This window comes from Curvibacter cyanobacteriorum (assembly GCF_028649475.1).
GTDB lineage: Bacteria > Pseudomonadota > Gammaproteobacteria > Burkholderiales > Burkholderiaceae_C > Curvibacter > Curvibacter cyanobacteriorum.
Window position 1 is genome coordinate 113,621 of the sequence record NZ_JAQSIP010000003.1, and the last position, 56,414, is coordinate 170,034.

Here is a 56,414-nt window from a genome sequence, read left to right on the forward strand (position 1 = left end):
CATGTCGCTGCTGATGTGGGGCCTGGTGTACCAGGGCTACAACGCGGTGTTCCCGAGCTTCTACCCCGAAATGTTCCCGGCCCGCACCCGCGTGTCGGCCATGGCCATCTCGCAGAACCTGGGCACCCTGGTGACGGCCTTGCTGCCGGCCCTGTTCGCGGCCGTGGCGCCGCCCGGTTCGGCCAACATCCCGATGACCGTGGGCGCCATCACGCTGGGCATTTGTGTGCTGGCCTCGCTGGCGGCCTGGAGCTCGCGGGAGACCTTCCGCATCCCCTCCAAAGACCTGGGCCTGCCCGAGGCGCGTCCCCTGGACGCGGCCGAGTACGAGCGCCTGCGCCAGGAGGCCTTGCGCAAGGCTTGAGGCCCTGAGGGCGCCAGTCCCGCCTGGGGCGCGGGCGCCCGCCGGGCTCAACGTCCCGGCTGGCGTGCCTGGTGTGCCTTGGTCAGCTCGCGCACAAACAGGCCGCTTTGGCTCTGCTTGGCCTCGTGCTTGGCCAGGGCCGCTTCGTTGGCCACCTGTTCGGCCGAGTGGTACTGGCCGCGCAGGATGCGCACCGCGCCAATCGACAGCGTGGTGCAGGGGAAAAACCGCTTCACCCCGTGCCGGTCCTCGGCCTCGATGCCGCCGGCCTGACGGGCGCTGTCGTCGAACAGGGCCAGGGCCTCGCGCGCGAATTCCTCGATGATGTCTTCGCAACGCTGCTGCCAGTTGTTGCTCTGGAACAGGATCATGAAATCGTCCCCGCCGACGTGGCCCACAAAGTCGCGCCGCGCGTCGCAGTGGCCCACGCACAGGCGCGCCACCAAGCGTATCATCTCGTCGCCCCGCCAGTAGCCGTACTGGTCATTGAAGGGCTTGAAGTGGTTCAGGTCGGCGTAGCAGGCGACAAATTCGGTGCCGCTGTCCAGCAGGCGGTCGATGTGCATGCTGATCGGGATGTTGCCTGGCAGGAAGGTCAGCGGGTTGGCGTGCCGCGCCGCCTCGATGCGCGCCTCGGTGACCGAGCGCACCAGCTGGTCTCCGGTGCCCAGGCCCACATAGCGGCCGTTGTCGGTGACGATGAAGCCGTCGCTGAGGTAGCGCTGGTCCTGTGAGGTCAGGATGCCCACCAGCTCGTCGACGTCGTAGTCGAGCTCGACCACGCGCGGCGAGTGGTTGGCATAGGCCAGGCAGGGCTTGCGGCCATGCACCTCGCGGAAATACAGCGTCGCGTAGTGGTTCATGAACTGCTGGCGGTTGATCAGCGCGACCGGCCGCTCGCCGTCGACCACGGCGATGGCGTGCAGTTCGGGGCGCAGCTTGAACAGCTCGGCCAGCTCGTTGTTGGTGCAGGTCAGGGGGGCGGCAGGTGCCTGGATCACGGGCAGGTGGCGCAGCACGCCGGGCCGCGCCGTGTGTTGCAGCTGGGGCAACACGGCCACGCGGCGGTCGCTCATGACGGCCAGGGCGTCGGCCTCGATGCGCTCCATCACGGCCACCGCGGGGCGCCCGAGCAGGTAGCCCTGACCATAGGCCATGCCCAGGTCGCGCAGCACGCGCAGGTCGTCGCGGGTCTCGATGCCTTCGGCGATCAGCACCGAACCAAACACCTCGGCGATGCCCTTGAGCGCATGCACCACCTGCAGGCTTTCGGTGCGCTCGCTGAGGTCGTGGGTGAAGTACTTGTCGATCTTCACGTAGGCGGGCTTGAGCTCGGACCACAGGCGCAGGCTCGAGCGCCCGTCGCCAAAATCATCAAGGGCCAGCGACACGCCGGCCGAGTGCAGGTGCTGCACCGCCATGTGCAGCTGCCCCATGTCCCCCACGCGTTCGTGCTCGGTCAGCTCCAGCACCAGCATGCGCGGCGACACACCGCATTGCCAGGCCGTGTCCACGATGGCCTTGCTGCCGTGCACGCGCACCGCCTGCACCAGCGCGTCGGCGCTGATGTTGACGAACAGGCGACCCGGTTCACCGAGCGTCCCCCATTGGGCCAGCGCGGTGTGCACGCAAAACAACTCAAACTCAAACAGCAGGTCTTCCTGGGCCGCCAGGGCCAGCAGCACATCGGGGCGGTGCCAGGCACTGCCCACCGGGCCGCGGATCAGGGCCTCGTGACCAAAGATGCTGCCGGTGCGCAGGTCGGCGATGGGCTGAAAGACGCAGTGCAGGGCCTGGGTCGCCATCAACTCCGCCAGCGGTCCCGGGGCCAGCATCAGCCCGAGGTCCGGGCGCGAGGCGTGGGCCACGGCCTGGGATTCCGGTTCGTTTCGGTTCAAAAGGAGGCTCCTGCAAGGTCAGGGAAACGGACTTTGGCAGCCTGCTGTGACAGGGCCATGACGCAATGAGCAACACAGCCTTCACCGCAAGTGAAGGCTGGCCGGGCCCAGGCTGGGCACAATCAGGGCATGACTTCCCCGACCCCGTCCCCGTCCATTTCCGGCCTCACGCCCGACCCCGTCACGGCCCCGGCGGCCTTCCTCGAGCACCTGTATGCCGTGGCGGTGCAGCGTGCGCAGCCCCTGCAGAGCCTGGGTCAGCATTTGCCGGCGCCGCCCAAGGGCCGCACCCTGGTGCTGGGGGCGGGCAAGGCCGGGGCTTCGATGGCGCAGGCCTTGGAGGCGCTGTGGCCGGCCGAGGCCCCCTTGTCGGGTCTGGTGGTGACGCGTTACCACCACATTCCGCCGCGACCCGCGGGCTTGCCGCAGCGCATCGAGATCGTCGAAGCTGCCCACCCGGTGCCCGACGCGGCCGGGCTGGCGGCGGCCCAGCGCATGCTGCAACTGACCGAGGGCCTGAGCGCCGACGACCTGGTGCTGTGCCTGATCTCGGGCGGTGGGTCGGCCCTGCTGACCCTGCCGGCCAAGGGCCTGACCCTGGCTGAGAAGCAGCGCATCAACCGCGCCTTGCTCGAAAGCGGCGCCCACATTGGTGAAATGAACTGCGTGCGCAAGCACCTCTCGCGCATCAAGGGCGGGCGCCTGGCCGCGGCCTGCGCCCCGGCCCGGGTGGTGACCCTGACCATCAGCGACGTGCCGGGGGACGACCCCTCGGTCATCGCCAGCGGCCCCACGGTGCCGGACGCCACCAGCTGCGCCGAGGCGCTGGCCATCCTTGACCGCTACCGCATCGAGGTGCCGGCCGAGGTGCGCGCCGCACTGGAGGCGGGCACGCTGGAGACCCCCAAACCCGACAGCCCCGTCTTCACGGGCCAGTCGGTACACCTGATTGCCACGCCGCGCCAATCGCTGGAGGCCGCCGCCGCCGTGGCCCGCGCTGCCGGCCTGCCGGTGCATGTGCTGGCCGACGACCTGGAGGGTGAATCGCGCGAGGTGGGCAAGGTGCACGCCGCCCTGGCGCGCTCGGTGGTGCGGCACGGTACGCCGTTTGCACGCCCGTGCCTGATCTTGTCGGGTGGCGAAACCACGGTCACCATCCGGCCCCAGCCTGCCGGCAGCCCGCGTGGCCGGGGCGGGCGCGCGGGCGAGTTTTGCCTGGGGCTGGCGCAGGCGCTGCAAGGGTTGGACGGGGTGTGGGCCTTGGCCGCCGACACCGACGGCATCGATGGGGTGGAGGACAACGCGGGGGCCCGCGTGGCGCCCGACACCCTGGCCCGGGCCGAGGCCCTGGGCCTGCGGATCGACCGCTTCCTGGACCGCAACGACGCCTATGGCTACTTCGAGGCGCTGGGTGATCTGGTGGTCACGGGGCCGACCAACACCAATGTGAACGATTTCCGCGCGCTGCTCATTTTGTGAGGCCCGGCGCGGGCGGCGCCGGGGCGGCGGCCCCGGGGGCTCGGGTAAACTGCCGCCGCCATGTCCCGTCCTCCCGTCTCTGAAACCCTGCGCCCCGGCGACCTCGACCCGGCCCCGGTGGCGGGCCTGCTCGGCTACCAACTGGCGCAGGCCACCATCCCCACCAACCAGGTGTTCAAGGCGAACATCGAGCAGGGGTTCAACCTCAACAAACTCGAGTTCACCACCGTGATGCTGCTGTCGGCCAACCAGCAGGTCACGCCCAAGCGGCTGGCGCTGGCCCTCAACATCCCCAGTTCCAACCTCACCTTGCTGCTGGACCGCCTGGAGCAGCGCGGTGTGCTGCTGCGCGAGCGCAGCGACGCCGACCGACGCGTGCAGCATGTGCAGCTGACCCCCGCCGGTGAGGCCCTGGTGCGCGAGGTCCAGCGGACCACCGCGACCATGGAGCAGTCGCTGCTCAGCGACCTGTCAGCGGCCGAGCGCAGCACCTTGTTTGCCCTGCTCGCCCGGATTGCGCAGCGGCGCCAGCCCTGAGCGGCTGAGCCACCCTCGTCGCGGCCCGCCTCGCGCGCCACCAGCCCTCGGCACGTCCTTGCCCAGGCCCGCCATGGTCCGCCATGGCCCGGGCCGTGCCTGCGCCTGGCGCTCGGTGCGGGGGCGTTTTGGAGCGCCTGTACTGGCGCCTGTCAGAACCACTGTCAGAGCGCCTGTCAGACCCTGCCCCACAACACACTGCCGCCGAGGACCGGCCGCGGTGCCGGCGGTGCACACCCAAAAAGGGGCCCGCTGGGCCCCTTTTTGTGGCGACGCGATGGCGCCTGCGCTGCGTTCAAGGTTGGCAGCTGAAGCTGGACGCCTGTTCGATGTCCCCCGAGCCCTTGTAGCGGGCCACGGTCGGGTAGGGGCACAGCGGCCGGGTGCGGCTGGGCGACCAGCTGCTGGGCACTTCGCTGTTGATCAGCGCGGCCAGCGTGCTGGTGCCGGTGCCACGGGCGGCCACGGTCACGGCTTGCGGCTGGCTGCCCTTTTCGACCCAGTTGATCAGCGGGTCCAGCAGGTCGAACTGGTCGGCCGTCGGGCCACCGCTGCAGTGGTTCATCGACGGCACACCGTACAGGCGGGCAAAGCGGCCGATGTCGCTGCCCGGGTTGGCGTTGCGGATGCCCTCGAACCAGCTCACCGTGTCGTGGTAGGAGAACACCGGGTCGCTGGTGCCGTGGTAGACGATGATCTTGGCGCCCCGGTCACGCAGGCGGCTCAGATCGGTCGGGTTGGGCGGGGTCATGAAAGACATCGCCGACTCGGTGTAGACGCCGCTGGTGGCGAAGATCTTCGGTGCGTCGTTGTCGACGTTGAAGTTCAGTGCAAAGGGCAGGCCCGTGAAGGTGCTGGTGTTGGTTTGCGGCGGCGAGGTGAAGATGAACGCCGTGGCGCCCGGGTCGCGACCCACCCCCGTGGCGTTGGCAAACTTCCAGGCCGCCCAGCCGGCGCTGGTGCGGCCCTTGATGCCCACGTCGTAAGGGAAGCTGGCGTACAGGGCCGCGCCGCTGCTGTTGCGGGCCCCGGTGTGCACGTCGGTCAGCACGGTCTTCTGGGCGGCGGTCAGGCAGCTGCCGTTGCGGCTGTCGGTGCAGGTGGGGATGTCGTTGGCCACGCTGAAGTTGGCCTGGCAGGCCGCCACGTCGCCCACCCAGCCGTCACCCGCGCCGTCCAGGGCGTCGCACTTGGCCAGGATGCGGTCGCCGACCAGGGTCAATTCGGCGGGCGTGAAGGCGGTCGACACATCGGGCAGGTCCACCGGCACGCTGACCCCGGCGGCGGTGCTCACCGAGGTGACGCGACCGGTGGCCACTTTGGCGTATTGCTGCACGCCCCAGAGCTGGGCCACCGCGGCCTTGGGCAGGTTGTACCCCGGTGCGCCGGCCAGGATGCCGTCGTACTGGTCGGCGTAGCGCGAGGCTGCCACCAGCGCATGGCGACCGCCGTTCGAGCAGCCCCCGAGGTACGAGCGGTCCGGGGCCTTGCCGTAGGTCAGCTTGATCAGGTTCTTGGCCATCGGGGTCAGGGTGCCGACCGCGCCGTAGCCGTAGTCGATGCGCGCCTGCGGGTCAATGCCAAAGAAAGGGGTGGTCTGGGACTGGTGGCCGGCGTCCGAGCTCAGCACGGCAAAGCCCTTGCTCAGCGCGCTGCTCAGCGGGCCGCCACCCAGGGCGCCCGCGGCGGTGCCAATCGCGCCGTCGGTGCCGCCATTGGCCTGGTAATAGAAGCGACCATTCCAGGCCTTGGGCAGGCGGATCTCAAACCCGATGTAGTAGGTGTTGCCGTCCACCGCGCTGACGCGCTGGTTCATCCGACCCACCACTCGGCAGTGCTCGGCGGTCTGGATGTTGGCCACCAGGCCGGCGGGCACCGTGGTGACCGAGGTGATGCTGGTGTTGGGCAGGCTGGCCAAGGTGCTGGACAGGCTGGCGCAATCGCCCGAGAAGTTGGCGGGCAAGGCGGCCGACAACTGGGGCAGGGCCACTTCGCCACCGCCGCCACCGCAGGCGGACAACACGGCCGAGGCCGACAAGGCCAGCCAAAGGGGGCGGACGGGCAAGGTCCGGCGGGACAAGGGGCTCATGGGGTCTCCTTCATGACTTGATACGGATCATGATATTAATTATCAAAAGTAATCATTACTTTAAGTAATTACCCGAGGAGATCCCGCTTCGGGGCCGGTGGAGTCAGGCCCCCCGGCGCCCGGCGTGGCCACGCCGCCTGGCGCGGCGCACTCAGTCGCAGAGGGCGCGGATCTGGGGCGGGATCAGCACCGCCCGGATGCCCGGACTGCCGTCTTCGCGTGCGCTGGCAAAGATGCGCACTTCCTGGCATTCGAGGATCAGGTCCTCACCGCGGCAGACCCGGTAGCTCTGCACAAAGCTCTTGCCGCGCCACTCGGTGATCGCCGTGTGGATTTGCAGGTGGTCGCCGTAGCTGGCGGTTTTGATGAAGCGGGCCTGGGTGTCCACCAGCGGCGTGCCGATGACGCCGAGGGTGCGCGTGGTTTCTTCCCAGCGTGGCACGCCGCAGGCTTCAAAAAAATGGCGCGAGGCGGCGTCGATCCAGCGGAAGAAGTTGGGAAACCACACGATGCCGGCGGGGTCGCAGTCGCCAAATTCCACCCGCACGTTGTAGGTCACGGTGCGCGGGGGCTTGTGTTCAATCAGGTCGCTCATGGAAGGGGTCTTTCGAGGAGAACAGGGCTCAGCCTCCCATTGTGCGGTCCCCCGTGGCGCCGGCCAACAAGGCGTCGGCGTCCTCGCACCAGAAGGTCAGGGCGCCGAAATAGCCCTCCCAGACACAGCCGTTGCAGCCGCGCCCACAGCAGGTTTGCGGCTCGGGTGGTGGCGCGCGCAGGCTGAGGCCCAGCTGCTGCAGACGCGCTTGGGTGCGGGCAATCGTCTGGCGCGCCTGGTGCAGCGCCGGGCCGGCTTCGGGCACCGGGACCGGCGGGCAGGTGGCTTCGGGGGCGGGGGCGTTCGGGTCAGACATGGCGCTGGATTGTCGCTGGGCTGCGGACAGGCGGGCGGGTGTGGTGCGGGAGTTGGACGGGCGTGGGGTGGACGTGGGGCTGCGCCTGGACCGTGCCGGGGGCGCCGGGGGCCTCGTGGGCCGCCCAAGTGTGAAAGGGTTCCGTTTGGCCTGTGGTTCAGGCCGGGGTAACTTGTTTCAAAAGGTAAGATATTGTCGCTCTGTGCTGTTCCCCAGAGCCGGGGTCGGTCGGCCCGGGCCGGTGTGGGATGGGCGGACCGCTTCGACATTCAGCCCTTCTCGCCATGCCCTCTGCCCAACCCGATCGCGCCACCCTGCTGGAACCGGTCGCTGCGCCGCCGGCGCTGAACCCGATCACCGTGCCGGTGGTGGTGATCTCGCCGGTGCGCGACGAAGCCCAGTACCTGCGCCTGACCATGGACGCCATGGTGGCCCAGACCTGGCGCCCGGTGGAGTGGATCCTGGTCGACGACGGCTCCTCGGACGCCACCCCCGACATCGTGCGCGAGTACGCGGCCAAGTACCCCTTCATCCGCTTGGTGCCGCGCCAGAACCGGGGCTTTCGCAAGCTGGGTGGCGGGGTGGTGGCGGCCTTCAACTTCGGCATGGAGCACATCCAGCACACCGACTACGCCTACATCGTCAAGCTGGACGGTGACATGTCGTTCGGCCCGCTGTACCTGCAGCGCATGGTGCAGCGCCTGATCGACAACCCGCGCCTGGCGGCCGTCTCGGGCAAGGTGTACCGGCACGAACACGGGCGCTACATCGAAGAAAGCCACATCGACGAGCAGGTGGCCGGGCAGTTCAAGCTGTACCGGCGTGAGGCTTTCGAGGACATCGGCGGATTCGTCCAGCACCTGTCCTGGGACGGCATTGACGTGCACATGGCCTGGATGAAGGGCTGGGAAACGCTGGCCGTGTTCGACCCGCAGGCCTGGCTGTGGCACCACCGCATCATGGGGTCGTCGGACAAACACATCTATGAAGGCCGCCTGCGCTGGGGCCGCGGCAACTGGTACATGGGCTACCACCCGCTGTACGCCATCGCGGCCGGCCTCAACCGCATGCGCGAAAAGCCCGTTTTCATTGGCGGCCTGCTGATGATCTTCAGCTACTTCTGGTCGGCGCTCAAGGGCCTGCCGCGCTACGAGAACCCCGAGTTTCGGCGCTACCTGCGCGCCTGGCAGATGCAGCGCCTCAAGCGCTTTGTGCTGCGCCAGCCCGACCGGCGGCATTGAAACGCGTGCCCCGGCCTGCCTTGTCTGATCGCCTGACATGACCTTGTTGACTGCTGTGCCCGAGGGGCCGCTGCCTTACGACCTGTGTGTGGTGGGCGCGGGCCCGGCCGGCCTGTCGCTGGCCCTGGAGGCCGCCTCGCGCGGCCTGCTGGTGCTGGTGCTGGACGCCGGTCATGCCAATCCCGCCGAGTCGCCGCCCGACTGGCGCGGGTCGGAGCGCGTGCACCCGGCCCACCACGCCCCGCTGGAATTGGCCACCCACGCAGGCCTGGCGGGCACCACCTGGCTGTGGGGCGGGCGCTGCGTGCCCTACGAAGCCATCGACTTTGAAGCGCGGCCGCAGGTACCCCAGGCCCGTTGGCCTTTGAGCGAAGCGGACGTGGCCCCCTGGTACCCCGCGGCGGCGCGCTACGTGGGCTGTGGCACGGCCGAATTCCGGCGTCCCTTGCCCCCCGAGGCGGCCGACAGCGCGGTGTCGCGCCTGAGCGCGTTTGACCTGACCCAGATCGAGCGCTGGGCCCACCAGCCCCGCCTGGTGGGCCGTCTGGGCGCGCAGGCGCTGGCCGCGCAGCGGGTGCACCTGCTGCTGCAAACCCGGGTCTCGGCGATCGAGCTGACCCCCACCTTGGACGCAGTCCGGCAACTGCAGGTGAGCCGTGCCGGCCAAAGCGCCACCCTGCGTGCCCGTGCCTATGTGCTGGCCGGTGGCGCCCTGGGCACCACCCAGCTGCTGTTGCAGACCCAGGCCCGCCATGCGGCGCAAAAGGCCTTGTTCGGGGGCCCCGAGGGGCCGTTGGGGCGGTACTACATGGGCCACATCATGGGCTGCATCGCGCGCGTGGTGTTGCACCAGCCGGCCGATGTGCGCTGGCTGGACTTCAGCCAGGACCCTGACGGCACCTATGTGCGCCGGCGCTTTTTGCCCACGCCCGCGACTCAGCGTGCCCACGGCCTGCTCAACACCTCCTTCTACATCGACAACCCGCCGTTCTACGACCACCGCCATGGCAACCCCACGCTGTCGGCGGTGTTCCTGGGGCTGGCCATCGGTCCCATCGGGCGCCGCCTGGTGGCCGAGGCCATGCGGCTCAAGCACATCGGGCGACCGCCCTACCGCTGGTGGGCGCACAGCCTCAACATCCTGCGCCGCCCCTGGCGGGCCGGGCTCGATGTGCTGGACATCCTGCGCCACCGTTACCTGTCCCCGGTGCGCAAGCCCGGCTTCGTGCTGCGCAGCCCGGGCGGCGTGTATGCCCTGGACTACCACGCCGAGCAGGCCCCCAACCCGGACAGCCGCCTGACGCTGAAGAACCCCGAAGGCGATTTGCGGGTGGACTTCAAGTACCTGCCGCAAGACATCGAGTCGGTGCTCAAGGCCCACGAGCTGCTCGACCAGGACCTGCGCGCCGCCGGTCTGGGCTACCTCGACTACGAGCGCCCGCCCGAGCAGCGCCATGCCCATGTGTTCGAGCAGGCCTCGGACGGTTTTCACCAGATCGGCAGCACCCGCATGAGCGCCGACCCGGCCCAGGGGGTGGTCGACCGCGATGGTCGCGTGCACGGGGTGGCCAACCTCGGCATCGCGTCCAGCAGCGTCTTCACCACCTCGGGCGAGGCCAACCCGACGCTGATGGCGGTGGCCCTGGCGTGTCGACAGGCCCACTTCTGGGCCGACCATTTGGGCGGCACAGCGGCCACCGCGGCCGCCGCGGTCCCGGGCGATGGACCGTCAGCCGATGCCTCCGCCCCCCGGGCTTTTTCTTCGATGGCTACCACCAAGGCTTCCACCATGCGCCTCGTTCAGATCCCCGGCACCCGCTTGCAGGCCAGCCGTTTGTCTTTTGGCACCGCCAGCCTGCACCACCTGGCCCGTGAGCGCGATCGGCTGGCCTTGCTGCAAGCGGCCATCGAGGCCGGTTTCAGCCACCTCGACACCTCGCCGCTGTACGGCTTTGGCCTGGCCGAAGCCAGTGTTGGCGCGCTGCCGCCCGAATGGGCCCGCCGCGTCAGTGTGGCCACCAAGGTGGGCTTGTACGGCCCCACCGGTGCGGGCCACAGCGTGCCCGAGTTGTATGCGCGCAAGGTCTTGGGCAAGGCCTTCAAGGGCCTGAACCGGGCCGTGGTCGACTGGCAGTTGGGGCGCGCGCGGCAAAGCTTCGAGGCCAGCCTGCGCCGCCTGCGCCGCAACGAGGTGGATGTGCTGTTCCTACACGAACCGGTGGCCGACCTCATCGCAGGCGACGAATGGCTGGGCTGGCTGCAGTCGCTGCAGCAGGCGGGGCGCATCCGCCACTGGGGGGTGGCCGGCGAGGCCCCGGCCGTGGCGGCCATGCTGCGCCAGCACCCCGCCTTGACGCCGGTGGTCCAGGTGCGCGACAGCCTGAGCCAGCGCCAGGCCGATGTGCTGGGGGCGGCCCAGCGGCCGCTGCAGTTCACCTATGGCTACCTGGCCGACCCTGCGGGCGCCCCGCAACCGGTCGAGCTGCGGCTGCGCGAGGCGCTGGCCCGCAACCCCGAGGGGTCCATTTTGGTGTCGACGCGTCGCCTGGACCGGGTGGCTGCGCTGGCGCGACTGGCCGACTGACGCCGCGAAGCTCCCCATTTGCACCGACTCGGTGCACCCCTGTGCGCAGGGCGGGGCCGCACGCATCGCCTTTGACCTGCCTCAATGTGTGCGCAGGGGGGCTGCGGCACAGTCGCTCCCATGTTGCCCTCTGAGTATTTTGGTTTGTCCCTCGAACACGAGGCGATCCCCGCGGGTCAGGTGCTGCTCACCCGGCAGGCTGTGTCCCCCTGGGTGACCTTTGTCGAATCGGGGCGGGTGGTGCTGGGCCTGCGCGACGGGACCGCCATGAGCCATCAGTTGGGCGTCGTCGAAGGCCCCTTCTGGCTCGAGGCCGCGTCGGCCGTGCTCAACCTGCCCGAGGTGGTCGACGCCTTGACCGAAACCCCGGTGGTGCTGCGCCGCATGCCGTTGCCTGCCTTCCAGCGCACGGTGGCGGCCCTGGCCAGCCCGGCACGCAAGCTGCTGCAGGACGTGTCACGGTCGCAGCGGCAGCAGACCGAGCTGGCGGTCAGCCGCCTGGCGATGGACGCCGAGGCGCGCTGCGCGCGCTGGTTGCTCAACCACGCCGACCAGGCCAGCCAGGGCGTGATGAACGTGCTGCTGAGCCAGCGCAAGCGCCTGATCGCTGCCGAGCTGGGCATTGCCCCCGAAACCCTGTCGCGCGTGCTGCGCCACCTGCGCGAGCGCAGCCTGATCGCGGGCTCGGGGCGCAACCTCACCTTGCTGGACCCGAGCGGCCTGCAAAGTCTGGCGGGCGGCTGAGCGCCCCCTTCCCTGGCTAGGGTTCACCCTAGACGCAGTGGTCATTTTTTGCTTATTTCCGTATAGTCACAGTTAGTTACAAATCAACTTGCCGGACTTGTCGGTGTACCTTGCCTGTTTCATGTCAGTGCGGCCTGAAAGGCACAGCGGGCCGTGCTGTGGGTGGCGCCAGTGAGCGCGCCTCACCTGCCTGGGCGCCCTTGGCGGCTGGCCCACAGCCTGCGTGCGCGCGTCTGGTGGGTGGCGGCCGTGCCCGCCTTGCTGGCGGTGGCCCTGGCGGTTGGCTGGATGGGCTGGCGCGGCGAAGCGTTGGCCTTGTCACAAATGGCCCAGGCCCAGGCGGCCGACGTGGCCTTGCTGGCCAGCCTGATCGAGGCCCGCGCCGAACAGACCCGGGCCACCCTGGGGGTGTTGGCACGCGACCTGACGCCTGAACGCCTGAACCCCGCCCGCACCGCGCCCGACGCCTGGGCCACCCAACGCGCGGTGCTGCGCACCTTCGATTTTGTGGATGTGGCCGCGGCCGACGGTCGCCCACTCTGGCGTCAGAGCCAGGTGCCGCTGCTGCCGGCCGACCTGGACGAGGCCGTGGCCCGCCTGCGCACGCGCACCCTGGCCGAGGGGCAAGACCAGTGGCTGGCGCCGTTGGGTCGCTGGCCCAGTGAAAAGCCCCTGGCCTTGATGTCCACCGTGGTGCGCGGTCCCTTGGGCGAGGTGCGTGGCGTGCTGGTGGCGGGCCTGTCGATGTATTCCAGTCAATTGCTGCCACCGCTGGTGTCGCAGTCTGCTTTCCAGGGCGAAACCCTGCTGGTCTACACCGCCGAGGGCCGCTTGTTGCACCACCCGCAGGCCTCGCGCCTGCTGGGCCTGGTGCAGGACGAGGCGGCTTGGGGGCCGGTGCTGGCCCGTGGTCTGGCGCCGTCCAGTGGGCCTGAGGACCGAGCGGTGTCGCAGCAGGTGGGCGACGCATTGGTCAGCCAGGCTGTGGTGCCCAGTTGGCAGTGGCGGGTGGCGCGCATCAGTCCGGTGAGCTCGGTCCTGGCGCCTTACCAGGCCCTGCGTCGCCAGGCGCTGGGCCTGGCCGGGGTGGCCGCGGTGCTGGCGGCGGCCTTGGCCACCTATGCCTTGCGCCACCTGATCCAGCCCGTCACCCAGCTGCGCCGCCGGGCCTTGCAGGTGCTCGAGCGCTCGGCCCCGGCCGCCAGCGACTGGCCCCAGGCGGGCGGCGAGGTGGGCGAGCTGATCACCATCCTGCGCCAGATCGCCCTGGCCCAGGAGCGCGAACACCAGCGCCTGCGCGTCATGGTGGGGCAGCTGGAGGCGATCCTCGAGCACGCGTCGATCGGCATCGTGGTGACGCGCCACCGCACCCTGGAGCTGTTGGGCCACCAGGCCAGCGCCATGCTGGGCTACGCCCCTGGCGAGCTGCACGGCCAACCGGCGCGGGTGCTGTACCCGTCGGAAGCGGCCTATGCCGAGCTGGGTCAGCAGGTGCGCCAGCAGTTCTGCGAGCGTGGCCATTTCGATGGCGAGCTGGTGTTCCGGCGCAAGGACGGCAGCGATTTCTGGGTCCACATGCTGGGCCGTGGTGTGGTGCCGGACGACCCCGAGGGCGGCACGATCTGGATCTTTGACGACATCACCGCCGAGCGCGAAGCGCGGCGTGAACTGTCATGGAGCGCCACCCACGACAGCCTGACCGGCCTGGTCAACCGCCGTGAGCTGGAGCAGCGTCTGGCGCGCCTGCTGCAGGCCGAACCCACCGAGTTCAGCCCGGGCGAGGACGCGGTTCGGGGTTGCCTGCTGTTTGTCGATCTGGACCACTTCAAGCCCATCAACGACGGTGCCGGCCACGCCGCGGGCGACCTGGCGCTGCAGCAGATCGCGCGCCTGATGGAGGCGCAGGTGCGTCAGAGCGACACCGTGGGCCGCTTGGGCGGCGATGAATTCGCCTTGCTGCTGCCGGCGTGTTCGGTCGAGCGCGCCGAGCAGATTGCCGACAGCCTGTGCCGCTCCGTGGCCGACTGGCCCTTGGTGTTTGAAGGCCAGTCCTACCCGATTGGTTGCAGCATCGGCCTGGTCGCCTTGACCCCCGCGCTGGGGGACGTGCGCGCCGTGCTGCACGCGGCCGACATGGCCTGCTACCGGGCCAAGCGCGCGGGCCGCAACCGCGTGGCCCAGCACGAGCTGGTGGCCTGAGGCGACCCGCAGCCCTGGGGCCGTCAGCCCGCGGCCAGCGCTTTCGGGGCTGGGCTGCACGGCACCCCCGCGCCTGCCCGTGGCGCAAGTACTGACCCCGCCCGGCACAGGCCCGGCGGCCGCGGCGCGCCGGTCCTCAGCGCGCCCGCGCCTCAGGGCCGTTGCAGGGCCTCGAGCACATGCTCGGCGGTGGCCGGGGCTTCAAGTTGCACGGGGCCACCGCGGCCGGCCCGGGTGCGGGCCTGGGCCACGGCGTCCTTGAGGGCTTCGAACACGCTGATCGCCAGCATGAAGGGCGGCTCACCCACGGCCTTGCTGCCGTGGACGTTGTCCTCGCGGTTCGGCTCGGGCCACAGGTCCACCTTGAAGTGGGCCGGGATGTCGCCGGTGGCCGGGATCTTGTAGGTGCTGGGCGCGTGCGTGCTGAGGTAGCCCTTGTCGTTCCAGACCAGCTGCTCGGTGGTCAGCCAGCCCATGCCCTGCACAAAGCCGCCCTCGATCTGGCCGATGTCGATCGCAGGGTTGATGCTGCGGCCCACGTCGTGCAGGATGTCCACCTTAAGCACCCGGCTTTCGCCCGTCAGGGTGTCGATGGCCACCTCGGTGCAAGCGGCGCCGTAGCTGAAGTAATAGAAGGGCCGCCCCGTCAGGGTGGTCTTGTCGTAGTGGATCTTGGGCGTGCGGTAGAAGCCGTCGCTCCACAACTGGATGCGGTTGGCATAGGCCATCTGCACCACGTCCTTGAAGCGCCGCGTCGTGCTGGGTGAAATCACCTGCCCCGCCTCGAAGCGGATGGCGCCCGCCCCGCAGCCGTCCAGGCCGCAGACAAAGCTGGCCAGGTTGTCGCGCACATGGCGGGCCGCAAACTGGGCGGCGCGTCCGTTCAGGTCGGTGCCGCTGCTGGCCGCGGTGGCGCTGGCGTTGGGCACTTTGGCGGTGTCGCTGGCGCTGACCCGCACCTGGTCGAAGCCCACCCCCAGCTCGTCGGCCACGATCTGCGCCACTTTGGTGTGCAGACCTTGCCCCATTTCGGTGCCTCCGTGGTTCACCAGCACGCTGCCGTCGGTGTAGACGTGTACCAAGGCCCCGGCCTGGTTGAACAGCGTGGCGGTGAAGGAGATGCCGAACTTCACCGGCGTGATGGCCAGCCCGCGTTGCAGCACCGGTTGGCTGGCGTTCCAGGCCGCGATGGCCTGCTGGCGGCGCCGGTAGTCGCTGCTGTGCTCCAGTGTATTGAGCAGGGGCTCGAGGATGTTGTCCTCGACCGTCATTTGGTAGTGGGTGACGTTGCGGTCCTCGGTGCCGTACAGGTTGCGCAGGCGCACATCCAGCGGGTCCAGGCCGAGGTGGCGCGCGATGTCGCCGAGGATGCTCTCGATCACGATCACGCCCTGCGGGCCCCCAAAACCACGGAAGGCGGTGTGGCTCTGGGTGTTGGTCTTGCAGCGGTAGGAGACGATCTCCACGTCTTCCAGGAAGTAGGCGTTGTCGGCGTGGAAGATGGCGCGGTCGGCCACCGGCCCGCTGAGGTCGGCGCTGAAGCCGCAGTTGGCCAGCATCGTCAGCTGCAGGCCGTGCAGGCGGCCCTGGTCGTCAAAGCCCACGGTGTAGTCGTAGGCAAACGGGTGGCGCTTGCCGGTGATCATGAAGTCGTCGTCGCGGTCCAGGCGCAGCTTGACCGGGCAGCGCAGCTTGCGCGCGGCCAGCGCGGCCCACACCGCCAGGTGACCGGCCTGGGTTTCCTTGCCGCCAAAGCCACCACCGAGGCGTCGGCATTCGACGCGCACGTCGTGGTTGGCCACGCCCAGCGCATGGGCCACCCAGTGCTGCACCTCGCCCGGGTGCTGGGTGCTGGTGTAGATCCACCACTGGCCTTGCTCCAGTGGCAGCGCGTAGGCGATCTGGCCTTCCAGGTAAAAGTGCTCCTGGCCGCCCACTTCCAGGCTGCCGCTCAGGGTGTGCAGGGCCTGGCTCAGGGCGCGTTCGGGTTCGCCCCGGCGCACCGTGACCGGGGGCAGCACATAGCTTTGGGCCGCGTGCGCAGCGCGCGGGCTCAGCACCGGCGGCAGGGCTTCGATGTCGGGCCGCACCAGGCGGGCCGCGCGGCGTGCGGTCTGCACGCTGTCGGCCACCACCAGGCCGATGACCTGGCCGATGTGCTGCACGGTGTCGAACGCGAACACCGGCTCGTCGTGGCTGAAGGCGGCCAGCAGGGGGTCGCCGGGCACGTCGGCCGCCAGCACCACGTCGCGCACCCCGGGCACCGCCAGCGCGGCGCTGCAGTCGACGCCGCGCAGGCGGCCATGCGCCACGGGCGACAGGATGGGCGAGGCGTGCAGGGTGCCACGCACCTCGGCGATGTCGTCAATGTAGGTGGCCGCGCCGGCCACCTGGGCGGCGGCGCTTTCGTGGTGTTGCGAGCGGCCACAGCTGGCGTTGGCGGCATCCGGGGCCACCGGGGCGGCGCTGGGGCTGTGGGTGGCGGGGGTTGGGGCGTTGGCGATGGAGGTCATGCGGCCACCTTGGGGGCTTGGAAAGTCAGGTCCAGCGTGGCGGGGTCCAGGCGCTGCAGGTCGATGGTGCTCAGGCCCTGGCTGTCCAGCCACAGGCGTTGCAACAGGTTGCCCAGCACTTCGCGGCGGTAGGCGCTGCTGGCGCGCATGTCCGAGATCGGACTGAACTCGCTGCGCAGCACCTCGGCAGCCTGCTGCACGCTGGCCGGTTGCCAGGCCTGACCGCGCAGGGCGGCCTCGGTGGCGCTGGCGCGCACCGGGGTGGCGGCCACGCCGCCGACACCGATCGAGGCGCTTTGCACCTGCCCGTCCTGCAGTTGCAAACGCACGGCCAGGCAGACGGCGGAGATGTCGTCGTCCTGCCGCTTGGAGATCTTGTAGGCGCGCAGCAGTTCGCCGGTCTGTGGGCGCGGCACCTTGATCCAGGCCAGCACCTCATCGGGGCGCATGACGTTTTGGCGGTAGCCGGTGTAGAGCTGCTCGAGCGGGAACTCGCGGTGCACGATGCGCCCGGCCTGGCGACCCCGCCCGGCTTCCCAGCGCATCAGCACCACATGGGCGCCGAGGGCAATCAGCAGCGGCATGCTGTCGCCAATCGGCGACCCATTGGCCACATTGCCGCCCAGCGTGCCCGAGTTGCGCACTGGCAGGCCGGCAAAGCGGCTGGCAAAGCGGTGCAGTTGCGGGCGGTCGGCCACCAGCGCCTCGAAGGCCTCGGTCAGGGTGACGGCGGCGCCGATCGCGAGGTGGTGCGGGTAATGTTCGACCCGGCGCAGCTCGGCGGTGCGGGTCAGGTCCAGCACCTGCTCGAACTGGCGGTGTTGCTTGGTGATCCACAGGCCCACGTCGGTGCAGCCGGCCACCAGCTGGGCCTGGGGGTGCGCGGCACGGGCCTGTAGCAGGCCTTGCAGGGTGGTGGGCGCGAGGTAGCCGGGGGCGTCAGACGCCGCAGCGGGCGCGGCGTCGGGCTGGATCGCGCGCAGGCGCTGCGCCAGTTCGGCTTCGTTGACCTGCTGGCGCGGCAGCTCGCCCATGCGCTGGGCAGCGTCAAAAATCGGTCGGTAGCCGGTGCAGCGGCACAGGTTGCCCGACAGGGCCTCCACCGCCTGTTCGCGCGTCACGCCCTGCCCTTGGCCGACCTGGTTCTGGTACAGGCCAAACAGGCTCATCACGAAACCCGGCGTGCAAAAGCCGCATTGCGAGCCGTGGCACTGCACCAGGGCTTCTTGCACCGGGTGCAGTTCACTGGGTTCGGCCTGGGGCTCGACGGCTTGGATCAGCGGGTCCTGGGCCAGGTCTTCGGCGGTCCACAGCGCCAAGCCGTCCACCGACTGGGCCAGGCGGATGCAGCTGTTGATGGCACGGTACTTGATTGCGTTGTCACCGGCGCTGGCATCGAGTTCGCCCAGCACCACGGTGCAGGCACCACAGTCCCCTTCGCCGCAACCTTCCTTGGTTCCTGTGCAGTGCAGCTCGTCTCGCAGCAGGTCCAGCAGGGTCTGGGTGGGTGTTACATTGCCCAGCGAGACAAGCTGGCCACGGCGCAAAAATCGGATCGGTCTGGTGTGCATGGGGTATCGGGTGAGCCCGTGAAGTGAAGTCCCTGCGCGTGAGGGTAGGGCGAGCGCAAGCCGCCAGCATAAGCGTTGACGTATGACAAGAATGCAGGCCCTGCTATGAGAGACCAAGCCCTTTTCGACAAGATAGACCTCCATTTGATAAGGGTCTTGCACACCGTGTTAACCGAACGCAGCGTTTCGCGCGCCGCCATCCGTCTGGGCATGCACCAGCCCGCCGTTTCGGCGGCGCTGAAGCGCCTGCGTGACCTGGCCGACGACCCGCTGCTGGTGCGCTCGGGTTCTGGCATGACGCCCACCGACGCCGGACTGCGCATGGTGGAACCGGCCGCCAGCATTTTGCGTGCCGCCGAGGTGCTGTTCACCGATGTGCGGGGCTTCGACCCGCGCACCGCGCGCAACACCTTCCGCGTGGCGGCCAGTGATTACCTGGACCCCCTCTTCCTGCCCCAGTTGGTGGCGCAGATCAAGACCCAGGCGCCGTTCTGCCAGATCGAAATCCACGCCCTGTCGGCCGACACCCATTACCACGCTCACCTCTCGCAAGGGCAGGTCGACGTGGTGATCGGCAACTGGCCCAAGCCGCCGGACGACCTGCACATGGGGCGCTTGTTTGGTGACGAGGTGGTGTGCCTGGTCAGCCAGGACCACCCCGCCGTGCGGCGCGGCTGGGACCAGGCCGCCTGGCTGGCGGCTGAACACATCGCGCCCACGCCGACCCACCCGGGCGCCCGCGGTGTGATCGACGACCACCTCGACGCCCAGGGCTTGCAGCGCAACATCACCGCGCGCTGCTCGCATTTCAGCTTGATCCCGAGCATGGTGGCCAGCAGCCTGCTGGTGCTGAGCACCGGGCGCCAGTTCTGCGAGCGCTTTGTCGACCGCTACCCGCTGCGCATCCTGCCGTGCCCGGTCGAATTCCCGCGCCTCATGTATTACCAGTTGTGGCATGAGCGTACCCACACCTCGGCCGCCGGGGCCTGGTTGCGGGACCGCGTCAAGTCGGTGGCGGCGTCGCTACGGAAAGAGTAGCGCCTGATGCCCAAGCCACGCCCCCACGTCTTTGTTTTCGCCCTTTGAGGAGCCCCGCGATGAGCCCCCAATTTTTGAGAAAATCTGGCGCATGAACACGCACGATTCCCCCCCGAGCGCCCGATTGGTGCTGCAAGGCATCACCAAGCGCTACCCGGCGGTGGTGGCCAACAGCGCGGTGTCGCTGACGGTGCAGCCGGGCGAAACCCACGCCGTGCTGGGTGAGAACGGGGCTGGCAAGTCCACCCTGATGAAGATCATTTATGGCTCGGTCAAGCCCGATGAGGGCACCGTGCTCTTCAACGGTCAGCCGGTGCGGGTGCGCAACCCGCAAGAGGCGCGGGCCCTGGGCATCAGCATGGTGTTCCAGCATTTCAGCCTGTTTGACACCCTGACCGTGGCCGAAAACGTCTGGCTGGGCCTGGACCGCCACCTCAGCCTGGCCGAAGTGACCCGGCGCATCAGCCAGAAAGCCGCCGAGTACGGCCTGGACATCGACCCCTCGCGGCCGGTGCACACGCTGTCGGTGGGCGAGATGCAGCGCGTCGAGATCATCCGCGCGCTGCTGACCAACCCGCAGTTGCTGATCCTCGATGAGCCCACCTCGGTGCTGACCCCGCAGGCCGTCGAAAAGCTGTTTGTGGTGCTCAAGAAGCTGGCCTCCGAAGGCTGCAGCATCCTCTACATCAGCCACAAGCTGCACGAGATTCGTGAGCTGTGCACCGCTTGCACCGTGCTGCGTGGCGGCAAGGTGACCGGCGTGTGCAAGCCCGCGGAGGAGTCCAACGCGTCGCTGTCGCGCCTGATGATCGGCGCCGAGCCGCCCGCCCTGCAGCACCGGCCCGCCCAGCTGGGCGCCACCGTGCTGGGCGTCAATGGCTTGTCGCTGCCGCGCCAGGACCAGTTTGGCGTCGACCTGATCGACGTGCAACTGGAGGTGCGCGCCGGTGAAGTGGTGGGCATCGCCGGTGTCTCCGGCAACGGCCAGCAAGAACTGCTGTACGCGCTGTCGGGGGAAGACACCCGCGCGACCCCGGCCGCCATCACGGTGGGGGGCCAGGACGCCGGCGCGCTGGCGCCGCAGGCGCGCCGGGCCCTGGGCCTGCATTTTGTGCCCGAGGAGCGGCTGGGCCGTGGCGCGGTGCCCACCATGGGGCTGGCGCACAACCTGTTGCTGACCCGCAGCGAAGCGGTGGGGGCGGGCGGCTGGCTGAGCCTGGGCCGACTCGAGGCGCAGGCGGCGGACATCATCCGCCGCTTCAACGTCAAGACCGGCGGGCCCCATGCGGCGGCCAAGTCGCTCTCCGGCGGCAACTTGCAGAAGTTCATCGTCGGCCGCGAGATCGACGCCAAGCCCAAGCTGCTGATCGTGTCCCAGCCGACCTGGGGCGTGGACGTGGGGGCGGCGGCGCAGATCCGGGGCGAGATCCTGGCCTTGCGCGACGCGGGCTGCGCGGTCCTGGTGGTGAGCGAAGAGCTCGATGAGTTGTTTGAAATCAGCGACCGCCTGCATGTGATTGCCAAGGGGCGGCTGTCGCCCTCGGTGCCGCGCGCGCAGGCCACGGTCGAGAAGATCGGCGAATGGATGAGTGGCCTTTGGAATGAAACGGTGCAAGCGCACCTGGGTGAGTTGGAGCAGGCGCCTGCCGCCGCAGCGGAGGTGAACCATGTTCAAGCTTGAACCCCGGCCCCAGGCCTCGCGCTGGTGGAGCCTGGGCTCGCCGGTGCTGGCGCTGGTGGTGACCGTGCTGATCGGCGTGCTGCTGTTCATGGCGCTGGGCAAGGACCCGTTGCGCGGCCTGATGGTGTTCTTCTGGGAGCCCCTGAAGAACGCCTACGCCATTGGTGAATTGATGGTCAAGGCCACGCCGCTGTTGCTGATCGCCTTGGGCCTGGCCGTGTGCTACCGCTCCAATGTCTGGAACATCGGTGCCGAGGGCCAGTTTGTGATCGGCGCGCTGGCGGCCGGTGGGGTGGCTCTGATGGCCGACAAGGGCACGAGCGCCTGGATCATCGTGCCCATCTTGCTGGCCGGTGTGCTGGGGGGCATGGCCTGGGCCGCGATCACGGCCTTGTTGCGCGACCGCTTCAATGCCAGCGAAATCCTGGTCAGCCTGATGCTGGTCTATGTGGCGGTGCAGTTGCTGGGTTACCTGGTGTACGGCCCCTGGAAAGACCCCGCGGGCTACAACTTCCCGCAGACCAAGATGTTCGACAGCGTCACGCAGATCCCGCGCCTCATGAAGGGCTCGCGCGTCAGCATCGGCCTGATCATGGCCTTGGTGGGGTCGGCCCTGCTGTGGGTGTTCCTGTTCCGCACCAAGGCGGGCTTTGCCCAGCAGGTGGGGGGGCTGGCGCCGGCGGCGGCGCGCTATGCGGGCTTTTCGTCGCGCCGTGCGCTGTGGCTGGCCTTGCTGGTGTCGGGCGGGGCGGCCGGTCTGGCCGGGGCCCTCGAGGTGACCGGGCCGATCGGTCAGCTGACCCCCTACGTGCCGGCTGGCTACGGCTTTGCCGCCATCATCGTGGCCTACGTGGGGCGCTTGCACCCGGTGGGCATGGTGTTCTCGGCGGTGCTGATGAGCATGTTCTACATCGGCGGCGAACTCGCGCAGTCGCGCCTGGGCCTGCCCAAGTCGATCACCGGTGTGTTCCAGGGCCTCTTGCTCTTCACCTTGCTGGCCTGCGACACGCTGATCGCTTACCGCGTGCGCCTGGTCAGCCCACGTTCCAAGGGAGGGGCCCTGTGATGGAGTCCTACGCACTGCTTTTGGGGGCCACGCTGAATGCGGGCACCGTGCTGGCCATCGCGGCCCTGGGCCTGCTCATCAACGAGAAGGCCGGTATCGTCAACCTGGGCGCCGAGGGCCTGATGCTGTGTTCGGCCATCGCGGGCTTTGCCACCGTGGTCCACACTGGCAGCGACACGATGGGTTTCCTGGCCGGCATGGGGGCGGGGGCCTTGCTGGCGGCCGTGTTCGGCTGGCTGGTGATCTGGCTCAACACCAACCAGTACGCCACCGGGCTGGCGCTGAGCCTGTTTGGCGTGGGCTTCTCGGCCTTCGCTGGCATCAGCTATGTGCAGGCCAAGCTGCCCGAGCGGGTGCAGTTTGCGGTGCCTGTGCTGAGTGACATCCCGCTGCTGGGGCCGGCCCTGTTCCGCCAGCACCCGCTGGTGTATGGCGCCATCGTGCTGATGCTGGCACTGAGCTGGTTCCTGTACCGCTCGCGCACCGGCCTGGTGTTGCGCTCGGTGGGCGAGTCGCCTGAGTCGGCCCATGCGCTGGGCTACCCGGTGCGTCGCATCCGCCTGGCCGCCGTGGTGGCGGGCGGGGCGCTGTGCGGCCTGGCGGGCGCTTTCATTTCGATCGCCTACACCCCGCTGTGGGTCGAAGGCATGGTGGCCGGGCGCGGCTGGATCGCGCTGGCCCTGACCACTTTCGCCACCTGGCGTCCGGCACGGGTGTTGCTTGGGGCTTATCTGTTTGGTGGCGTCACGATGTTGCAGTTCCACCTGCAAGGTGTCGGGGTCAATGTGCCCAGCCAGGTGCTGAGCATGCTGCCCTATGTCGCCACCATCGTGGTGCTGGCACTGATTTCGCGCAACCCGGCCTGGATCCGAATCAACATGCCCGCCTCCCTGGGCAAGCCCTTCCACCCGGGGGCCTGAGGGGCCTCTGGCTTGCTGATTTGTTTTTCTTGACCGGATAATCAAAATTTTCTCAACCCCTGTCGCCCATCCCAAGAAGGAAATGACATGACTGACCTGAATAAACGATCCCTGCTCAAGGTAGCCGCCCTGTCGGCTGTGGCCGCGGCCGCCTTGGTGGGTTGTGGCAAGAAGGAAGAGCCGGCACCGGCACCGGCCCCCGCGCCGGCTGCTGCCCCGGCCCCGAAGCCTGAGCCACTCAAGATCGCTTTTGCCTACGTGGGCCCGGTGGGCGACGGTGGCTGGTCTTTTGCCCACGACAACGGCCGCAAGGCACTGGAAAAAGAATTTGGCGACAAGGTCCAGACCTCGTTCGTGGAAAGCGTGCCGGAGTCGGCTGACGCCGAGCGCGTGCTGCGCGACATGGCCAGCCAAGGCAACAAGCTGATCTTCGGCACCACCTTCGGCTACATGGAGTCCATGCTCAAGGTCGCTGGCGACATGAAGGACGTCAAGTTCGAACACGCCACCGGCTACAAGACCGCCGAGAACATGCGCACCTACGACAGCCGCACCTACGAAGGCGCGTACATGGCGGGTGTGATTGCCGGTGCCATGACCAAGTCCAACACCCTGGGCGTGGTCGGCTCGGTGCCGATCCCTGAAGTGATCCGCAACATCAACAGCTTCACCCTGGGCGCTCAAAGCGTGAACCCGAAGATCAAGACCAAGGTGGTCTGGGTCAACGAATGGTTCAGCCCGCCGAAGGAAACCGAAGCCGCCACCGCCCTGATCAACGGCGGCGCCGACATCCTGTTCCAGAACACCGATTCGCCGGCCGTGCTCAAGACCGCCGAAGAAAAGGGCAAGCGCGCCTTCGGTTGGGACTCCGACATGACCGCCTACGGTCCCAAGGCCCACCTGGCCTCGGCCGTCATCAACTGGGGCCCGTACTACATCAAGGCCACCAAGGACGCCCTCGAAGGCAAGTGGACCACTGGCCAAAGCTGGTGGGGTGTCAAGGAAGGCGCGATCGACGTGGTGTCCATCGCTGAAGACGTGCCCGCCGACATCAAGGCCAAGGTCGAAGAGATCAAGAAGGGGCTGACCGATGGTTCCTTCTCCATCTGGAAGGGCCCCATCAAGGGCCAGGACGGCAAGGACGTGCTGAAGGCCGACGAAGTGGCCGACGACAAGTTCCTCGGCGGCATCAACTTCTACGTCAAGGGCGTGGAAGGCAAGGTCCCGGGCGGCGACAAGAAGTAAGCCCAACGGGTGGGGCTGCGGCCCCCTCGCTGCAAGAGCTGCCCCTGGGGCAGCTCTTTTTGCTTGGCGCCCGGCCCAGACCTGCGGCGCCCGCCCGCTGCGGGCCCTGTGCTGGCCACCGTCCTCCTCCCCCTGAGAAAGAACCCCTGTGATGGAAACCCGTTTGTGGCATCCCGTGGCCCTGGCCGCGTCGGTCGGCGCGGCGCCCCTGGCCGTGACCTTGCTGGAGCAGCCGCTGGTGTTGTGGCGTGATGCGGCGGGCCGTGTGCAGGCCTGGGCCGACCGCTGTCCGCACCGCGGCGCGCGCCTGTCCTTGGGGCGGGTGCAGGACGGGCACCTCGAGTGCCCCTACCACGGCTGGCAGTTCGAGCCCGGTGGGCGCTGCGTGGCGGTGCCGGCGCTGCCGGCTTTCCAGCCGCCCGCCACCCATTGCGCCACCTCCCATGGCTGCCGCGAGGCGCACGGCCTGGTCTGGGTGCGGCTGGTCTGCGACGGTGAGGACCCGGGCCTGCCCGCTTTCCCGGCCGAGGACGACGCCGGCCTGCGCAAGATGAACTGCGGCCCCTATGACGTGGCCGCCAGCGCGCCGCGCATCGTTGAGAACTTCCTCGACATGGCGCATTTCTCCTTTGTCCACGAGGGCTGGCTGGGCCTGCGGGCGCGCCCCGAGATCGAGCCGCATGCCGTGCAGGACACACCGCGCGGCCTGCTGGCCACCGGCTGCAAGGCCTGGCAGCCCCGCTCTAACCTGCATGCCATGGCGGCCGCCCTGGTCGAGTACAGCTACGAGGTCACCGACCCGTATTGCGCCTTGCTGACCAAGGTGCCCGAGGCCGGCAGCACCGCGGTGGCGCATTGGCGCGAGTCGATCGGCCTCTTCATCTGCCCGCTCACGCCGGAGACCAGCCGGGTCTGGTTCCGCCTGGCGGTGGCCGACTTCGAGTCCCCCGACGAGAAGCTCGCCGCCTTCCAGCACACCATCTTCACGCAGGACCAGCCGGTGCTGGAATCGCAAAGCCCCAAGCGCCTGCCGCTGGACCCGCAGGCCGAGCGCCACGCCGCCAGCGACAAGGTGTCAATGGCCTACCGGCGGGCCTTGCAACGCCGGGGCGTGCGCTTCGGCGTCCTGTGAGACCGCTCCACGGGGTCCCCAGGGGCCAAAATCCCCTGCGCTGGGCGCGGGGCCTGTGGTACAAAACTTCAAACTCTCGGAGCCTTCCATGTTCAAAATTCCCCACATTTCGCCGGCCCGTCTGCCCGAGCTGCTGCGCCGCATGCCCAAGGCCGAGCTGCACATCCACATCGAAGGTTCGCTCGAGCCGGAGCTGATTTTTGCGCTGGCGCAGCGCAATGGTGTGAGCCTGCCGTACCCCGACGTCGAGTCGCTGCGCCGGGCCTATGCCTTCACCAACCTGCAGAGCTTTCTGGACATCTACTACGCAGGGGCCAGCGTGCTGATCCAGGAGCAGGACTTCTACGACATGGCCTGGGCCTACCTGCAGCGCGCGGCGGCCGACCACGTGGTGCACGCCGAGCTGTTCTTTGACCCGCAAACCCACACCGCGCGTGGCATTGCCATGGAGACGGTGGTGCGCGGCCTGCACCGCGCCTGCACCGACGCCCGGGCGCAACTCGGCGTCGACGCGACGCTGATCCTGTGCTTCTTGCGCCACCTCAGTGAGGAGGACGCCTTTGCCACGCTGGAGCAGGCGCTGCCTTTGCGTGACCTGTTCATCGGCGTGGGGCTCGACTCCAGCGAACTGGGTCACCCGCCCGAGAAATTCGCCCGCGTGTTCGCACGCTGCCGCGAGCTGGGCCTGCACCTGGTGGCCCATGCAGGCGAGGAAGGCCCGCCAGCCTACATCTGGAGCGCGCTCGATGAACTGAAAGTGCAGCGCATCGACCACGGCGTGCAGGCCTTGAAGGACCCGGCCCTGGTGCAGCGCCTGGCGCAAGACCGCATCCCGCTGACGGTGTGCCCGTTCTCCAACGTCAAGCTGTGCGTGTTCCCGGACCTGGCCAGCTCCAACCTGGCGCAGTTGCTGGACGCGGGCCTGGCGGTGACGATCAACTCCGACGACCCGGCCTACTTTGGCGGTTACCTCAACGACAACTTCGTGCAGACCTTCGCGGCCACGGGCCTCAACGCCCACCACGCCTACACCCTGGCGCGCAACAGCTTTGAGGCCAGCTTTGTCACCGAAGCCCAGCGCCATGACTGGGAGCACCAGCTCAAAGCGGTGTTCGAGAGCTTCTCCGAACACGACTTCTGACCTGGCGCAGGCCGGGCCTGGGCCCGAGCCTTAAAATCCGCAGCGCGCACCGGTGGCCCCGCCGGTGCGCGTTTTCATTCTGGGGACATGTAGAGGAACACCATGTACAAAAACCTCGCGGCCGCGCCGGCCCGTGCGCTGGCGGCTGCTTGTTTTCTTTCCGCCTGGCTGGCGCTCCCGGCCCAAGCCCAGGCCCCCGTCCCCAACCCTGCCGCCTCAGCCGGGGCCGTGCCCACCCCCGACAGCGCGCCCCTGAAGGCGGCCTTTGTCTATGTGGCGCCACTGACCGAGGCGGGCTGGGTGCGTCAGCACGAGAGTGCCCGTCAGGCCGTCGAGGCGGCGCTGGGCCCGCGCGTCAAAACCACCTATGTCGAGGACGTGCCCGAGGGGGCTGACGCCGAGCGCGTGATCCGCGACCTCGCGCAGCAGGGCCACCAGATCATCTTCACGCCCAGCTTTGGCTACATGGAACCCACGCTCAAGGTGGCGCGCGACTTTCCGCAAGTGAAGTTCGAGTCCGTCACCGGCTACAAGACAGCGGCCAATGTGGCGGTCTCCAACGCGCGCTATTACGAAGGCCGCTACCTGGCGGGCATCGCGGCCGGGCGCATGACGCGCAGCCAGGTTGCGGGCTATGTGGCGGGCTTTCCCATTCCCGAGGTGCTGCAAGGCCTGAATGCCTTCACGCTGGGGCTGCGCTCGGTCAATCCGCAGGCCAGCGTCAAGGTGGTCTGGCTCAACGCGTGGTTCGACCCGCCGCGCGAGCGCGACGCCGCCATGACGCTGATGAACCAGGGGGCCGACGTGCTGGCCTTCCACACCGGCTCGACCGCGGTGATGGCGGCGGCGCAAGAGCGCGGCAAGCTGGCCGTGGCCTACCACTCCGACATGCGCCGCACCGCCCCCGAGGCGCAGATTCTGGCCGTCACGCACCAATGGGGTGACTACTACACGCGCCGCGTCAAGGCGGTGTTGGAGGGGCGCTGGCAAAGCGGTTCGGTCTGGGGCGGGGTGCGCGAGGGCATGATCCGCGTCGGTGACTTCGGGCCCCGCGTGCCCAAGGCCGTGCAGGCCGAGGTGCTGGCGCGTCAGCAGGACATGGCCGCGGGCCGCCTGCAACCCTTTGCCGCCGGGGCCCAGCCCGTGCTGGACAACCAGGGCCGCACGGTGATCCCCGCGCACAGCCAGCTCAGCGATGAGCAGATCCGCCAGATCGACTGGCTGGTCGACGGCGTGCAGGGGCGCTTGCGCTGAGTCGGGGCCAGGCCTGTGGCGCCTGGGGGCGCCGGCTCTGGCCGCCGGAGTCAAGCCACCGAGGTCAGGCCACCGAGGTCAGGGGCAGGGCGGTGGTGCTTTTGATCTGTTCCATCGAGAACGCCGACGACACCCCCGACAGCGCGCCCACCCGGATCAGCTTTTTGTAGAAGGCGTCATAGCCTTCCATGCTGTGGGTCACCACCTTGAGCAGGTAGTCCACGTCGCCGCTCATGCGGTGGAACTCCTGCACCTCGGGCAGCGCGGTCACCGCTGCGGCAAAGGCGGCCAGGCCGCGCTCCTCGTGCTGGGCCAGGCGCAGGCTGACAAAGACGGTGATCGGCAACCCCACCTTCTTGCGGTTCACGATGGCCACGCGGCGCTCGATCACGCCCTCGTCCTCCAGCCGCTTGACCCGCTTCCAGCAGGGCGTGGACGACAGGCCCACGCGCTCGGCCAGCAGGGCGATGGGCAGCTGGCTGTCGCGCTGAAGTTCTTCAAGAATCTGCAGGTCGATGCGATCCATTTTTTGAATTCCTTTTTTGAGAGAATAATTTTCTCCTATTAGGACGTTTCGCAGCGCAGAAGAAAATTTTATTCAGGGCGGGGTTTCCTAGACTGGCAGGGTTCCTGATTCAGCCCACCCCGCCATGACCGCGCCCCTGCCGACCTCCCTGTATTTCGACTTCAACGCCACCAGCCCTGTCTTGCCGCAGGCCGCCGAAGCGGCGCTGCACACCATGCTCAGCGCCTATGGCAACCCCAGCAGCAGCCACGCCAGTGGGCGGCAGGCCAAGGCCTTGCTGGACGCGGTGCGCCAGCGGGCCCGCGCAGTGCTGAACGTGCCGCAAGGCGAGCTGATCTTTGTCAGTGGCGCCACCGAAGGCATCCAGACCGCTGTGCTGTCGGCGCTGTGCGCCGTGCGCGCGCGGCGTGACGCGGGCCTGCCCACCGGCCGCTGCCTGGTTTATGGCGCCACCGAGCACAAGGCGGTGCCGCAAAGCCTGGCCCACTGGAACCAATTGCTGGGCCTGGGCCTGGAATTGCGGGCCTTGCCCGTGGACGCCTCGGGGCAGCATGACCTGGCCACCCTGCGGGCCTGGCTGCCCGACACCGCCTTGCTGTGCACGATGGCCGCCAACAACGAGACCGGGGTGGTCTCCGACCTCGACGCCATCGAGCAGGCCTTGAACGACCACGGCAGCCCCGCGCTGTGGCTGGTTGACGGCGTGCAGGCCCTGGGCAAGGTGGATCTGAAGCTGGCCCAGCGTCGCATCGACTATGTGCCGTTCTCGGGCCACAAGCTGCACGCGCCCAAGGGCATCGGTCTCCTGTACGTGCGTGCGGGCGCCCCCTACACGCCCCTGATCGCGGGCGGCGGGCAAGAGGGCGGTCGCCGCTCGGGCACCGAAAACATGCCCGGGGTGGCCGCGCTGGGCGCGGTGCTGTCGGCGCTGCAGCAGGGCGACACCTTCTGCAGCCTGCGCACCTTGCGGGGCTACCGCGAGCAGATCCGCGCCTGCCTGGAGGTGAACTTTCCCGGCGTGGTGTTCAACGCGCCCTTGGCCCAGTCGCTGCCGACCACGCTCAATTTTTCGGTGCCTGGGCCGGTGGGCAGCGCTTTGACCGCCTGGCTCGACGCGGCGGGCCTGCAGGTCAGTGCGGGCAGTGCCTGTTCGGCCGCCCAGGCGCAACCCAGCTTTGTCTTGCAGGCCATGGGCTGCGCCGACTGGCAAGCGCGCTCGTCGGTGCGCCTGTCGCTGAGCCTGTGCACCCAGCCCGAGCAGGTGGCGGCCCTGTGCGACCGTTTGCGCGATTGCGCTCGCCAGCTGGCCCTGAGCGCCGAGGCCGCCGGGGCCGCTTCCGCCGCGGTGCTCGACGCCGAGGCCCTGGCTGACCTGTGGGCCCGCCAGCCCGAGACCTGCCTGGTCGATGTGCGTGACGCCGACGAGCACCACGCCTGCGAGGCAGTGGCCCGCTGGGGGCGGCCGGTGGTGTCCTGGCCTTTGCCCGAGGTGCTGGGGGGGCGGGCGCCCGCAGCCGGCGTGCCCGAGGGGGTGCCCCTGGTCTTGTTCTGCCGCAGCGGTCAGCGCAGTGCCCAGGCGTGGCAGGCCTTGCGCGCGCGCGGCCATGCGGCCGTGTGGCAGCTGGCCGGGGGCGTACAGGCGCACCCGCAACTGGTGGCGCTGGCCATTTGACGTCCGCATCCGGGTGGGGCCCCGGTGGGCCCGGCGGCGGCTTGGCACAGGGGGGGCCCGGCGCTATCCACGTGGGCGGATAGCGGGTATGTGGGCGCCCCTATTCAGCCCTGGGGGGCGCCGGGTAAGCTCGGGCCCCATGAAAGCTTACCGCGCCGCCATTCTCCGTTTTGCCGATGACCGCACCGCCCTGTACGAGGAGGACGGCCTGCTGGTGATTGGCCCCGACGCCCAGGGTCAGCCGGTGGTGCGGGCCGTGGGCCCATACCGCGACCTGGCGGACCGTTTTCCGGGGCTGGCCATCACCCATTTCCCGGGCCGCATCCTGGCGCCTGGGTTTGTTGACCTGCACATCCACTGCCCGCAGACCGATGTGATTGGCTCGCCTGCCGAGGGCCTGTTGCCCTGGCTGGAGAACTACACCTTCCCGCACGAGTCGCGTTTTCACGATGGGGCCTATGCGACCGAGGTGGCCAGCTTCTTCCTGGATGAACTGCTGCGCCATGGCGTGACCACGGCGCTGGCCTTTGCCACCTCGCACCCCAGTTCGGTCGAGGCGCTGTTTCAGCAGGCGCAGCAGCGCCGCCTGCGCTTCATCACCGGCAAGGTCTTGCAGGACCGTTTCTCGCCCGATGGCGTGCGCGACCAGACCGAGCAAAGCCTGATCGACACCGAGGCGCTGATCCAGCGCTGGCACGGCGTGGACCGGCTGGGCTATGCCATCACGCCGCGCTTTGCCCCCACCAGCACGCCCGAGCAGTTGCGCGGGGCGGGCGAACTGGCCGCGCGCTACCCGCAGGTGTGGATTCAGTCGCATGTGGCCGAGAACCTGGCCGAGATCGCCTGGGCGCGCGAGCTGTTCCCGCAGTCGCGCAGCTACCTGGCCACCTACGCCGACTTTGGCCTGATGCGCGATCGGTCGGTCTACGCCCACTGCATCCACTTTGACGACAGTGACCGGGCCCTGATGCGCGACACCGGCGCCGCTGCCGCCGTCAGCCCCACCAGCAACCTGTTCCTGGGCAGTGGCTTCTTTGACTACCAGGGCGCCGACCGCGTCGGTTACCGCTACGGCCTGGCCAGTGACGTGGGCGGGGGCACCTCGTTCAGCCCCTTCCACACCATGCTGGCGGCCTACTACGTGGGCCGCGAGGGGCAGACCAAACCAGGCCTGTCGCTGAGCCCGCAGCACCTGTGGTGGCAGCACACGGCGGGGGCCGCTGCGGCCCTGGGGCTGGCGGGCGAGGCCGGTGCCCCCTCGATCGGCAACCTGAACCCGGGGTGCGAGGCCGACTTCGTGCTGCTCAACCCGAAGGCCACACCGCTGCTGGCGCGCAAGACGGCGCAGGCGCGCAACCTGGACGAGTTGCTGTTCTCGCTCATCGTGCTGGGGGACGACCGCCTCATCGAGGGCACTGCCGTGGCCGGTCAGTGGTGCGCACCGCGGGCCGCCGACTGAGCCTGCGCGCAGGGTGGCAGCTCTTTTTTCGATAGTACGGGCTGACCTACAATGGGGCCCCTTGCCAGCGCGGTCGCGGCCGGGCCGACGTCACAGGCCCGCCCCGGGGGCCGGGCAAGCGGGCGGCGGCTCGACGTTCCCACGGGCCGGCAACGGAGGTTTTCCCCATGAGCATCAAGAGCGATAAATGGATTCGGCGCATGGCCGAGCAGCACGGCATGATCGAGCCCTTCGAGCCGGGTCAGATCCGTGAGCAAGACGGTCGCAAGATCATCAGCTACGGCACCAGCAGCTACGGCTACGACATCCGATGCGCGCCGGAATTCAAGGTGTTCACCAACATCCACAGCACCGTGGTCGACCCGAAGAACTTCGACGAGAAGAGCTTTGTCGACTTCGAGGGCGACTCCTGCATCATCCCGCCCAACAGTTTTGCCCTGGCCCGCACGGTGGAGTACTTCCGCATTCCGCGCAATGTGCTGACCATCTGCCTGGGCAAGAGCACCTACGCGCGCTGCGGCATCATCGTCAACGTCACCCCCTTCGAGCCCGAGTGGGAAGGGTATGTGACGCTGGAGTTCTCCAACACCACGCCGCTGCCAGCCCGCATTTACGCGGGGGAGGGCTGTGCCCAGGTCCTGTTCTTTGAAAGCGACGAGGTCTGCGAGGTCAGCTACAAGGACCGGGGCGGCAAGTACCAGGGCCAACACGGCGTGACCCTGCCGCGCGCCTGAGCCGCGGAGCCTGCGCCATGAGCGAGTCCCCGCGCACGGCCCCCTTGTCGGCACCGGCCACCACCTGGTTCGCGCCCCCGGGGCTGGGGGCGCCCGAGTTGTCGCGGCCCAAGCCCGAGCGCCTGGAGCAGGGCAACCCGCTGCGCGAAACCTGGTCGGCGGTGGCCGCGCCTGCGGGTGGCGCCACCCAGTTGTCCAGCGGCCTGTGGCGCTGCGAACCGGGGCGCTGGCGCATCGAGTTCGGTGCCGCGCAGCAAGAAGTGTTCACCGTGCTGTCCGGGCGCTGCCGGGTGCACGACACCCAGGGCGCTTACCGCGAGGTCGGACCTGGCGAGAGCCTGCACATCCCCGCGGGGTTCAGGGGCTCGTTCGAGGTGCTGGAGACGGTCACCAAGTCCTGGGTCATCCTCGACTGACCGGGCTGCGGCGGTGCCTGAGCCCCAGATGGGTGAGGCTGGGTCCCCGTTGCGCCCGCGGCCCGCTGACCTGCCCAACGTCCCGGGCCGCAGCGGGCCCTGGCCGTGATCTGCCCCCGACCCAGCCCTCAGCGCGACCCCGTGGCTGACGCCGGGCAGGCCAGGCGCGCGGCCGCCAGGTCCCAACCGGCCCAGCCACAACTCTTGAACAGCACCGGCCCGCGCCGGGGGGGCGCGGCCTGCACGCATTGGGCCAGGGTCAGCAAGTCGGTCATTGGCACACCGGCCTGCAACAGGTCACCGGCCTCGTGCTGGGCGTCGGGCGTGTCCACCACCACCGTGCCGTGCTCGAACACGTGTTGGCACAGCGCCGGGCCGAGCTCCCGCATGGCCGGGGTGAAGGCCCCCACCGCGGCCACGAAGTGGTCGGCTGACAACGGGCCGTCCAGCACCACGTGCTGGGCCGGCGTGCCGGTGACCACCAGCGGGCAATGGCGCAGCGCCTGCTGCGGATCGTCGGTCCCGTGGGCGGTCAACCCCAGGCGCCGCGCGTGGTCCAGCAGCGCCTGGGTGCTGCGGGCGCTGCGCGAGGCCACCCAGACCTCCTGAACCCCCAGACCCTGGACAAAGGCGTCGAGGTGGGCACGCCCCTGCACACCGGCGCCCACGATCAACAGCGGGCCGTCGGTCCGCGGGGCCAGCCGCTGGGCCGCGAGCAGGGACACGGCCGCGGTTCGGCGTGCCGTCACCGTGGGACCGTCCAGCACCCGCAGCCGCGCCCCGGTCCGGATGTCGAACACCAGCACGTCGCCTTGGATGGTCGGACGGGGGCTGCCCGCGTTGGCAGGGGTGAAGGTGATGACCTTGCTCATGCCCAGGCGGTCGTCGTGCGCCGGCATCACAAACAGGCTGCCGCCGCCGGGCCAGCCCATCACCTGCCGGGCCGGGACCCGCACCCCGGGGTCGCGCAGCAGGGCTTCGATCTCCTGTGCCAAGGGCAAAAAGGGCAAATAGTTCGCAGTTTGGGCGGGGCTGAGAAGGATGGCGTCCCCGGCCTGTTGATCGGTGGTTTGCATCGCGTGGATTGGTGAATGGGGGCGGGTTGGAGGGGGTGGGCTGTGTTGCACTCGGTTTTCGGCGACAGGCCGATGAGCCAGTGTCCTACAGCTTTGTAGCGCTTGCTTACCTACGATTCACGGAGACCATAAGGAGAGCTGAGCGATGTACAAGCCTGAACGCACCCCCCGGACCTGGGTCCAGCTGCTGGACCCCTCATTGTTGATCGCCCTGGGCAGCGTGGTGGGGGTGCTGTTGGTCATTGAAATGCTGGGCCGTGCCGGCTGGATACAGGTCAGCCCTTCGGCCACCGAGTCCCGTCCCTTGGCCCCGTCGGCGTTGTGGGTGCAGCAGCGCGAACTGGTGCGCCTGTGCGACAGCCAAACCGGCCCGGCGCTGCCCGTGGCGTGCGAACAGGCCCAGCGCGCCCGCGACCTGGTGCGGGCGCTGCACGCGGAAGCCGCCTTGCCCCAGGCGCTGCCCCACTGAGTCGTGCCAGCCCCCCACCGCACAGGCGGGGGCTGTCCATTTTTTCACGCTCTGGTGGTTGGGGGGCGGTCCTTGTGGCGGTAGCATGCTGCGCAGTCGGGCTCCTGTTGGGCCCAAGGGGCCGCCATGAAGTGGGAAGACCAAAGAAGTTCGGACAACATTGAAGACCGTCGTGATCAGTCTGGTGTCACGCCTCGCCTGGGCCTTGGTGGTGGCCGTCTGGGTCTGGGGACCGTGCTGGTGGTCCTGGCTGTGGGGTGGTTCATGGGCATCAGTCCCCTGACCCTGCTGCAAATGCTGAGCGAGGGCGGTGAGGCGGTGCCGGTGGCGGCCCCGGAAACCCGCACCCCGGCATCGAGCGCCGACGACCGATCCGCACGCTTCGTGTCGGTCGTGCTGGCCGACACCGAGGACGTGTGGCGCAGCATTTTTGCCAGCTCGGGAGGTCAATACCGCGACCCCCATCTGGTCTTGTTCCGCGGCAGCACGTCCACCGCCTGTGGTCAGGGGCAGTCGGCCATGGGGCCCTTCTACTGCCCGGCCGACCAAAAGGTCTACATCGATCTGGGGTTCTACGACGTGCTGAAGACCCAGTTGGGCGCTCCCGGTGACTTTGCCCAGGCCTATGTGATCGCCCACGAGGTGGGCCACCATGTGCAGCACTTACTGGGCATCAGCCAAAAGCTGGACGAGGCCCGTGGCCGCGTCAGCCAGGCCCAGTACAACGCCCTCAGCGTGCGCTTGGAGTTGCAGGCCGACTGCCTGGCGGGCGTTTGGGCCCACCACGCGGACCGCAGCCGGCACATCCTGGAGCAGGGCGATGTGGCGTCGGCCATGAACGCCGCGGCCCGCATCGGTGACGATGCGCTGCAGAAATCAGCCGGTGGCGCGGTGGTGCCGGAGCGCTTCACGCACGGCAGCAGCGCCCAGCGCCAGCGTTGGTTCGCCACCGGCCTGGAGGCGGGGACCGTGCGGGCTTGCGACACCTTCAACGCCCGCAGTTTGTGAGGCGTGCCGCCCGGGGCCATGCTCCGTGCCGCTGGGCTGCACTTAATTTCATAGCAATGAGCGATTGTTCAGCGCCAGGCACGGGGCGCTGGGCATTTTTCTCCGGGCCCGGAAACACAGCGATTACCGGGTTTTCCCAGCCAGTGCGACAATAGCGGACTTCATGACGACATCTTTCTCTCATTTATCGCTGGCTGAGCCGCTGGCACGTGCCGTGGCCGAAATGGGCTACGAGTCCATGACCCCCATCCAGGCGCAAGCCATTCCGGTGGTGCTCACGGGCAAGGACGTGATGGGCGCCGCCCAGACCGGTACGGGCAAGACCGCCGCTTTTTCGCTGCCTTTGCTGCAGCGCCTGCTCAAGCACGAGAACAGCTCCACCTCGCCAGCGCGCCACCCGGTGCGGGCCCTGGTGTTGCTGCCGACGCGCGAACTCGCCGACCAGGTGGCCCAGCAGATCAAGCTCTACGCCAAGTACACCAACCTGCGCAGCGCCGTGGTGTTTGGTGGCATGGACATGAAGCCCCAGACCGCTGAGCTCAAGCGCGGTGTCGAGGTGCTGGTGGCCACGCCGGGTCGCTTGCTGGACCACATCGAAGCCAAGAACGCGGTGCTCAACCAGGTGGAGTACGTGGTGCTCGACGAGGCTGACCGCATGCTGGACATTGGCTTCCTGCCCGATCTGCAGCGCATCCTCAGCTACCTGCCCAAGCAACGCACGACCTTGCTGTTCTCGGCCACCTTCTCGCCGGAGATCAAGCGCCTGGCCGGCAGTTACCTGCAAGACCCGGTGACCATCGAGGTGGCGCGCTCCAATGCCACCGCATCGACCGTCGCCCAGCACTTCTACGGCGTCAACGACGACAACAAGCGCCACGCGCTGCACCAGGTGCTGCGCCGCCATGGCATCAAGCAGGCCTTTGTGTTCGTCAACAGCAAGCTCGGTTGTGCGCGCCTGGCGCGGGCCCTGGACCACGATGGTCTCAAGACCGCGGCCCTGCACGGCGACAAGAGCCAGGACGAGCGCCTGAAGGCGCTGGACGCCTTCAAGAAGGGCGAAGTCGACCTGCTGGTGTGCACCGACGTGGCTGCACGGGGCCTCGACATCAAGGACGTGCCCGCGGTGTTCAACATGGACATCCCGTTCAACGCCGAAGACTATGTGCACCGCATTGGCCGCACGGGGCGGGCCGGGGCTTCGGGCCTGGCTGTGAGCTTCGTGGGCGGCAGCAATGACGCCCGCCTGGTGGCCGAGATCGAAAAGCTGATCAACAAGAAGATCGAGGTTGAGGCCTTGGAGTTCGATGAAGACCGCCCACGCGGTCGCATCAACGACGGCCGTCGCATGTACAACCGCGAGGGTCAGGACCCGCGCCAGGCGGCCGAGAACCAAGGCCGTGAGCGCGACCGCGAACGCGAGCGGGACCGCCGTCCGCAGCAGCGCGCCCACGGTGCACCGCGCGATCCGTTCTTTGACCAGCCGTACCAGGCCCCGTCGCTGAGCCCCGACGCCGCCCCGGCCTGGGAGGCTGCCGCCAAGGCTGCCCCCGCAGCCCGCGCGATTTCGTCGAACATCAAGCCCAAGCGCAAGGTGGCTGCGCTGTTCAAGGCGGCTCAGCCCGTCGTGTCCTGAGCTGACGCCACGCCCTCACGGGCGTGCAGAGCACGGGCCCGTGCGTCAGCCTGGGCGGCGGGCGATCCGGGGCTTGGCCCCGGCCCCGTTTTGGGCGTCTGAGGCCGATGGACCCACCGGCGTGGTCGGATGGGTCGGCAGGGCAGGGGGACTCAGCGGCCGCCCGGCTTTTGTGACTGGGCGCACTTCACTTGAATCAATGTCCGGTCGGCCGGGGTGGCCCCCAGGCGCACCGCACTCAGGCAACCGCCCCAGACACAGCCCGTGTCCAGGCACATCAGGTTGTCGCGCTGCTTCCAGCCCAGCGTGGACCAATGGCCAAAGGCCACGGTCACCCCCTCGGTGCGGCGACCCGGCACATCAAACCACGGCAGGTAGCCCTCGGGCCCTTCGCCTTCGCCCTCGGTGCTGGCGAACTCCATTTCGCCCTCGGCCGTGCAGTAGCGCAGGCGGGTCAGGGCATTGACGATCACGCGCAGGCGGCTGGCGCCTTGCAGCCGGTCGTTCCACGCGTTGGGCAGGTTGCCGTACATCTCCGCCAGGAAGGCCGGCAGGTCGTCGCTGCGCAGCACGGCCTGCACTTCAGCGGCCAGGGCCAGCACCTGCTCAGGGGTCCAGGACGGCAACACGCCCGCGTGCACCATCAGCACCCCGGCTTCCTGGCGCGCCAGCGGTTGGTGGCGCACCCAGTTCAGCAAGGCCTCACGGTCGGGCGCCTGCAACACCTCGGTCAGTGTGTCCTTGCGCCCCGCGGGGCGCACGCCATGCGCCGCCGCCAACAGGTGCAGGTCGTGGTTGCCCAGCAGACAGCGGGCCGAGTCACCCAGGGCCATCAGGCGGCGCAAGGTGCCTAGCGAGTCCGGGCCGCGGTTCACCAGGTCGCCGAGCAGGTAAACCGTGTCGCGGCTGGGCGAGAAGTCCAACGCCGCCAGCAGGCGGCCCAAGGCGTCGTTGCAGCCCTGAATATCACCAATCAAGTACATTGCCATGGTGTTGATTCTCTACTGCCTTGAATGGACTTCCTGCTGATTGCCTTTCTGACACTGCTTAACGCGGTGTTTGCCATGTCTGAAATGTCACTGGCCTCGAGCCGAAAGGCGCGCCTGACCGCCATGGCCGAGGCGGGCGACAAGGGGGCCAAGACAGCGCTGGACCTGCTGGACAACCCGACCCAGTTTTTGTCCTCGGTGCAGGTGGGCATCACCTCGATCGGCATGCTGAACGGCATTTTGGGCGAGGCCGCGTTCAGCGATCGCCTGGCGGCGGGCTTGATTCAACTGGGCATGCCCACCGGCGCGGCGGGCATCACGGCCACGGCGGTGGTGGTGACGGTGATCACGTTCATCACAATTGTGTTTGGCGAGTTGGTGCCCAAGCGCATCGGCCAGCTGTACCCCGAAACGGTGGCCCGCTGGGTGGCCCGGCCCATGTCCTGGGTGGCGGTGGGGGCCAAGCCCTTTGTGCGCCTGCTGTCGATCAGCACCCAAGCCACCTTGCGTGTCTTGCGGGTTGACAACTCGGCTGCGCGGGCCGTGACCGAAGAAGAAATTGTGGCCAGCCTTGAAGAGGGGCTCGACGCTGGGGTGATCGAGGAGCATGAGCACCAAATGGTGCACAACGTGTTCCGCCTCGATGAGCGCCCACTGACCTCGATGATGCTGCCCCGCACCGAAATCGAGTGGCTGGACGCCCGCGCCACGGTGGCCGAATGCCTGCGCCAGGCCAGCGCGGCCCAGGGGCAGGCCAGCCATTCCTGGTACCCGGTGTGCCGAGGCTCGCTCGACGAGGTGGTGGGCCTGATCAGTGTGGCCCGCCTGCTGGAATTGGGCGTGGCCCACGAAGGCCCCATCGAGCCCCATGTGCAGCCAGCGGCCTTTTTGCCCGAAACCCTCAGTGGCATGGAGTTGCTGGAGCAGTTCCGCCTGCGCGCGGCCCGCATGGTGCTGGTGGTGGACGAGTACGGTGTGGTGCAGGGCCTGATGACCCCACGCGACATGCTCGAAGCCATCACCGGTGAGTTGCAGCCCCACGTCCAGGCCGATGCCTGGGCCGTGCAACGCGAAGGCGGCTCCTGGCTGCTGGACGGTTTGATGCCGGTCGATGAACTCCGGGCCCGCCTGGATATCAAGGAATTGCCCGATGAACATCGGGGGCGCTACAACACCCTGGCGGGCTTGCTGATGTCGGAGTCCGGGCATTTACCGGTGACGGCCGAGCGCATTGAATGCGCGGGCTGGGTATTTGAAATCGTGGACCTCGACGGCAAGCGCATCGACAAGGTGATGGCTTGGCCGCTGGGGACGTCGACCTGACGCGTCTCGATATTGTGCGAAATCCGCCCCACAGCGCAGGGGGTATGAGGCTGTTTTCTCCCTGCGTGCCCGCGGGTTTCTGCTGCGTGAATCTGGGCCGGTCGTTCGATTCGTTCAGCACACGGTCGAATCGATAATCGAAGTGGCATTCGGCCGCCGGAGGTTAATCCCGACAGATCAAGGGGTTGGTGCGGTGCTGGTTGTGGCTCGGGAAATACTTCTTATAATGGCGCTTTAAACATTATTTGATTGTTCAAATCATGAGCACCACTTACAAAGATCTTCTGAAGCAGCGTGAAGCGCTGGAACAACAAATTCAAGAAGCGCGCAAGCGCGAAACCGCCGACGCGATTGCCCAAGTCCGCGCGCTGGTGGCTGATTTTGGTTTGACCGCTGAAGATATCTTTCAAGCGCCGCGCGGCCGTGCTGCCTCGTCGGCCAAGGGCGGTAAAGTGGCGGCCAAATACCGCAATCCGGCCACCGGCGAAACCTGGACTGGCCGCGGCAAAGCGCCCAAATGGATTCAAGACCAAGACCGCAATCAGTTCCTGATTGCCGCTTGAGTTCCTGTCGTACGACAGTCCGCGCCGAGGCCTGAACGCGTTGGCGCGGCCCCTGAACCCTGCCACACCTCGGTCTGGCAGGGTTTTTTTATGTGTGTTGTCTCACTGGGTTGTGACGCGAAGGTAAAGGTTTATCAAAGTTGGCCCCGGCCCGAATCATGAATCGCCCAACAGCACGGCCAGTCGGCATTTAGTGGCTGGAAGAAGTTCCCTTTTGAAATGAATTGATACCATTAAAACAATCGGTATTGATCTGCGCTTTTGATTTCTTCCTCCGGTACCGCGCCTGTTTGGCCGCGGCGGGCTGGGCAAACCCCGCGGTCATTTGACCGCACCGCCCCACCGCAAGGCCCTGGTTGAATGGGCTGAACAGTGGCGTTTTCGCATTTGATTTTTGTCATGCGGCTGGCGGGCCGTGGTGGTGAAACCGGTGGCCATCGCACCGGAGGCGCGTCGATCGATGGGGCCTGTGGGGCATGGGGGTTGCTTGTCCCGCTCAGGACGGAATCCTTGCGCTGCCTGGTTCGTGGCGGTGCGCATCACCGGGTTTTCTGGATAAAGTGGTGCTATCAGCAATTTGGACGGCAGGATGAAAGAACAAGACGCTTGGCGTCGTGCGCGGCGAATCACCACCCTCCTGTGCGGCGGGGCGGCGGCCTTGTTGGCCGTGTTGTTGCTGTCGCCCTCGGTGCCTTTGTTTGACCCGTCCCACGCCAGTGCCTGGCTTGGCGTCCACTTGCTGCTGGAGCTGTTGGCGGTGATCGTGGCGGCCTTGGTGGTGGTGGTGTCCGGGTCCTCGCTGGGGGTCAGTTCCCACCGGTTCTTCAATGGCCTGGTGTTCGGGTTCTCGATCGTCGCGGTCTGCGACCTGATGCATGCGCTGTCGTTCGATGGCATGCCCGATCTCCTGTCGGAGTCCAGCACCAGCCGGGCCATTTATTACTGGCTGGTGGCGCGCAGCGTGGAGACGGTGGCGCTGGGCTTGCTGGCTTTCCATGTGGCATTGCCGGGCCCGCCGGGGCGCTGGCTGGCGGCAGGGCTGGGGCTTGCCGCGGGGGTGGTCTGGCTGGGCTCCAACCACCTGGATGGGTTCCCCGCCACCTTTGTGCCGGGCCACGGGCTCACCTCGTTCAAGGTGTTTTTTGAGTACGTGCTGTGCCTGTCCAACCTCGCGATCGCGGTCGTGTTCTGGGGCCAGGCCCAGCAGCGGGGGCGGGCCCGCGACTACCACCTGGCGGGAGCCTGTTTTGTCATGGCGCTGGGGGAGGTGGTGTTTGCCAGCTACCGCGCACCCGATGACTCGCTGAACATGCTGGGCCATGTGTTCAAGCTGGTCGCCGATGGGTTGATCTTCCAGGCGGTGTTCAGCATCAGCATCCGCCAGCCCTTTGAGATGGCCCGGCGCGCCGAGCAGAGCCTGCGCGAGCGCGAGGCGCAACTGGCCGCCTTGGCTCGCAACCTGCCGCATGGCGTGCTGTTCCAGGTCGAACGCGAGATTGATGGCTCGAACCGCTTTGTTTACGTCAGCGAGTCGATGGAGCGGGTCACCGGCCTCAGTGGCCGTGATCTGCTGCGCGACGCCCAGACTTGGTACCGCATCGTCTCGCCAGCCGACCTGCCGCGTCTGCAGGCCGCCGAGCGTGACTCGGCCCGTTCGCTGGAGGTGCTGGACATCGTGATCCGGGTGCGCGGCGCCGACGGCGAGCTGCGCAGCCTGCACCTGTGCTCGGCACCGCGGCGCTTGGACGACGGCCGCACCATGTGGGACGGTCTGCTGTGGGACATCACGCGCCAGAAGGCCGACGAAGAAGCCTTGCGCAGCAACGAGGCGGTGCTGCGCACCATGGTGGACAACATCCCGTTCGAGGCCTGGGTGCGCGACGAATCCGGGCGGTTGGTGCTCGAAAACCCGGCACGCATCGCCCATTACGGCTCGCAACTGGGCCGCACGCCCGAGCAATGCAGCCAGCAGCCGGAAGAACTGCAGCGCTGGCTGCGCTACAACGAACGCGCCATGCAAGGCGAGGTCATCGAGTACGAAGCGCGCACCGACGTTCACGGCCAGGTGCGAGACTTTCTGTGCATCGTGGCGCCGCTGTGGAAGCTGGGCCGGGTCGCTGGGCTGGTGGGTTTCAACATGGACGTCACCCCGCGCAAGGCCGCGGAGCGCCTGGCGCACGAAAAAGACACCCAGCTGGCGGCCATCCTGCGCCAGATGCCTGGCGGGGTGTCGCGGCTGGACCGCGACTTGCGCTTCCTGTTTGTCAACGACGCCCATGCCCGCTGGTTTGGGCACCCCGCCGACGCCATGCTGGGTCAACCCCTGTCGAGCATCGTGTCGGCCGAACGCCTGCAGCGCATGATGCCCTTTGTGCAGCGCGCGCTGGACGGCGAGGTGGTGGTGTTTGAAAACCGCATCGTGCTGCCCAGCGGGGCGGTGCACTGGCGCCACACCACGCTGGCGCCCGAGCGGCTGGCCGATGGCCAGGTGTGTGGCTTTGTGGCGTTCGCGATGGACACCACCGAGCGCAAGAACATGGAGCTGGCCCTGGCGCAAAACCAGTCGCGCTTGCGCACGCTGGTCAACGCGCTGCCGGACATGGTCTTCCTCAAGGACGCCGACGGGGTCTACCAATACTGCAACCCGGTGTTCGAGCGTTTCGCGGGCCGGCCCGAGGCCGACATCGTGGGGCGCACCGATGTCGAGCTGTTCAGCGAGGACGCGGCCCATGCCTACCGGGCCCATGACCTGGAGACGCTGCGGCTCAAGGAGTCGGTCACCTACGAAGAAGACATGGTGTTTGCCGATGGCCACCGGGGGCGTTTTGAAACCATCAAGACCCCGATCCAGGGCGAGGACGGGCGCTTGACCGGTGTGCTGGGGGTGGCGCGTGACATCACCGACCGCAAGCGCGCCGAGCGCGAGATCGAGCGCCTGGCCTTCTTTGACGCTCTGACCGACCTGCCCAACCGCCGCCTGCTGGTCGACCGCCTGCGCCAGGCCTGCCTGGCCAGCGCCCGCTCGGGGCAGCATGGCGCACTGCTGTTCCTGGACCTGGACAACTTCAAGGACCTCAACGACACCATGGGCCACGCCATCGGCGACCAGTTGCTGGTCCAGGTGGGGCGCCGGCTGGTGGGCAGTGTGCGCCAGGTCGACACGGTGTCGCGCTTTGGTGGTGATGAGTTTGTCCTCATGCTCGAAGAGCTGTCACCCCACTGGACCGAGGCCACCGAGCAGGCCGAGCGCGTGGCCGAGAAGCTGCTGGTCAGCATGAACCAGCCCTTTGAGTTGCGCGGCCTGCAGCACTACAGCACCCCCAGCATTGGCATCACCTTGTTCTCCGGGGACGACACCCCGATCGACGAGTTGCTCAAGCGCGCCGACCTGGCCATGTACCAGGCCAAGGCCCATGGGCGCAACACCTTGCGCTTTTTTGACCCGCAGATGCAGGCCGCCGCCACCGCCCGTTCGGTGCTGGAGGGTGATCTGCGTCAGGGCCTGCTGCGCCAGGAACTGCTGCTGTACTACCAGCCCGTGGTCAACGACCAGCAGCGCATCACCGGGGTCGAGGCCCTGGTGCGCTGGGCGCATCCGCAGCGGGGCATGGTGTCGCCGGGCGAGTTCATCCCGCTGGCCGAGCAGACCGGCCTGATCCTGCCCCTGGGCCAATGGGTGCTGGAGCAGGCCTGCGCCCAGCTGGTGCAGTGGGCCGATCGGCCCGAGACCCGCCACCTGACCTTGTCGGTCAACGTCAGCGCGCGCCAGTTCCGCCACCCGGACTTTGTGCAGCTGGTGCTCGACACCCTGAGCCGCACCGGCGCCAACGCGCGTTGCCTGCAGCTCGAGTTGACCGAGAGCCTGCTGCTGACCGACGTCGAGGACATGATCGCCAAGATGACCGAGCTGCGCATGGAGGGCTTGCGCTTCTCGCTCGATGACTTTGGCACCGGCTATTCCAGCCTCAGCTACCTCAAGCGCCTGCCGCTGGACCAGCTCAAGATCGACCAGGGCTTTGTGCGTGACGTGCTGGTGGACCCCAACGACGCCGCCATCGTGCGCACCATCCTGGCCCTGGCGGGCAGCCTGGACCTGGCGGTGGTCGCTGAGGGGGTGGAAACCGAAGGGCAGCTGGATTTCCTGCGCCAAAGTGGCTGCCGCGCGTTCCAGGGGTATCTGTTTGGTCGTCCGGCGCCGATCGATCGGCTTGAGCAGGCGCAAGGCCTGAGCCTGGCGACGGGCTCGGCCCACGGCACAATCTCTGGATGAGTCCGCAGATCGAAATTTTGGTGGCTGGCGGTGGCATTGGGGGGCTGGCCGCGGCCCTGGCCACGGCGCGTGCCGGCCACCGGGTGCGCCTGTTTGAACGGGCACCCGCTTTCAGTGAGGTGGGGGCCGGCATCCAGATCAGCCCCAACGTGGTCCGGGTGCTGCAGGCCTGGGGCTTGCAAGATGGCTTGCAGGCGGTGGCGGCGTTTCCCGATGCCTTGCAGGTGCGCTCGGCCCTCAGCGGTCGCACCCTGGGCCGCTTGCGTCTGGCGGGGCGTGCCGAGGCCTTGTACGGGGCCCCTTATGCCACCATCCACCGCGCCGACCTGCATCAACTGCTGCTGCAGGCGGTGCAGGCCCAGCCCGAAGTGAGCCTGCACCTGAACAGCCCCGTCACCCTGGCCGAGGCCGAGACCGACGGGGTGGCCCTGCTGACGCCGCAGAAAAAGCGCATCGAAGGCGATGTGCTGGTGGGTGCCGACGGCCTGTGGAGCGCTGTGCGGCAGGCTTTGCTGGGCGTGCAGCCGCCCCGCGTGACCGGGCACCTGGCATTCCGCGCCATGCTGCCGCAGACCCACTTGCCGGCCGCCTTGCGCAGCACTTGCGTCACGGCCTGGCTGGGTCCCGACCTGCATGTGGTGGTCTACCCCGTGCGCGGCGGCCACTGGCTCAATGTGGTGGCCATCGTGCACGGCGAGGTCGAAGGCGACCTGGCCCAATGGGACCACGGCAACAACGCCAGCCAGTTGCTGGCCGTGCTGTCGGACTGTTGCAGCCCGCTGCAGGACCTGGTGCGCGCGGTGCCCGAGTGGCGCCTGTGGGCGCTGTGTGACCGGCCGCCGCTGGCACGCCCGGAGGACATGGCCCAGGGGCGGGTCGCGTTGCTGGGGGATGCCGCGCACCCGATGCGGCCCTACCTGGCCCAAGGGGCCGGCATGGCGATCGAAGACGCTCACGCCCTGTGCCGTGCGCTGGACCAGCAGGCCATTGACCTGCCGACCCGGCTGCGCCGCTATGCCCTGAACCGCTGGCAGCGCTGCGCGCGCGTGCAGGCGCGCGCCGAGCGCAATGGGCGGGTGTTCCATGCCACGGGCCCGGTGCAATGGGGCCGCGATGCGGCCATGGCCTTGTTGGGCGAACGCCTGCTGGACGTGCCCTGGCTCTACGCGGGTGACCCGCTGAACCCCCTGCCAGACGCCTGAGCGGGCTTCACACCCGCGCTGCGGGCGTTCAACCGGCCCGCTGGTGGGGCAGGCGGGCGGTGAACGCCGGGGTCACTGCGAGATCTTTTGCGCCTCGGCGATCTGGTACTCGAAATACCGCTGGAAGCTGTAAACCAGGCTGGCCATCAGCACGCCCGTGCCCACCAGCAGGGCCAGGGCCACGGCGCCAATGGTGCCCCAATGGGTGCGGCCGGCCGCGGCCTCGGGGGCCGCGCTGGGGTTGTAGCGCGCGTTCCACTTCTCGGGGGTCATCAGGCCGAACACGATGGCACACAAGGCGCAGCCCGCGATGTTGAAGCCCAGCAGCGGCACCAGAATCCAGCTCAAGGTGTCGTCCAGCCCGTACAACTGCACCCGCTCCAGGCCCCAAACGCCCAGCGCGGTCGGGATGGGCAGCAGCCATCCCAGGGTGTCCCCCAGGCCCTTCAGGTAGAAGCGGTGCAGGCCCAGTGGGCCGCCCAGGAAGGCGAGCCAGGCCGCGATGGTCTTGTTTTTCATGCGCCCACTTTACTCGGGTGCGCTGCTGTCACCGGCACCCAGGCTTTTCTCCATCAGCACGATGTCGAGCCAGCGATTGAACTTCCAGCCGCAGGACTTCAGCACCCCGGTGTGCGAGAACCCACAGCTGCGGTGCACGCCGACCGAGCCGGCGTTGCCCGAATCACCAATCACCGCGATCAGTTTGCGCACGCCCACCGCCTCGGCGCGGGCGGCCAGTTCGGCCAGCAGCGCGCGCCCCCAGCCTTGGCCGTTGGCGCCGGCCGCCATGTAGATCGAGTCTTCGGCCGAGAAGCGGTAGGCCGGCCGCGGCTTGAACCAGTTGCAGTAAGCAAAGCCGATCACCACCCCGTCTTGCTCCATCACCAGGTAGGGCAAGCCCTTGGCCAGCACATCGGCGCGTCGACCGGCCATGTCGGTTTCGCTGGGGGGATCCACCTCAAAAGTGCCGGTGCCGGTCAGCACATGGTGGGCATAAATGGCGGTGATGGCGGGGATGTCGGTGTCGCTGCTCGGGCGGATGATAGGCATGGAAATTTGAAAGAGATATAATGGAAGGCTCTTCAGCGTGTCGCTGGCCGGGTGGCTATGTCGCGTGTCTCAACGCTGGAAGAAATTTCGGAAGAAATTCCACCACCCAAGGATAAATCATGGTCGTCATTCGACTCTCCCGCGGCGGCTCCAAAGCCCGTCCTTTCTACAACATCGTCGTCGCTGACAAGCGCGAACGCCGCGATGGCCGTTTCATTGAGCGTCTGGGTTTCTACAACCCGAGCGCCAAGGAATCGGAAGAAGGCCTGCGCATTGCGCAAGACCGTCTGACCTACTGGCAAGGCGTTGGCGCTCAAGCGTCCGACACCGTGGTGCGCCTGATCAAGCAAGCTGCCAAGAAGGCTGCTGCCTGATCGCTGAGCGTTCAGCCACGCGCTGATTTCAAGCGCATTGACAGGCCGGCTGTGCTCGCACCGCCGGCCTGAATTTTTTGGGGCTCCCTGACCATGTCGCAGAATTTTCCTCCTCTAGAACCCGCCGAACTGCCGGCCGACGCCGTCGAGGTGGGCCGCATCGCGGACGCCTGGGGCATCAAGGGCTGGTTCCGGGTGCTGCCGTACAGCGCTTCGCCCGAAGCCCTGTTTTCGTCCAAGCGCTGGTACCTGCAGCCGGCCGAAAAGGGGGCCAAGACCTTCACCGGCACCCTGCGACTGGCCATCAAGGAGGCCAAGGAGCATTCGGACGCCGTGGTGGCCTCGGCCCAGGACGTGCCCGACCGCAACGCCGCCGAAGCGCTCAAAGGTGCGCGCATCTTCGTGCCGCGTTCCAGCTTTCCGACCGCCTCTACCGACGAGTACTACTGGGTCGACCTGATCGGCCTGGAGGTGGTCAACCGCGAAGGCCTGGCGCTGGGCCAGGTGCGCGACCTGATGAGCACCGGTCCGCAAACCGTGTTGGTGATCGCCTACGAACAGGACGGCAAGACGCGCGAGCGCATGGTGCCTTTTGTGGCCGCCTACGTGGACGCGGTCGACCTGCCGGGGCGCCGCATCACGGTGGACTGGCAAGCCGACTTTGACGTCTGAGCCGGGTCCCGGCCATGCGCTTTGACATCATCACCCTGTTCCCGGAGCTGTTCGCCCCGTTCCTGGCCAGCGGCGTGACGCGCCGCGCCTACGCCAGCGACCAGGTGGCGGTGCGCCTGTGGAACCCGCGCGACCACGCCGACGGCAACTACCGGCGGGTCGACGACCGCCCCTTCGGCGGTGGGCCGGGCATGGTGATGATGATCGAGCCCCTGGTCCGTTGCCTGGCCGCCATCCGCGCCGACCGCGCCGCGCTGGCCGAGCCGGTGCCCGCCCCGGTGGTGCTGTTTTCGCCCATCGGTGAGGTGCTGCGCCACGACCGCGTGGCCCGCTGGGCCGACGGCCCGGGGGCCATCCTGCTGTGCGGCCGCTACGAAGGCATTGACCAGCGTTTCATTGACGCCCATGTCGACGCGCAGATCAGCCTCGGCGACTTCGTGCTGTCGGGGGGCGAGATCGCCGCGCTGGCGCTGCTCGACGCCGTGACCCGGCTGCAGCCCGGCGTGCTCAACGACGCGGGCAGCCACCAGCTCGACAGCTTCAACCCCGCGCTCGACGGCTTGCTCGATTGCCCGCACTACACCCGGCCCGAACACTGGCAGCCCGCACCCGACCAGGACCCGGTGCCGGTGCCCGAGGTGCTGCTGTCAGGCCACCACGCGCACATCGAGCGCTGGCGCCGTGAACAAAGCCTGCGCATCACCGCGCAGCACCGCCCCGAACTGATCCAAAACGCCCGTGCCGCAGGCCGCCTGAGCGCCGCCGACGAGGCCATCTTGGCTCGTTTGGGCTGACTTGTTATAATCAAAGGCTTTTCGATCCTCTGGCCGGCCGCTCGCCCGACAGGGCCTCTTTCACGAGGGGTGCTGATTTGGTGCGAGCTACCTCGGACGATGAGGCCTTGGAACCCGCCACCGCCCTGCCGCCTTGTGCAGTGGGGCCGGGGCAGATTCCCGGGCCCTGCGACTGGGGTGTATGTCATTCCGACAAAGCCAATCGTGGCGCGGTCAAGATCAATTAGAGGCTCCTATGAATCTGATTCAAATCCTCGAGCAAGAAGAAATTGCTCGCCTGAACAAGACCATCCCCGCTTTCGCCCCTGGCGACACGGTGATCGTCAACGTGAACGTGGTTGAAGGCAACCGCAAGCGTGTGCAGGCTTTCGAAGGCGTCGTGATTGCCAAGCGCAACCGCGGTCTGAACAGCGGTTTCACCGTGCGCAAGATCTCGAGCGGCGAAGGCGTGGAACGCACGTTCCAAACCTACAGCCCGCTGATCGCCAGCGTCGAAGTGAAGCGCCGCGGTGACGTCCGTCGTGCCAAGCTGTACTACCTGCGTTCGCGCAGCGGCAAGTCGGCTCGCATCAAGGAAAAGCTGCCGAACCGCGTCAAGGTGGCTGCTGCCGCTTGAGGTCTCGACCTTCGCTGAAAAAAGCCGCTGCAGCCTGCGCTGTCAGCGGCTTTTTTTTGGCTTGAACCGACCACTGTCTCCGACCCATTTCCCCACAGGCGATCCCTTGACCACCCTGCCTCCCGTGCTGACGCCGCTGTCGCGGCTGCCCGACTTTGACCCGCGCCGGGTGCCGGTGCTGGGCACCGATGCCGACCTGCCCCCGGTGCCTGCCCACCTGCTGCGGCCCGACGCCCTGGTGCAGCGGTTTCAGAGTCCGCCGGTGTGGACGCCGGAGGTCACCCAGGAGCGTCGTTTTGCCGACCGCTCACCGGCCCATGCGTCGGTGCTGGTGCCCATCGTGTTGCGCGACGAGCCCACGGTGCTGCTGACCTTGCGCACCACGCAGTTGTCCACCCATTCGGGCCAGGTGGCTTTTCCGGGCGGGCGCATGGACGACACCGACCCGACGCCGGCCGACACCGCCCTGCGCGAAGCGCATGAGGAGGTGGGGCTGGCGCCCGACCGGGTGCAGGTGCTGGGCAATCTGCCGCTCTACACCACCGGCACGGCCTTCATGGTCACCCCGGTGGTGGGGCTGGTGCGGCCGGATTTCACGCTGAGCCTGAACCCGCACGAGGTGGCGGCCGCCTTCGAGGTGCCGCTGTCGTTTTTGATGAACCCGGCCAACCACCGACGCCACGCCTTCGAGGCCGAAGGCGTGCGCCGGGAGTGGTTCTCCATGCCCTGGATGGAAGGCGATGAAGAGCGCTTCATCTGGGGCGCGACCGCCGGCATGTTGCGCAATTTCTACCGTTTCCTGTCGGCCTGAGGGCTGCGCGACCGAAGCGGCGGGAGCCCCGGTATCATCGGCGCATGAGCTTTTTTGCCATCTTGTTGGCCCTGCTGATCGAGCAGGCCAGACCTTTGGGCGCTGGGAACCCGATTCACGCGGGGCTGCGCGCCTGGGCCCGCACGGCCAGCCGCAATTTCGATGCCGGCAAGCCGCACCACGGCTGGGTCGCCTGGGGCCTGGCGGTGGCTTTTCCGGCGCTCATGGCGCTGGGCATCCATTGGTTGCTGTGGTGGGCCGCTGGCTGGCCCGTGGCCATGCTGTGGAACGTGGCCGTGCTGTACGTCACGCTCGGGTTTCGCCAGTTCAGCCACCATTTCACCGACATCCGCGATGCACTGGAGGACGGCGACGAGGCCCGCGCCCGTGAACTGCTGGCCGAGTGGCAGCAGGTCGACGCCAGTGAGTTGCCGCGCAGCGAGATCGTGCGCCATGTGATCGAGTATTCGGTGCTGGCCGCCCACCGCCATGTGTTTGGCGTGTTGGCCTGGTATTCGGTGCTGGCCGCCTTTGGCCTGGGCCCGGCCGGGGCGGTGCTGTACCGCCTGGGCGAGTTCGTGTCGCGCTACTGGCGCTACCGCAACCGGGCTGGGCAGCAGCCTGTCAGCGCCTCGCTGCAGCAGGCGGCGGCCCAGGCCTGGACCGTGATCGACTGGTTGCCGGCCCGCCTGACCGCGCTGGTGTTTGCGGTGGTCGGCAATTTTGAAGAAGCCATCGATGGCTGGCGCTACCAGGCCCAGCGCTTTCCCAATGACAATGACGGGGTGGTGCTGGCCGCCACGGCGGGTGCTGTCAATGTGCGCCTGGGGGGCGAAGCCCTGAAGGTGGCCGCACCGCCCACCTTGTTGCCGGACTTCACCTCAGGCGAAGCCGACGCCGAGTCGGCGGACAGCGCGAGCACCTCCGGCCGCCCCCCTGAAGTGGCCCACCTGGCCCAGATCGTGGGCCTGGTCTGGCGTTCGGTCGTGGTCTGGATGGTGTTGCTGGCCCTGCTGACGCTGGCCCGCCTGCTGGGCTGAGCCCCGGCACCGCGCCGCCTGCGCCGGGTGGCGCGCTCGATTCCCTTTTGCCATGGCCTGCGGGCCACCCCAGCCGGGCCGGGGTCACAGGCCCGAACAGGACGCTGCCTGCATGACCTCAAGTTTCTGGAGCCCCGTGGTGGGCACCCTCAAGCCCTATGTGCCCGGTGAACAACCGCGCGTGCCCGATCTCGTGAAGCTCAACACCAACGAGAACCCCTACCCACCGTCGCCCGCCGTGCTGGCCGCGCTGGACGCGGCGGTGCGCAGCGGCCTCGAGCGCTACCCCGATCCCGAATCGACGGCGCTGCGCCGCACCATCGCGGGCCACCATGGCCTGCAACTGGGCGAGGTGTTCGTGGGCAATGGCTCCGACGAGGTGCTGGCCCACGCGTTTCAGGCCTTCTTCCAGCACGCTGACCAGCCGCTGCTGATGCCCGACATCACCTACAGCTTCTACGCGGTCTACTGCGGGCTGTACGGCATCCAGGCCCTGACCGTGCCTTTGCGTGAGGGCTTGCGCCTGCAGGTGGCCGACCTGCAAGCCCCGGCCGGCCAGCGCGTGGCCGGGGTGGTGGTGGCCAACCCCAATGCCCCGACGGGCATCGGACTGCCGCTGCGCGACATCGAGCAGTTGCTGCGCCAGCACCCGGAGCGGGTGGTGCTGGTGGACGAGGCCTATGTGGACTTTGGCGGCCAGAGCGCGGTGCCCTTGATCGAGCAGTACCCCAACCTGCTGGTGGTGCACACCCTGTCCAAGTCGCGCTCGCTGGCGGGCTTGCGGGTTGGGGTGGCGATGGGGCAGCGCCACCTCATCGATGCGCTGGAGCGCATCAAGAACAGCTTCAACTCCTACCCGCTGGACAAGTTGGCCCAGGCCGGGGCGCAGGCCGCCTACGAGGACCGGGCCTACTTTGACCGCTGCCGCCAGGCCGTGATGGACAGCCGCGAGGGCCTGAGCCTGCAGCTGGAGGACCTGGGCTTTGAGGTGCTGCCGTCGCAGACCAACTTCATTTTTGTGCGCCACCCACAGCGTGACGCGGGTGGGCTGGCGGCGGGGCTGCGCGAGCGCGCGGTGCTGGTGCGCCATTTCCGTCTGCCCCGCATCGAGCAGTACCTGCGCATCTCGGTCGGCACGCCCGACCAATGCCAAGCCCTGGTGGACGCCTTGCGCGCCCTGCTGGCCCAGCCTGCCTGAGGCCAGGGGCCGGCGCGGCTCCGCAGCCGCTCAGGACGGGCTCAGTCGGGACTCATCAGGGGCTCATGCGTCGCTTGTGCGTCGCTCAGTAGCGGCTCTGGCTGAGCTCGGCGAACAGGTCGCCGTAGATCTTGTAGCGCTGTTCGCTGATGGCGTCCGCGCGGTCGTCGGCGCTGACCGCCGCCATCACGCCACAGCCGGGTTCGTGCAGGTGGGTGCAGTTGTAGAACTTGCACTGCGCCACATGCGGCTTGAGGTCGGGCATGTAGGCCGCGAGCTGGGCGGGATCGATGTGGTGCAGGCCAAACTCCTGAAACCCTGGCGAGTCGATCAGGCCGGTTTGGCGCTCGGCATCCACCCAGTACCACGAGGTGCTGGTGGTGGTGTGCTTGCCTGAGTTCAGGGCCTGGGAGATTTCCTGCGTCTCGGCCAGGGCGCCGGGCACCAGCAGGTTGATCAGGGTGCTCTTGCCAGCGCCCGAGGGGCCCAGCACCAGGGTGTTCTTGCCCTGCAGCAACTGCAGCAGCACCGCGTGGTCGCGCGTGCCTTCGGCCTTGAGCGACAGCGGCATGACCTGGTAGCCCATGTGCCGGTAGGGGGCCAGGCGGGCCCAGGCGCGCGCAAAGGTGTCGACCAGATCGGCCTTGTTCAAGCCGATGATGGGCGTGATGTGTTCGGCCTCGGCGGCGATCAGGGCACGCGACAGCTGGCTGGCCGAGAACTCGGGCTCCGCGGCGACCAGGATCAGCACCTGGTCGAGGTTGGCCGCAAACGACTTGGTGCGGATTTCGTCCTGGCGGTAAAACAGGTTGCGGCGCGGCAGCACCTTCTCGATCGTGCCTTCTTCGCCCTGGCCCGGGGTGGCCGTCAACCAGCTGACGCGGTCACCGACCACGGCCTGGCTCTTCTTGCCGCGGGGGTGGCAGATGCGGCGCTGACCGTCGGGGCTTTCCACCACACAGTGGCGGCCGTGGCTGGCCACGACCAGGCCTTCTTGCAGGGTGCGGCGGTCACTCACGGGGGGCCTTGGTCGGGGTCATGCGAGCAGGGCGTCGATTTGCGTCGCGCACTCAAAGTCGGTCTCCGACAGGCCCTTCACGTCGTGCGTGTTGAAGCGCACCACGCAGCGGCTGTAGTGCACGGAAAGATCGGGGTGGTGGTCTTGCGCGTTGGCAATGAAGGCCACCGCGTTCACAAAAGAAATGGTCTCGTGGTAATTGGCGAAGGTGTAGGTCTTCTCGATCGCCACATCGGCGCCGTCGCCGCTCAGTTGCCAGCCCGTCAGGGTGGACAGGCGGGTCACCACCTCGGTGGCGCTCAGCGCGCGGCGCGGCAGTTGGGACCAGTCTTTTTTCTTCAGCATCGAGCTCATGGTTCAGGCAGAAAGGGTTGCAAAAAAAGGGGGGCGGCGCTCACGCCGCCATGCGGGCCAGCCGCTCGGAGGCCGGCGGGTGGGAGTAGTAGAACTTCACGAACACCGGGTCCGGTGTCAGGGTGGAGGCATTGTCCTCGTAAAGCTTGAGCAGGGCGCTGGACAGCTCGGCGCCGCTGGTCTGGGCCACCGCGTAGGCATCGGCCTCAAACTCATGGCGGCGCGACAGTTGCGCGAACAGCGGAGAGATGAAGAAGCTGAACACCGGCACCGCCAGCAGGAACAGCAGCAGGGCCAGGGCGTCGTTCGACCCGCTCAGCGAAGGGCGCACCCCGAGACCGGTGTAGAACCAGATCTGGCCCGACGCCCAGCCCAGCAGGGCAAAGCCAGCCAGCGACATCGCAAACAGGCCGACGATGCGCTTGACGATGTGCTTGTGCTTGAAATGCCCCAGCTCGTGGGCCAGCACCGCATCCACCTCGCCGGGCGACAGCTTGGCCAGCAGGGTGTCGTAAAACACCACGCGTTTGGCGGCGCCAAAACCCGTGAAGTAGGCGTTGGCGTGGGCGCTGCGGCGGCTGCCATCCATCACGAACAGGCCCTTGGCGGCAAAGCCGCAGCGGGCCATCAGCGCGCTCACGCGGGTTTTGAGGGTCTCGTCCTCGAGCGGCTTGAACTTGTTGAACAGTGGCGCGATGAAGGTCGGAAAAATCACCATCAGCAGCAGGTTGAAGGCCATCCAGCTGCCCCAGGCCCACAGCCACCAGTAGCGGCCGGTGCTGCCCATCAGCCACAGCATCAGGGCTGCCAGCGGCAGGCCGATCACGGCCCCGAGCAGGCTGGACTTGAGCAAGTCACCGAGCCACAGGCCCAGCGTCATCTTGTTGAAGCCAAAACGCTCCTCCACGACAAAGGTCTGGTAGAGCGTGAAGGGCAGGTCGATCAGGCCGCCAATCACGGCAAAGCTGGCCAGCAGGGCCAGCTGTTGCCACAGGCTGGGCCCCAGGGCGCCCAGCAGGGTCTGGTTGAGGGCGTCCAGGCCCCCCAGCAGCGTCCAGCCCATCAGCACCACCGTGCCCCAGGCCAGCTCGAGCAGGCCGACGCGGGTTTTGGCCAGGGTGTAGTCGGCGGCCTTCTGGTGGGCGGCCAGCGAAATTTGGGCCTGGAACGCCACGGGCACCGCGCCGCGGTGTTGCGCCACATGGCGCATCTGGCGGGACGCCAGCCAGAAGCGCGTCAGCACGCTGGCCACCAGGGCCAGGGCGAACAGTGCGGTCAGCAGCAGGGATGGGGACAGGGGTTCGGCAGCAAGGGACATGGTGGCGGAGTTTAGGCCATCGGCGACAATGCGCTCCATGTCCGAAACCATTGCCCCTCTCACCAAATCAGACCAGAACCTTGTCTGGCTGGACTGCGAAATGACCGGCCTGGAGCCCGAGGTCGACCGCCTGATCGAAATTGCCGTGGTGGTCACGGGACCGAACCTGGAATCCCGCGTCGAAGGCCCGGTGTTCGTGATTCACCAAAGCGATGCCCAGCTCGACAAGATGGACGCGTGGAACAAAGGCACGCATGGGCGCAGCGGCCTGATCGACAAGGTCAAGGCGTCCACCACCACCGAGGCCGAAGCCGAAGCCCAGTTGCTGGCGTTCCTGTGCCGCTACGTGCCCAAGGGTGTGTCGCCAATGTGTGGCAACACCATCGGCCAGGACCGCCGCTTCCTGGTCAAGTACATGCCCAAGCTGGAGGCCTTCTTCCATTACCGCAACCTTGATGTCAGCACCTTGAAGGAGCTGTCCAAGCGCTGGAAGCCCGAGGTCTACAGCAGCTTCAAGAAGGCCCAGAAGCACACCGCGCTCGCCGATGTGCACGAGTCCATCGATGAACTGGCCCATTACCGCGAGCATTTCATCAAGCTGTGACGCCGCCGCCCGGTGCGGCGGTTTTTCGCGCCCCTTTCTCGACAGGGGGCTTGCGGGAAAACCCTAGACGGGTGATAATCCAAGGCTGCGCTCGTTGTTGAGCGCATATGTGCATCTCCCTTCACTCCAGGGCTTGCGGTTGTGGTCAGGCGTCCAGGTGCTTTTTCAGTTGACTGAAAAAGACCCCCGCCCAGTTCGGTGAAAACCAAACTGCCCAAATTCGCAGCAAACGCCCACCCGTGCCATCGTCCTCGTGACGCCCAGATGGCTCAGGCTTCGTTTGATGGTTGATGTTGTTTAACCATTGACGAAGCGTCCGCCGGCCACGCTGGCGGAGCATTCGTGTGAGAAAAAATACCATGACCGACACTCTTGCAGTGCAGGGCGAATTCGCGCCTGCCCAATCCCCTGTTTCCATCGCCGCTGCCGTGGCCCAAGCCGCTGAACAAGTGCTGGCCCAGCCCGTGGCCGACACCGCCGCTGACGCCGACGTCGCGGTGGAAGCCGCCGCCCCCGCCGCCCCGAACGGCTTCGTCAAGCTGGGCCTGGCCCCTGAGCTGGTGCAGGCCGTGGCCGACCTCGGCTACACCGACCCGACCACCGTGCAATCGAAGGTGATCCCGCTGGCCCTGCCCGTGGCCCCGATCGAAGGCCAGACCACCCGTTACACCGACCTGATGGTGTCCAGCCAGACCGGCAGCGGCAAGACCGCCGCCTTCCTGCTGCCTGTGCTGCACACCCTGATCCAGCAACAAGCCCAGGCCGAAGCCGACGCCCGTGCCGAGTTCGACCGCGCCGTGGCCGAAGCCGCCGCCCGTGGCGAACCCGCCCCCAAGCGCCCCAAGCGCAAGGACCCAACCAACGCCCGCAATTTCAAGGCCGCCACCCCCGGCGCCCTGATCCTGTGCCCGACCCGCGAACTGGCCCAGCAAGTGGCCCACGACGCCATCGAGCTGGTCAAGCACTGCCGTGGTCTGCGCGTGGCCAACGTGGTGGGCGGCATGCCTTACCAGCTGCAGATCGCCAAGCTGCAGAACGCCAACCTCGTGGTGGCCACCCCGGGTCGCCTGCTGGACCTGCAGCGCTCGCAGCAGATCAAGCTCGAACAAGTGCAGTTCCTGGTGGTGGACGAAGCCGACCGCATGCTGGACCTGGGCTTCTCGGACGACCTGGCCGAGCTGAACCAACTGACCATCCAACGTCAGCAAACCATGATGTTCAGCGCCACCTTCGCGCCCCGTATCCAGCAACTGGCTGCCCGCGTGATGCGCGAGCCGCAACGCGTGCAGATCGATTCGCCGCAAGAGAAGCACGCCAACATCAAGCAAGTGCTGTTCTGGGCCGACAACGCCCAGCACAAGCGCAAGATGCTGGACCACTGGCTGCGTGACACCAGCATCGACCAAGCCATCGTGTTCGCGTCCACCCAGGTGGAATGCGACGGCCTGGCCACCGACCTGCAACAAGAAGGCTTCTCGGCCGTCGCCTTGCACGGTGCCCTGAGCCAGGGTCTGCGCAACCGCCGCCTGATGGCCCTGCGCAGTGGTCAGGTGCAAATCCTGGTGGCCACCGATGTGGCGGCCCGTGGCATCGACGTGCCCACCATCACCCACGTCTT

The 56,414-nt window shown here is 67.9% G+C and carries 49 protein-coding genes and 1 pseudogene (2 of these 50 running past the window's edge); 36 read left to right on the plus strand and 14 right to left on the minus strand.

Annotated features, from left to right (window positions below):
* Positions 1-364 carry the end of an MFS transporter gene (locus tag PSQ40_RS07150; protein ID WP_273950108.1) on the plus strand. 1,022 nt of this gene lie to the left of the window's left edge, so 364 of the gene's 1,386 nt are visible here — the last part of the coding sequence; its start codon lies off the left edge, out of view; it ends in the stop codon at positions 362-364.
* Positions 365-411: 47 nt separating this feature from the next.
* Here the strand turns inward: PSQ40_RS07150 and PSQ40_RS07155 are convergent, their stop codons facing one another.
* Complete coding sequence (locus PSQ40_RS07155; protein WP_273951144.1) at positions 412-2,199, minus strand: GGDEF domain-containing protein; 1,788 nt, start codon at positions 2,197-2,199, stop codon at positions 412-414.
* Positions 2,200-2,391: 192 nt separating this feature from the next.
* Here PSQ40_RS07155 and PSQ40_RS07160 point away from each other — a divergent pair, with 192 nt between their 5' ends.
* Complete coding sequence (locus PSQ40_RS07160; protein ID WP_273950109.1) at positions 2,392-3,741, plus strand: glycerate kinase type-2 family protein; 1,350 nt, start codon at positions 2,392-2,394, stop codon at positions 3,739-3,741.
* 60 nt (positions 3,742-3,801) lie between these two features.
* On the plus strand, positions 3,802-4,278 hold the full coding sequence (locus PSQ40_RS07165; RefSeq protein ID WP_273950111.1) for a MarR family winged helix-turn-helix transcriptional regulator: 477 nt from the start codon (positions 3,802-3,804) through the stop codon (positions 4,276-4,278).
* Between the two features lie 295 nt (positions 4,279-4,573).
* Here PSQ40_RS07165 and PSQ40_RS07170 read toward each other — a convergent pair whose 3' ends face one another.
* From PSQ40_RS07170 to PSQ40_RS07180, 3 genes are all read right to left on the minus strand, one after another.
* A complete protein-coding gene (locus PSQ40_RS07170) occupies positions 4,574-6,367 on the minus strand; it encodes a tannase/feruloyl esterase family alpha/beta hydrolase (protein WP_273950113.1) in 1,794 nt (597 codons plus the stop codon).
* 151 nt (positions 6,368-6,518) lie between these two features.
* Entirely contained in the window at positions 6,519-6,962 is a 444-nt protein-coding gene (locus tag PSQ40_RS07175; RefSeq protein ID WP_273950114.1) for an acyl-CoA thioesterase, read from the minus strand.
* A 28-nt stretch (positions 6,963-6,990) separates the two neighbouring features.
* Complete coding sequence (locus tag PSQ40_RS07180; protein ID WP_273950116.1) at positions 6,991-7,278, minus strand: oxidoreductase-like domain-containing protein; 288 nt, start codon at positions 7,276-7,278, stop codon at positions 6,991-6,993.
* A 284-nt stretch (positions 7,279-7,562) separates the two neighbouring features.
* On the opposite strand from PSQ40_RS07180, the gene PSQ40_RS07185 reads away from it, so the two are divergent.
* The 4 genes from PSQ40_RS07185 (at position 7,563) to PSQ40_RS07200 (ending at position 14,046) form a co-directional block, all read left to right on the plus strand.
* The gene (locus PSQ40_RS07185; RefSeq protein ID WP_273950118.1) at positions 7,563-8,519 is read left to right on the plus strand and encodes a glycosyltransferase; all 957 of its coding nucleotides are present in this window, start codon (positions 7,563-7,565) and stop codon (positions 8,517-8,519) included.
* A gap of 37 nt (positions 8,520-8,556) precedes the next feature.
* Entirely contained in the window at positions 8,557-11,103 is a 2,547-nt protein-coding gene (locus tag PSQ40_RS07190; RefSeq protein ID WP_273950119.1) for an aldo/keto reductase, read from the plus strand.
* Positions 11,104-11,223: 120 nt separating this feature from the next.
* Positions 11,224-11,847, plus strand: a complete 624-nt coding sequence (locus tag PSQ40_RS07195) for a Crp/Fnr family transcriptional regulator (protein WP_273950120.1) — start codon at positions 11,224-11,226, stop codon at positions 11,845-11,847.
* Between the two features lie 171 nt (positions 11,848-12,018).
* Complete coding sequence (locus PSQ40_RS07200; protein ID WP_273950122.1) at positions 12,019-14,046, plus strand: diguanylate cyclase domain-containing protein; 2,028 nt, start codon at positions 12,019-12,021, stop codon at positions 14,044-14,046.
* A gap of 152 nt (positions 14,047-14,198) precedes the next feature.
* Here the strand turns inward: PSQ40_RS07200 and xdhB are convergent, their stop codons facing one another.
* A complete protein-coding gene (gene xdhB / locus PSQ40_RS07205) occupies positions 14,199-16,559 on the minus strand; it encodes a xanthine dehydrogenase molybdopterin binding subunit (RefSeq protein WP_273950124.1) in 2,361 nt (786 codons plus the stop codon).
* On the minus strand, positions 16,556-18,130 hold the full coding sequence (gene xdhA, locus PSQ40_RS07210) for a xanthine dehydrogenase small subunit (RefSeq protein WP_273950125.1): 1,575 nt from the start codon (positions 18,128-18,130) through the stop codon (positions 16,556-16,558). Before xdhA ends, xdhB begins: the two co-directional genes overlap by 4 nt.
* Positions 18,131-18,235: 105 nt before the next feature.
* Here xdhA and PSQ40_RS07215 point away from each other — a divergent pair, with 105 nt between their 5' ends.
* The 8 genes from PSQ40_RS07215 to PSQ40_RS07250 all read left to right on the plus strand — a co-directional run bounded on the left by PSQ40_RS07215 (position 18,236) and on the right by PSQ40_RS07250 (position 27,607).
* A complete protein-coding gene (locus PSQ40_RS07215) occupies positions 18,236-19,168 on the plus strand; it encodes a LysR family transcriptional regulator (protein ID WP_273950127.1) in 933 nt (310 codons plus the stop codon).
* A 91-nt stretch (positions 19,169-19,259) separates the two neighbouring features.
* Complete coding sequence (locus PSQ40_RS07220) at positions 19,260-20,849, plus strand: ABC transporter ATP-binding protein (protein WP_273950129.1); 1,590 nt, start codon at positions 19,260-19,262, stop codon at positions 20,847-20,849.
* Positions 20,836-21,915, plus strand: coding sequence for an ABC transporter permease (locus tag PSQ40_RS07225; RefSeq protein WP_273950131.1), 1,080 nt, complete (start codon positions 20,836-20,838; stop codon positions 21,913-21,915). Before PSQ40_RS07220 ends, PSQ40_RS07225 begins: the two co-directional genes overlap by 14 nt.
* Positions 21,915-22,835 carry an ABC transporter permease gene (locus tag PSQ40_RS07230; RefSeq protein WP_273950133.1) on the plus strand — a complete coding sequence of 307 codons (921 nt, stop codon included), beginning with the start codon at positions 21,915-21,917 and terminating at the stop codon, positions 22,833-22,835. Before PSQ40_RS07225 ends, PSQ40_RS07230 begins: the two co-directional genes overlap by 1 nt.
* 87 nt (positions 22,836-22,922) lie before the next feature.
* A complete protein-coding gene (locus PSQ40_RS07235) occupies positions 22,923-24,080 on the plus strand; it encodes a BMP family ABC transporter substrate-binding protein (protein ID WP_273950136.1) in 1,158 nt (385 codons plus the stop codon).
* A gap of 148 nt (positions 24,081-24,228) precedes the next feature.
* Positions 24,229-25,212 (plus strand): Rieske 2Fe-2S domain-containing protein, encoded by a 984-nt coding sequence (locus PSQ40_RS07240; protein ID WP_273950137.1) that lies wholly within the window; start codon positions 24,229-24,231, stop codon positions 25,210-25,212.
* An 88-nt stretch (positions 25,213-25,300) separates the two neighbouring features.
* Positions 25,301-26,353: an adenosine deaminase gene (locus tag PSQ40_RS07245; protein ID WP_273950139.1), complete on the plus strand. Its 1,053-nt coding sequence runs from the start codon at positions 25,301-25,303 to the stop codon at positions 26,351-26,353.
* Between the two features lie 102 nt (positions 26,354-26,455).
* Positions 26,456-27,607: a BMP family ABC transporter substrate-binding protein gene (locus tag PSQ40_RS07250; RefSeq protein WP_273950141.1), complete on the plus strand. Its 1,152-nt coding sequence runs from the start codon at positions 26,456-26,458 to the stop codon at positions 27,605-27,607.
* 64 nt (positions 27,608-27,671) lie between these two features.
* Here the strand turns inward: PSQ40_RS07250 and PSQ40_RS07255 are convergent, their stop codons facing one another.
* Positions 27,672-28,133, minus strand: a complete 462-nt coding sequence (locus tag PSQ40_RS07255; protein ID WP_273950144.1) for an Lrp/AsnC family transcriptional regulator — start codon at positions 28,131-28,133, stop codon at positions 27,672-27,674.
* A gap of 124 nt (positions 28,134-28,257) precedes the next feature.
* Here PSQ40_RS07255 and PSQ40_RS07260 point away from each other — a divergent pair, with 124 nt between their 5' ends.
* The 4 genes from PSQ40_RS07260 to PSQ40_RS07275 all read left to right on the plus strand — a co-directional run bounded on the left by PSQ40_RS07260 (position 28,258) and on the right by PSQ40_RS07275 (position 32,414).
* Entirely contained in the window at positions 28,258-29,805 is a 1,548-nt protein-coding gene (locus PSQ40_RS07260; RefSeq protein WP_273950145.1) for an aminotransferase class V-fold PLP-dependent enzyme, read from the plus strand.
* 139 nt (positions 29,806-29,944) lie between these two features.
* On the plus strand, positions 29,945-31,264 hold the full coding sequence (guaD, locus tag PSQ40_RS07265) for a guanine deaminase (protein WP_273950147.1): 1,320 nt from the start codon (positions 29,945-29,947) through the stop codon (positions 31,262-31,264).
* Between the two features lie 167 nt (positions 31,265-31,431).
* The gene (dcd, locus tag PSQ40_RS07270) at positions 31,432-31,998 is read left to right on the plus strand and encodes a dCTP deaminase (protein ID WP_273950149.1); all 567 of its coding nucleotides are present in this window, start codon (positions 31,432-31,434) and stop codon (positions 31,996-31,998) included.
* A gap of 17 nt (positions 31,999-32,015) precedes the next feature.
* Positions 32,016-32,414 carry a cupin domain-containing protein gene (locus PSQ40_RS07275; protein WP_273950151.1) on the plus strand — a complete coding sequence of 133 codons (399 nt, stop codon included), beginning with the start codon at positions 32,016-32,018 and terminating at the stop codon, positions 32,412-32,414.
* Positions 32,415-32,542: 128 nt separating this feature from the next.
* On the opposite strand, the gene PSQ40_RS07280 is transcribed toward PSQ40_RS07275, so the two are convergent.
* Positions 32,543-33,490, minus strand: a complete 948-nt coding sequence (locus tag PSQ40_RS07280) for a delta(1)-pyrroline-2-carboxylate reductase family protein (RefSeq protein WP_273950152.1) — start codon at positions 33,488-33,490, stop codon at positions 32,543-32,545.
* A gap of 145 nt (positions 33,491-33,635) precedes the next feature.
* Here PSQ40_RS07280 and PSQ40_RS07285 point away from each other — a divergent pair, with 145 nt between their 5' ends.
* From PSQ40_RS07285 to PSQ40_RS07295, 3 genes are all read left to right on the plus strand, one after another.
* A complete protein-coding gene (locus PSQ40_RS07285; RefSeq protein WP_273950154.1) occupies positions 33,636-33,959 on the plus strand; it encodes a hypothetical protein in 324 nt (107 codons plus the stop codon).
* A 126-nt stretch (positions 33,960-34,085) separates the two neighbouring features.
* A complete protein-coding gene (ypfJ, locus tag PSQ40_RS07290) occupies positions 34,086-34,967 on the plus strand; it encodes a KPN_02809 family neutral zinc metallopeptidase (RefSeq protein WP_273950156.1) in 882 nt (293 codons plus the stop codon).
* Positions 34,968-35,130: 163 nt separating this feature from the next.
* On the plus strand, positions 35,131-36,600 hold the full coding sequence (locus PSQ40_RS07295; RefSeq protein WP_273950158.1) for a DEAD/DEAH box helicase: 1,470 nt from the start codon (positions 35,131-35,133) through the stop codon (positions 36,598-36,600).
* Between the two features lie 152 nt (positions 36,601-36,752).
* Here the strand turns inward: PSQ40_RS07295 and PSQ40_RS07300 are convergent, their stop codons facing one another.
* The gene (locus tag PSQ40_RS07300; RefSeq protein ID WP_273950159.1) at positions 36,753-37,589 is read right to left on the minus strand and encodes a symmetrical bis(5'-nucleosyl)-tetraphosphatase; all 837 of its coding nucleotides are present in this window, start codon (positions 37,587-37,589) and stop codon (positions 36,753-36,755) included.
* A 24-nt stretch (positions 37,590-37,613) separates the two neighbouring features.
* On the opposite strand from PSQ40_RS07300, the gene PSQ40_RS07305 reads away from it, so the two are divergent.
* From PSQ40_RS07305 to PSQ40_RS07325, 5 genes and pseudogenes are all read left to right on the plus strand, one after another.
* The gene (locus tag PSQ40_RS07305; RefSeq protein WP_273950161.1) at positions 37,614-38,912 is read left to right on the plus strand and encodes a hemolysin family protein; all 1,299 of its coding nucleotides are present in this window, start codon (positions 37,614-37,616) and stop codon (positions 38,910-38,912) included.
* A 260-nt stretch (positions 38,913-39,172) separates the two neighbouring features.
* Positions 39,173-39,475, plus strand: a complete 303-nt coding sequence (locus PSQ40_RS07310) for an H-NS histone family protein (protein ID WP_273950163.1) — start codon at positions 39,173-39,175, stop codon at positions 39,473-39,475.
* 589 nt (positions 39,476-40,064) lie between these two features.
* Positions 40,065-41,279, plus strand: a pseudogene (locus PSQ40_RS07315) (MASE3 domain-containing protein); the annotation flags it as partial.
* A gap of 27 nt (positions 41,280-41,306) precedes the next feature.
* Entirely contained in the window at positions 41,307-43,745 is a 2,439-nt protein-coding gene (locus PSQ40_RS07320; RefSeq protein WP_273951145.1) for an EAL domain-containing protein, read from the plus strand.
* The gene (locus PSQ40_RS07325) at positions 43,742-44,947 is read left to right on the plus strand and encodes an FAD-dependent monooxygenase (RefSeq protein WP_273950165.1); all 1,206 of its coding nucleotides are present in this window, start codon (positions 43,742-43,744) and stop codon (positions 44,945-44,947) included. Before PSQ40_RS07320 ends, PSQ40_RS07325 begins: the two co-directional genes overlap by 4 nt.
* A gap of 72 nt (positions 44,948-45,019) precedes the next feature.
* Here the strand turns inward: PSQ40_RS07325 and PSQ40_RS07330 are convergent, their stop codons facing one another.
* Positions 45,020-45,466, minus strand: a complete 447-nt coding sequence (locus PSQ40_RS07330; RefSeq protein WP_273950168.1) for an NINE protein — start codon at positions 45,464-45,466, stop codon at positions 45,020-45,022.
* A 9-nt stretch (positions 45,467-45,475) separates the two neighbouring features.
* Complete coding sequence (locus PSQ40_RS07335) at positions 45,476-45,997, minus strand: GNAT family N-acetyltransferase (protein WP_273950169.1); 522 nt, start codon at positions 45,995-45,997, stop codon at positions 45,476-45,478.
* Between the two features lie 119 nt (positions 45,998-46,116).
* On the opposite strand from PSQ40_RS07335, the gene rpsP reads away from it, so the two are divergent.
* The 7 genes from rpsP to hisC all read left to right on the plus strand — a co-directional run bounded on the left by rpsP (position 46,117) and on the right by hisC (position 51,502).
* Positions 46,117-46,371, plus strand: a complete 255-nt coding sequence (gene rpsP, locus PSQ40_RS07340) for a 30S ribosomal protein S16 (protein ID WP_273927350.1) — start codon at positions 46,117-46,119, stop codon at positions 46,369-46,371.
* Between the two features lie 93 nt (positions 46,372-46,464).
* Positions 46,465-47,043, plus strand: a complete 579-nt coding sequence (gene rimM / locus PSQ40_RS07345) for a ribosome maturation factor RimM (protein WP_273950171.1) — start codon at positions 46,465-46,467, stop codon at positions 47,041-47,043.
* Between the two features lie 14 nt (positions 47,044-47,057).
* Positions 47,058-47,837 (plus strand): tRNA (guanosine(37)-N1)-methyltransferase TrmD, encoded by a 780-nt coding sequence (gene trmD / locus PSQ40_RS07350; RefSeq protein ID WP_273950173.1) that lies wholly within the window; start codon positions 47,058-47,060, stop codon positions 47,835-47,837.
* Positions 47,838-48,072: 235 nt separating this feature from the next.
* Positions 48,073-48,453 (plus strand): 50S ribosomal protein L19, encoded by a 381-nt coding sequence (gene rplS, locus PSQ40_RS07355; protein WP_273950175.1) that lies wholly within the window; start codon positions 48,073-48,075, stop codon positions 48,451-48,453.
* A 106-nt stretch (positions 48,454-48,559) separates the two neighbouring features.
* Positions 48,560-49,264, plus strand: coding sequence for a CoA pyrophosphatase (locus tag PSQ40_RS07360; RefSeq protein ID WP_273950177.1), 705 nt, complete (start codon positions 48,560-48,562; stop codon positions 49,262-49,264).
* A gap of 44 nt (positions 49,265-49,308) precedes the next feature.
* Entirely contained in the window at positions 49,309-50,304 is a 996-nt protein-coding gene (locus tag PSQ40_RS07365; RefSeq protein WP_273950179.1) for a CobD/CbiB family protein, read from the plus strand.
* Between the two features lie 112 nt (positions 50,305-50,416).
* Positions 50,417-51,502 (plus strand): histidinol-phosphate transaminase, encoded by a 1,086-nt coding sequence (gene hisC / locus PSQ40_RS07370; RefSeq protein WP_273950181.1) that lies wholly within the window; start codon positions 50,417-50,419, stop codon positions 51,500-51,502.
* 85 nt (positions 51,503-51,587) lie between these two features.
* Here the strand turns inward: hisC and rsgA are convergent, their stop codons facing one another.
* Genes rsgA through PSQ40_RS07385 form a run of 3 tightly spaced genes read right to left on the minus strand, consistent with a single transcriptional unit; the run spans position 51,588 to position 54,192 of the window.
* Positions 51,588-52,520, minus strand: coding sequence for a ribosome small subunit-dependent GTPase A (gene rsgA / locus PSQ40_RS07375; RefSeq protein WP_273950184.1), 933 nt, complete (start codon positions 52,518-52,520; stop codon positions 51,588-51,590).
* A gap of 18 nt (positions 52,521-52,538) precedes the next feature.
* Positions 52,539-52,874 (minus strand): 4a-hydroxytetrahydrobiopterin dehydratase, encoded by a 336-nt coding sequence (locus PSQ40_RS07380; RefSeq protein WP_273950186.1) that lies wholly within the window; start codon positions 52,872-52,874, stop codon positions 52,539-52,541.
* Between the two features lie 40 nt (positions 52,875-52,914).
* Positions 52,915-54,192 (minus strand): M48 family metallopeptidase, encoded by a 1,278-nt coding sequence (locus PSQ40_RS07385; RefSeq protein ID WP_273950188.1) that lies wholly within the window; start codon positions 54,190-54,192, stop codon positions 52,915-52,917.
* Positions 54,193-54,229: 37 nt separating this feature from the next.
* On the opposite strand from PSQ40_RS07385, the gene orn reads away from it, so the two are divergent.
* Positions 54,230-54,796 carry an oligoribonuclease gene (gene orn / locus PSQ40_RS07390; RefSeq protein ID WP_273950190.1) on the plus strand — a complete coding sequence of 189 codons (567 nt, stop codon included), beginning with the start codon at positions 54,230-54,232 and terminating at the stop codon, positions 54,794-54,796.
* 359 nt (positions 54,797-55,155) lie between these two features.
* On the plus strand, positions 55,156-56,414 hold the 5' portion of the coding sequence (locus PSQ40_RS07395; RefSeq protein ID WP_273950191.1) for a DEAD/DEAH box helicase. It continues 691 nt past the right edge of the window; only the first 1,259 of its 1,950 coding nucleotides appear in the window; its start codon is at positions 55,156-55,158; its stop codon lies beyond the right edge, outside the window.

Excerpts from the sequence above, each read along its gene's own strand:
- xdhA (WP_273950125.1), bottom strand. The coding sequence starts at position 18,130 with ATGCACACCAGACCGATCCGATTTTTGCGCCGTGGCCAGCTTGTCTCG.
- PSQ40_RS07175 (WP_273950114.1), bottom strand. The coding sequence starts at position 6,962 with ATGAGCGACCTGATTGAACACAAGCCCCCGCGCACCGTGACCTACAAC.
- PSQ40_RS07300 (WP_273950159.1), bottom strand. The coding sequence starts at position 37,589 with ATGGCAATGTACTTGATTGGTGATATTCAGGGCTGCAACGACGCCTTG.
- PSQ40_RS07180 (WP_273950116.1), bottom strand. The coding sequence starts at position 7,278 with ATGTCTGACCCGAACGCCCCCGCCCCCGAAGCCACCTGCCCGCCGGTC.
- xdhB (WP_273950124.1), bottom strand. The coding sequence starts at position 16,559 with ATGACCTCCATCGCCAACGCCCCAACCCCCGCCACCCACAGCCCCAGC.
- PSQ40_RS07260 (WP_273950145.1), top strand. The coding sequence starts at position 28,258 with ATGACCGCGCCCCTGCCGACCTCCCTGTATTTCGACTTCAACGCCACC.
- PSQ40_RS07310 (WP_273950163.1), top strand. The coding sequence starts at position 39,173 with ATGAGCACCACTTACAAAGATCTTCTGAAGCAGCGTGAAGCGCTGGAA.
- PSQ40_RS07170 (WP_273950113.1), bottom strand. The coding sequence starts at position 6,367 with ATGAGCCCCTTGTCCCGCCGGACCTTGCCCGTCCGCCCCCTTTGGCTG.
- PSQ40_RS07250 (WP_273950141.1), top strand. The coding sequence starts at position 26,456 with ATGTACAAAAACCTCGCGGCCGCGCCGGCCCGTGCGCTGGCGGCTGCT.
- PSQ40_RS07385 (WP_273950188.1), bottom strand. The coding sequence starts at position 54,192 with ATGTCCCTTGCTGCCGAACCCCTGTCCCCATCCCTGCTGCTGACCGCA.
- PSQ40_RS07215 (WP_273950127.1), top strand. The coding sequence starts at position 18,236 with ATGAGAGACCAAGCCCTTTTCGACAAGATAGACCTCCATTTGATAAGG.
- PSQ40_RS07185 (WP_273950118.1), top strand. The coding sequence starts at position 7,563 with ATGCCCTCTGCCCAACCCGATCGCGCCACCCTGCTGGAACCGGTCGCT.
- PSQ40_RS07380 (WP_273950186.1), bottom strand. The coding sequence starts at position 52,874 with ATGAGCTCGATGCTGAAGAAAAAAGACTGGTCCCAACTGCCGCGCCGC.
- PSQ40_RS07330 (WP_273950168.1), bottom strand. The coding sequence starts at position 45,466 with ATGAAAAACAAGACCATCGCGGCCTGGCTCGCCTTCCTGGGCGGCCCA.
- PSQ40_RS07155 (WP_273951144.1), bottom strand. The coding sequence starts at position 2,199 with ATGCTGGCCCCGGGACCGCTGGCGGAGTTGATGGCGACCCAGGCCCTG.
- PSQ40_RS07335 (WP_273950169.1), bottom strand. The coding sequence starts at position 45,997 with ATGCCTATCATCCGCCCGAGCAGCGACACCGACATCCCCGCCATCACC.
- PSQ40_RS07325 (WP_273950165.1), top strand. The coding sequence starts at position 43,742 with ATGAGTCCGCAGATCGAAATTTTGGTGGCTGGCGGTGGCATTGGGGGG.
- hisC (WP_273950181.1), top strand. The coding sequence starts at position 50,417 with ATGACCTCAAGTTTCTGGAGCCCCGTGGTGGGCACCCTCAAGCCCTAT.
- rpsP (WP_273927350.1), top strand. The coding sequence starts at position 46,117 with ATGGTCGTCATTCGACTCTCCCGCGGCGGCTCCAAAGCCCGTCCTTTC.
- dcd (WP_273950149.1), top strand. The coding sequence starts at position 31,432 with ATGAGCATCAAGAGCGATAAATGGATTCGGCGCATGGCCGAGCAGCAC.
- PSQ40_RS07160 (WP_273950109.1), top strand. The coding sequence starts at position 2,392 with ATGACTTCCCCGACCCCGTCCCCGTCCATTTCCGGCCTCACGCCCGAC.
- PSQ40_RS07235 (WP_273950136.1), top strand. The coding sequence starts at position 22,923 with ATGACTGACCTGAATAAACGATCCCTGCTCAAGGTAGCCGCCCTGTCG.
- PSQ40_RS07305 (WP_273950161.1), top strand. The coding sequence starts at position 37,614 with ATGGACTTCCTGCTGATTGCCTTTCTGACACTGCTTAACGCGGTGTTT.
- PSQ40_RS07225 (WP_273950131.1), top strand. The coding sequence starts at position 20,836 with ATGTTCAAGCTTGAACCCCGGCCCCAGGCCTCGCGCTGGTGGAGCCTG.
- ypfJ (WP_273950156.1), top strand. The coding sequence starts at position 34,086 with ATGAAGTGGGAAGACCAAAGAAGTTCGGACAACATTGAAGACCGTCGT.
- PSQ40_RS07190 (WP_273950119.1), top strand. The coding sequence starts at position 8,557 with ATGACCTTGTTGACTGCTGTGCCCGAGGGGCCGCTGCCTTACGACCTG.
- PSQ40_RS07230 (WP_273950133.1), top strand. The coding sequence starts at position 21,915 with ATGGAGTCCTACGCACTGCTTTTGGGGGCCACGCTGAATGCGGGCACC.
- orn (WP_273950190.1), top strand. The coding sequence starts at position 54,230 with ATGTCCGAAACCATTGCCCCTCTCACCAAATCAGACCAGAACCTTGTC.
- PSQ40_RS07255 (WP_273950144.1), bottom strand. The coding sequence starts at position 28,133 with ATGGATCGCATCGACCTGCAGATTCTTGAAGAACTTCAGCGCGACAGC.
- PSQ40_RS07220 (WP_273950129.1), top strand. The coding sequence starts at position 19,260 with ATGAACACGCACGATTCCCCCCCGAGCGCCCGATTGGTGCTGCAAGGC.
- rimM (WP_273950171.1), top strand. The coding sequence starts at position 46,465 with ATGTCGCAGAATTTTCCTCCTCTAGAACCCGCCGAACTGCCGGCCGAC.
- trmD (WP_273950173.1), top strand. The coding sequence starts at position 47,058 with ATGCGCTTTGACATCATCACCCTGTTCCCGGAGCTGTTCGCCCCGTTC.
- PSQ40_RS07295 (WP_273950158.1), top strand. The coding sequence starts at position 35,131 with ATGACGACATCTTTCTCTCATTTATCGCTGGCTGAGCCGCTGGCACGT.
- PSQ40_RS07245 (WP_273950139.1), top strand. The coding sequence starts at position 25,301 with ATGTTCAAAATTCCCCACATTTCGCCGGCCCGTCTGCCCGAGCTGCTG.
- rplS (WP_273950175.1), top strand. The coding sequence starts at position 48,073 with ATGAATCTGATTCAAATCCTCGAGCAAGAAGAAATTGCTCGCCTGAAC.
- PSQ40_RS07275 (WP_273950151.1), top strand. The coding sequence starts at position 32,016 with ATGAGCGAGTCCCCGCGCACGGCCCCCTTGTCGGCACCGGCCACCACC.
- PSQ40_RS07285 (WP_273950154.1), top strand. The coding sequence starts at position 33,636 with ATGTACAAGCCTGAACGCACCCCCCGGACCTGGGTCCAGCTGCTGGAC.
- PSQ40_RS07365 (WP_273950179.1), top strand. The coding sequence starts at position 49,309 with ATGAGCTTTTTTGCCATCTTGTTGGCCCTGCTGATCGAGCAGGCCAGA.
- guaD (WP_273950147.1), top strand. The coding sequence starts at position 29,945 with ATGAAAGCTTACCGCGCCGCCATTCTCCGTTTTGCCGATGACCGCACC.
- PSQ40_RS07165 (WP_273950111.1), top strand. The coding sequence starts at position 3,802 with ATGTCCCGTCCTCCCGTCTCTGAAACCCTGCGCCCCGGCGACCTCGAC.
- PSQ40_RS07280 (WP_273950152.1), bottom strand. The coding sequence starts at position 33,490 with ATGCAAACCACCGATCAACAGGCCGGGGACGCCATCCTTCTCAGCCCC.
- PSQ40_RS07195 (WP_273950120.1), top strand. The coding sequence starts at position 11,224 with ATGTTGCCCTCTGAGTATTTTGGTTTGTCCCTCGAACACGAGGCGATC.